52 protein-coding genes and 1 tRNA gene (2 of these 53 cut by a window edge) are annotated in these 55558 nt (G+C 69.0%); 29 read left to right on the plus strand and 24 right to left on the minus strand.

Features of this window, described 5'->3' with window-relative positions; genetic code table 11:
• The 4 genes from Q0C38_RS06315 to Q0C38_RS06330 form a co-directional block, all read left to right on the plus strand.
• Positions 1 to 906, plus strand: partial view of a homoserine dehydrogenase gene (locus Q0C38_RS06315; RefSeq protein ID WP_291296224.1) — the 3' portion only. The gene continues 477 nt to the left of window position 1, outside the view; the window shows 906 of its 1383 coding nt (coding positions 478-1383); its start codon lies beyond the left edge, outside the window; the stop codon is at positions 904 to 906.
• Between the two features lie 102 nt (positions 907 to 1008).
• On the plus strand, positions 1009 to 2301 hold the full coding sequence (locus tag Q0C38_RS06320; protein WP_291296225.1) for a hypothetical protein: 1293 nt from the start codon (positions 1009 to 1011) through the stop codon (positions 2299 to 2301).
• The gene (locus tag Q0C38_RS06325) at positions 2292 to 3014 is read left to right on the plus strand and encodes a glycosyltransferase family 2 protein (protein WP_291296226.1); all 723 of its coding nucleotides are present in this window, start codon (positions 2292 to 2294) and stop codon (positions 3012 to 3014) included. Before Q0C38_RS06320 ends, Q0C38_RS06325 begins: the two co-directional genes overlap by 10 nt.
• Before the next feature lie 67 nt (positions 3015 to 3081).
• Entirely contained in the window at positions 3082 to 3672 is a 591-nt protein-coding gene (locus Q0C38_RS06330) for a rhodanese-like domain-containing protein (RefSeq protein WP_291296227.1), read from the plus strand.
• Between the two features lie 120 nt (positions 3673 to 3792).
• Here Q0C38_RS06330 and Q0C38_RS06335 read toward each other — a convergent pair.
• The 3 genes from Q0C38_RS06335 to Q0C38_RS06345 all read right to left on the minus strand — a co-directional run bounded on the left by Q0C38_RS06335 (position 3793) and on the right by Q0C38_RS06345 (position 6097).
• Positions 3793 to 3882, minus strand: a tRNA-Ser gene (locus Q0C38_RS06335).
• Between the two features lie 59 nt (positions 3883 to 3941).
• A complete protein-coding gene (locus tag Q0C38_RS06340; RefSeq protein WP_291296228.1) occupies positions 3942 to 5135 on the minus strand; it encodes an amidohydrolase family protein in 1194 nt (397 codons plus the stop codon).
• Positions 5132 to 6097, minus strand: a complete 966-nt coding sequence (locus Q0C38_RS06345; protein WP_291296229.1) for a threonine dehydratase — start codon at positions 6095 to 6097, stop codon at positions 5132 to 5134. The genes Q0C38_RS06340 and Q0C38_RS06345 overlap by 4 nt, the downstream gene beginning before the upstream one ends.
• 99 nt (positions 6098 to 6196) lie before the next feature.
• Between Q0C38_RS06345 and Q0C38_RS06350 the strand changes: the two genes are divergently transcribed.
• Positions 6197 to 7234, plus strand: coding sequence for a ring-opening amidohydrolase (locus Q0C38_RS06350; protein WP_291296230.1), 1038 nt, complete (start codon positions 6197 to 6199; stop codon positions 7232 to 7234).
• Between the two features lie 4 nt (positions 7235 to 7238).
• Positions 7239 to 8123 (plus strand): phytanoyl-CoA dioxygenase family protein, encoded by an 885-nt coding sequence (locus tag Q0C38_RS06355; RefSeq protein ID WP_291296231.1) that lies wholly within the window; start codon positions 7239 to 7241, stop codon positions 8121 to 8123.
• 6 nt (positions 8124 to 8129) lie between these two features.
• Here Q0C38_RS06355 and Q0C38_RS06360 read toward each other — a convergent pair whose 3' ends face one another.
• From Q0C38_RS06360 to Q0C38_RS06380, 5 genes are read right to left on the minus strand one after another with little or no spacing between them, the layout of a single operon-like run.
• Positions 8130 to 9635, minus strand: coding sequence for an amidohydrolase family protein (locus Q0C38_RS06360; protein ID WP_291296232.1), 1506 nt, complete (start codon positions 9633 to 9635; stop codon positions 8130 to 8132).
• 15 nt (positions 9636 to 9650) lie between these two features.
• The gene (locus Q0C38_RS06365) at positions 9651 to 10607 is read right to left on the minus strand and encodes a tripartite tricarboxylate transporter substrate binding protein (RefSeq protein ID WP_291296233.1); all 957 of its coding nucleotides are present in this window, start codon (positions 10605 to 10607) and stop codon (positions 9651 to 9653) included.
• 32 nt (positions 10608 to 10639) lie between these two features.
• Positions 10640 to 12124, minus strand: coding sequence for a tripartite tricarboxylate transporter permease (locus Q0C38_RS06370; protein ID WP_291296234.1), 1485 nt, complete (start codon positions 12122 to 12124; stop codon positions 10640 to 10642).
• 22 nt (positions 12125 to 12146) lie between these two features.
• Complete coding sequence (locus tag Q0C38_RS06375; RefSeq protein WP_291296235.1) at positions 12147 to 12620, minus strand: tripartite tricarboxylate transporter TctB family protein; 474 nt, start codon at positions 12618 to 12620, stop codon at positions 12147 to 12149.
• Positions 12621 to 12680: 60 nt separating this feature from the next.
• The gene (locus tag Q0C38_RS06380) at positions 12681 to 14048 is read right to left on the minus strand and encodes a S8 family serine peptidase (protein WP_291296236.1); all 1368 of its coding nucleotides are present in this window, start codon (positions 14046 to 14048) and stop codon (positions 12681 to 12683) included.
• Positions 14049 to 14126: 78 nt separating this feature from the next.
• Between Q0C38_RS06380 and Q0C38_RS06385 the strand changes: the two genes are divergently transcribed.
• Both Q0C38_RS06385 and Q0C38_RS06390 read left to right on the plus strand, forming a co-directional pair.
• The gene (locus tag Q0C38_RS06385) at positions 14127 to 14642 is read left to right on the plus strand and encodes an RNA polymerase sigma factor (RefSeq protein WP_291296237.1); all 516 of its coding nucleotides are present in this window, start codon (positions 14127 to 14129) and stop codon (positions 14640 to 14642) included.
• Positions 14643 to 14657: 15 nt separating this feature from the next.
• Positions 14658 to 15413, plus strand: a complete 756-nt coding sequence (locus Q0C38_RS06390) for a hypothetical protein (protein ID WP_291296238.1) — start codon at positions 14658 to 14660, stop codon at positions 15411 to 15413.
• Between the two features lie 141 nt (positions 15414 to 15554).
• Here Q0C38_RS06390 and Q0C38_RS06395 read toward each other — a convergent pair whose 3' ends face one another.
• The 10 genes from Q0C38_RS06395 to Q0C38_RS06440 form a co-directional block, all read right to left on the minus strand.
• Positions 15555 to 15863, minus strand: a complete 309-nt coding sequence (locus Q0C38_RS06395) for a hypothetical protein (RefSeq protein WP_291296239.1) — start codon at positions 15861 to 15863, stop codon at positions 15555 to 15557.
• Positions 15864 to 15954: 91 nt separating this feature from the next.
• Positions 15955 to 16665 carry a DUF6065 family protein gene (locus Q0C38_RS06400; protein WP_291296240.1) on the minus strand — a complete coding sequence of 237 codons (711 nt, stop codon included), beginning with the start codon at positions 16663 to 16665 and terminating at the stop codon, positions 15955 to 15957.
• 70 nt (positions 16666 to 16735) lie between these two features.
• Positions 16736 to 17770, minus strand: coding sequence for a calcium-binding protein (locus Q0C38_RS06405; RefSeq protein WP_291296241.1), 1035 nt, complete (start codon positions 17768 to 17770; stop codon positions 16736 to 16738).
• A gap of 136 nt (positions 17771 to 17906) precedes the next feature.
• Positions 17907 to 18908 (minus strand): aldo/keto reductase, encoded by a 1002-nt coding sequence (locus tag Q0C38_RS06410; protein WP_366937242.1) that lies wholly within the window; start codon positions 18906 to 18908, stop codon positions 17907 to 17909.
• Positions 18905 to 19600, minus strand: a complete 696-nt coding sequence (locus tag Q0C38_RS06415; protein ID WP_291296242.1) for a substrate-binding domain-containing protein — start codon at positions 19598 to 19600, stop codon at positions 18905 to 18907. Before Q0C38_RS06415 ends, Q0C38_RS06410 begins: the two co-directional genes overlap by 4 nt.
• On the minus strand, positions 19597 to 20871 hold the full coding sequence (locus Q0C38_RS06420) for an LVIVD repeat-containing protein (protein WP_291296243.1): 1275 nt from the start codon (positions 20869 to 20871) through the stop codon (positions 19597 to 19599). Before Q0C38_RS06420 ends, Q0C38_RS06415 begins: the two co-directional genes overlap by 4 nt.
• Entirely contained in the window at positions 20868 to 22397 is a 1530-nt protein-coding gene (locus Q0C38_RS06425) for a tripartite tricarboxylate transporter permease (protein ID WP_291296244.1), read from the minus strand. Before Q0C38_RS06425 ends, Q0C38_RS06420 begins: the two co-directional genes overlap by 4 nt.
• A 26-nt stretch (positions 22398 to 22423) precedes the next feature.
• Positions 22424 to 22924, minus strand: a complete 501-nt coding sequence (locus Q0C38_RS06430) for a hypothetical protein (RefSeq protein ID WP_291296245.1) — start codon at positions 22922 to 22924, stop codon at positions 22424 to 22426.
• 6 nt (positions 22925 to 22930) lie between these two features.
• Complete coding sequence (locus Q0C38_RS06435) at positions 22931 to 23932, minus strand: tripartite tricarboxylate transporter substrate-binding protein (protein WP_291296246.1); 1002 nt, start codon at positions 23930 to 23932, stop codon at positions 22931 to 22933.
• A gap of 53 nt (positions 23933 to 23985) precedes the next feature.
• Entirely contained in the window at positions 23986 to 24957 is a 972-nt protein-coding gene (locus tag Q0C38_RS06440; protein WP_291296247.1) for an alpha/beta hydrolase, read from the minus strand.
• A gap of 247 nt (positions 24958 to 25204) precedes the next feature.
• Here Q0C38_RS06440 and Q0C38_RS06445 point away from each other — a divergent pair, with 247 nt between their 5' ends.
• From Q0C38_RS06445 to gcl, 8 genes are all read left to right on the plus strand, one after another.
• Positions 25205 to 26836 (plus strand): thiamine pyrophosphate-requiring protein, encoded by a 1632-nt coding sequence (locus Q0C38_RS06445; RefSeq protein WP_291296248.1) that lies wholly within the window; start codon positions 25205 to 25207, stop codon positions 26834 to 26836.
• Between the two features lie 42 nt (positions 26837 to 26878).
• Entirely contained in the window at positions 26879 to 27937 is a 1059-nt protein-coding gene (locus tag Q0C38_RS06450) for an ABC transporter ATP-binding protein (RefSeq protein ID WP_291296249.1), read from the plus strand.
• 58 nt (positions 27938 to 27995) lie between these two features.
• A complete protein-coding gene (locus tag Q0C38_RS06455) occupies positions 27996 to 29333 on the plus strand; it encodes an ABC transporter substrate-binding protein (RefSeq protein WP_291296250.1) in 1338 nt (445 codons plus the stop codon).
• Positions 29334 to 29392: 59 nt separating this feature from the next.
• A complete protein-coding gene (locus Q0C38_RS06460) occupies positions 29393 to 30352 on the plus strand; it encodes a carbohydrate ABC transporter permease (RefSeq protein ID WP_291296251.1) in 960 nt (319 codons plus the stop codon).
• Entirely contained in the window at positions 30345 to 31235 is an 891-nt protein-coding gene (locus Q0C38_RS06465) for a carbohydrate ABC transporter permease (RefSeq protein ID WP_291296252.1), read from the plus strand. The genes Q0C38_RS06460 and Q0C38_RS06465 overlap by 8 nt, the downstream gene beginning before the upstream one ends.
• Before the next feature lie 29 nt (positions 31236 to 31264).
• A complete protein-coding gene (locus Q0C38_RS06470; RefSeq protein ID WP_291296253.1) occupies positions 31265 to 32308 on the plus strand; it encodes a C-terminal binding protein in 1044 nt (347 codons plus the stop codon).
• An 88-nt stretch (positions 32309 to 32396) separates the two neighbouring features.
• On the plus strand, positions 32397 to 33215 hold the full coding sequence (locus tag Q0C38_RS06475) for an IclR family transcriptional regulator C-terminal domain-containing protein (protein ID WP_291296254.1): 819 nt from the start codon (positions 32397 to 32399) through the stop codon (positions 33213 to 33215).
• A 145-nt stretch (positions 33216 to 33360) separates the two neighbouring features.
• Positions 33361 to 35178 (plus strand): glyoxylate carboligase, encoded by a 1818-nt coding sequence (gcl, locus tag Q0C38_RS06480; RefSeq protein ID WP_291296255.1) that lies wholly within the window; start codon positions 33361 to 33363, stop codon positions 35176 to 35178.
• Positions 35179 to 35200: 22 nt separating this feature from the next.
• Here gcl and Q0C38_RS06485 read toward each other — a convergent pair whose 3' ends face one another.
• Positions 35201 to 35965 (minus strand): SDR family NAD(P)-dependent oxidoreductase, encoded by a 765-nt coding sequence (locus tag Q0C38_RS06485; protein WP_291296256.1) that lies wholly within the window; start codon positions 35963 to 35965, stop codon positions 35201 to 35203.
• A gap of 200 nt (positions 35966 to 36165) precedes the next feature.
• Here Q0C38_RS06485 and Q0C38_RS06490 point away from each other — a divergent pair, with 200 nt between their 5' ends.
• Genes Q0C38_RS06490 through Q0C38_RS06505 form a run of 4 tightly spaced genes read left to right on the plus strand, consistent with a single transcriptional unit; the run spans position 36166 to position 41319 of the window.
• Positions 36166 to 37365 (plus strand): CaiB/BaiF CoA-transferase family protein, encoded by a 1200-nt coding sequence (locus tag Q0C38_RS06490; RefSeq protein WP_291296257.1) that lies wholly within the window; start codon positions 36166 to 36168, stop codon positions 37363 to 37365.
• Positions 37365 to 38291, plus strand: a complete 927-nt coding sequence (locus tag Q0C38_RS06495) for an alpha/beta fold hydrolase (RefSeq protein WP_291296258.1) — start codon at positions 37365 to 37367, stop codon at positions 38289 to 38291. The genes Q0C38_RS06490 and Q0C38_RS06495 overlap by 1 nt, the downstream gene beginning before the upstream one ends.
• Before the next feature lie 17 nt (positions 38292 to 38308).
• Positions 38309 to 39880, plus strand: coding sequence for an ABC transporter substrate-binding protein (locus Q0C38_RS06500; RefSeq protein WP_291296259.1), 1572 nt, complete (start codon positions 38309 to 38311; stop codon positions 39878 to 39880).
• Positions 39877 to 41319, plus strand: a complete 1443-nt coding sequence (locus Q0C38_RS06505) for an amidase (RefSeq protein WP_291296260.1) — start codon at positions 39877 to 39879, stop codon at positions 41317 to 41319. The genes Q0C38_RS06500 and Q0C38_RS06505 overlap by 4 nt, the downstream gene beginning before the upstream one ends.
• Here Q0C38_RS06505 and Q0C38_RS06510 read toward each other — a convergent pair.
• A complete protein-coding gene (locus Q0C38_RS06510; RefSeq protein ID WP_291296261.1) occupies positions 41309 to 42190 on the minus strand; it encodes a helix-turn-helix transcriptional regulator in 882 nt (293 codons plus the stop codon). The two genes, Q0C38_RS06505 and Q0C38_RS06510, sit on opposite strands and share 11 nt — an antisense overlap.
• A 102-nt stretch (positions 42191 to 42292) precedes the next feature.
• On the opposite strand from Q0C38_RS06510, the gene Q0C38_RS06515 reads away from it, so the two are divergent.
• The 9 genes from Q0C38_RS06515 (at position 42293) to Q0C38_RS06555 (ending at position 51381) form a co-directional block, all read left to right on the plus strand.
• The gene (locus Q0C38_RS06515; RefSeq protein ID WP_291296262.1) at positions 42293 to 42997 is read left to right on the plus strand and encodes an ABC transporter permease; all 705 of its coding nucleotides are present in this window, start codon (positions 42293 to 42295) and stop codon (positions 42995 to 42997) included.
• Positions 42997 to 43719, plus strand: coding sequence for an ATP-binding cassette domain-containing protein (locus Q0C38_RS06520; protein ID WP_291296263.1), 723 nt, complete (start codon positions 42997 to 42999; stop codon positions 43717 to 43719). The genes Q0C38_RS06515 and Q0C38_RS06520 overlap by 1 nt, the downstream gene beginning before the upstream one ends.
• A gap of 35 nt (positions 43720 to 43754) precedes the next feature.
• Complete coding sequence (locus Q0C38_RS06525; RefSeq protein WP_408870012.1) at positions 43755 to 44591, plus strand: substrate-binding domain-containing protein; 837 nt, start codon at positions 43755 to 43757, stop codon at positions 44589 to 44591.
• A gap of 386 nt (positions 44592 to 44977) precedes the next feature.
• Positions 44978 to 45433 (plus strand): iron chelate uptake ABC transporter family permease subunit, encoded by a 456-nt coding sequence (locus Q0C38_RS06530; protein WP_291296264.1) that lies wholly within the window; start codon positions 44978 to 44980, stop codon positions 45431 to 45433.
• Positions 45430 to 45915, plus strand: a complete 486-nt coding sequence (locus Q0C38_RS06535; RefSeq protein ID WP_291296265.1) for an ABC transporter ATP-binding protein — start codon at positions 45430 to 45432, stop codon at positions 45913 to 45915. Before Q0C38_RS06530 ends, Q0C38_RS06535 begins: the two co-directional genes overlap by 4 nt.
• A gap of 192 nt (positions 45916 to 46107) precedes the next feature.
• Entirely contained in the window at positions 46108 to 47064 is a 957-nt protein-coding gene (locus Q0C38_RS06540; RefSeq protein WP_291296266.1) for an extracellular solute-binding protein, read from the plus strand.
• A gap of 35 nt (positions 47065 to 47099) precedes the next feature.
• Positions 47100 to 48116 carry an ABC transporter ATP-binding protein gene (locus tag Q0C38_RS06545; RefSeq protein ID WP_408870014.1) on the plus strand — a complete coding sequence of 339 codons (1017 nt, stop codon included), beginning with the start codon at positions 47100 to 47102 and terminating at the stop codon, positions 48114 to 48116.
• Positions 48113 to 50188 (plus strand): iron ABC transporter permease, encoded by a 2076-nt coding sequence (locus tag Q0C38_RS06550; RefSeq protein ID WP_291296267.1) that lies wholly within the window; start codon positions 48113 to 48115, stop codon positions 50186 to 50188. The genes Q0C38_RS06545 and Q0C38_RS06550 overlap by 4 nt, the downstream gene beginning before the upstream one ends.
• Positions 50185 to 51381: an aminotransferase class III-fold pyridoxal phosphate-dependent enzyme gene (locus Q0C38_RS06555; RefSeq protein WP_291296268.1), complete on the plus strand. Its 1197-nt coding sequence runs from the start codon at positions 50185 to 50187 to the stop codon at positions 51379 to 51381. The genes Q0C38_RS06550 and Q0C38_RS06555 overlap by 4 nt, the downstream gene beginning before the upstream one ends.
• On the opposite strand, the gene Q0C38_RS06560 is transcribed toward Q0C38_RS06555, so the two are convergent.
• The 4 genes in view from Q0C38_RS06560 to Q0C38_RS06575 are tightly spaced (at most 2 nt apart) and all read right to left on the minus strand, a layout consistent with a single transcriptional unit that may run on beyond the window.
• Positions 51378 to 52145 carry an HpcH/HpaI aldolase/citrate lyase family protein gene (locus tag Q0C38_RS06560; protein WP_291296269.1) on the minus strand — a complete coding sequence of 256 codons (768 nt, stop codon included), beginning with the start codon at positions 52143 to 52145 and terminating at the stop codon, positions 51378 to 51380. The genes Q0C38_RS06555 and Q0C38_RS06560 overlap by 4 nt on opposite strands.
• A complete protein-coding gene (locus Q0C38_RS06565) occupies positions 52132 to 54105 on the minus strand; it encodes a dehydrogenase E1 component subunit alpha/beta (protein WP_291296270.1) in 1974 nt (657 codons plus the stop codon). The genes Q0C38_RS06560 and Q0C38_RS06565 overlap by 14 nt, the downstream gene beginning before the upstream one ends.
• Positions 54098 to 54505 (minus strand): RidA family protein, encoded by a 408-nt coding sequence (locus Q0C38_RS06570; protein ID WP_291296271.1) that lies wholly within the window; start codon positions 54503 to 54505, stop codon positions 54098 to 54100. Before Q0C38_RS06570 ends, Q0C38_RS06565 begins: the two co-directional genes overlap by 8 nt.
• 2 nt (positions 54506 to 54507) lie before the next feature.
• Positions 54508 to 55558, minus strand: partial view of a TRAP transporter large permease subunit gene (locus Q0C38_RS06575; RefSeq protein ID WP_291296272.1) — the 3' portion only. The gene runs 263 nt beyond the window's last position; the window shows 1051 of its 1314 coding nt (coding positions 264-1314); the start codon falls outside the window, past its right edge; it ends in the stop codon at positions 54508 to 54510.

Genomic DNA, 55558 nt, shown 5'->3' on the forward strand with positions numbered 1-55558 from the left:
ATCGGCCTCGTCTCCTGGGCGCGCACGCTTGGCCTGCCGATCGTCGCCGCCGGCAAGAGCAGCGAGTATGATTTCGTGTTCGATCCGGCCACCGGCAGGGCGAGCTGGCTCGAGCACAGCGTCGCCGCGCCGGAGATGGCCGGCCTCTGGCACCTGCCGGAGGGCGGCATCCCAGCCTGCCTCGCCGGACGGGCCACGGCGCTCGCCGCCCTACCGCAGCGCACCGTGCCCGATGCGTGCGAGATGGCGCTTGTCGCGAATGCCACCGGGCTGATGCCCGATACTGAAACGTTCCACGCCCCGCTCGCGCGGACGATCGAGCTGCCCGACATCTACGCCACGCGCGCCGCTGGCGGCGTGCTCGGGGCGGAGGGAGCGCTCGACGTGTTCAACTGCCTCCGCCGCCCCGACGAGGCGAGCTTCGCCGGCGGCGTCTTCGTCGTCGTGTCGCTGGCCGACCGCAAGACCGGCGATCTCTTCGCCGGCAAGGGCATCCCGGTCTCGCGCGACCGCTCGCGGGCGCTGATCTACAACCCCTCCCACCTGCTGGGCGTCGAGGCGCCGATCTCGGTGATGGCGGCGGCGAGGCTCGCGCATCCGATGGTCGATGAGCAGTATCATCAGCGCATCGACCTCGTCGCCCGCGCCGAGACGGCCCTTCCCGCTGGCCGCGTGCTGGCGATCGAAGGGACGCGGCATGTCGTGCCGGGGCTTGGCGCCGGGCTGATGCCGGCACGGCCGGTCGGGTCCGGTGCACCCGTTCCCTACTACATGGCCGTCGGCCGGAGGCTTGCCCGCCCGGTTGCCGCTGGTGCGCTGGTTACGTGCGAGGATATCGAGCCGCCAGCCGCGAGCGCGCTCTGGACGCTCAGGCAGGAGGCTGACGCCGCCATTACCGCCCGGTGAGCCCTCGTTAGAGCAGCGACGTGTGCGCGGCGGCTGCGGTGTGGCATGTTCCGCGCCGTGGGCAGCGGTGGATTGCAGGGTTTGCGGACGTGGCCGCCGGGCATGGCACGGCTCAGCGCCGCCGCAGTGCTGGTGCTGACGTGTACCCTCGTGCAGGTGGCACTCGCGCCGCACCTGGCCGATGAGCGCGCCGCAAGGCTCATCCCTGTTCTCGGCTTTGCCGCCCTCGCTGCCCTCGCGGGTGTCGTCTGGCTCGCTTCTGTGCCGCTGCTCGCGGCGGCGCCCTGGGCGGCGCTCGCTGCCTTCGGCCTCGTGCTCCGCCTGCCCTGGGCTGTCGTCCCGCCCGTGCTCGACACCGACCACCTGCGCTACCTGTGGGATGGCGCATTGCTCGCCAATGGCCTCTCACCGTGGGCGGCGCCGCCTTCCGCCGGCATACCGGCGATCCTCGGAGAGGCTGGTGTCGAGGTGGCCGCCCGTCTGCCGTTCAGCGGCCTGCGCAGCATCTATCCGGCCTCGGCCCAGGCGGTCTTCGCGCTCGCGCATCTGATCGCGCCATGGTCGCTCGACGGCCTCAGGCTGGTGATGCTGGTGGCCGAACTCTGCACCGTTGTGGTCGCGCGGGGTCTGCTGCGCCGCAGCGGGCTGCCTGTTGCGCGGTGCTGGGTGCTGTGGTGCTGCCCCCTGGTGCCGGTGATGTTGACCAACGCGGTGCATGTCGAGGCGGTGATGGTGCCGCTGCTGCTCGGTGCCCTCTGGGCCACGCTCGCGGGCAGGGGGGCGGCGGCGGGAGCGCTGCTTGGGCTTGCCGCGGGGGTGAAGGTCTGGCCGCTGCTGCTCGCGCCACTGCTTGGCCGCGCTCTGCCGCGGCAGTGCCTGCCAGCCGCTGCCGTCGCGCTGGCGCTCACCGCTGGCCTCAGCCTCGCGCCTGTCATCGTCACGCTTGGCGGTGGGAATGCCGGGCTCGCCTCCTATGCGACGGGTTGGCTCGTCAACAATGCGCCCTTCGCCTGGGCTGAGGTGCTGCTCGGCACTGTGCTTGCGGCGCCGGGGCAGGTGCTGCGCCCGATGGTCGCACTCGTCGCGGGGCTGGTGGGCATTGGTGTGGCCGTGCCGAGGCCGTCGGGGGGCAAGGCGCTGATCGAGCGTGCGATGTGCGTCGCGGCTGTAACCTTCTACCTCTCTCCAGCGCAATACCCATGGTACGCCATGTGGTTCATGCCCTTCGCCGCGCTTCTCCCCTTCCGACCGCTGCTGATCCCGGCGGCGTCGTTACCGGCGTATTGGCTGTTCTTCCCGCTGCATGCGACCGGAAATGGGGCTTTGTTCAACCATGGTGTCGCGGCGCTGCATGCGCTGCCGGTGGCCGTCGCGCTGCTGCTGCGATGGCGATGACGGAACCACCCTGGGGCCTGCGCGTCGGCCTCGTCATTCCCGCCCGCGACGAGGCCGATGCCTTGCCGCGTGTTCTGCCAGCCCTGCCGCCCTGGCTCGCGCAGGTGATCGTCGTCGACAACGGCAGCCGTGACGGCACGGCCGCGGTTGCCCGCAGCCTCGGCGCCGAGGTCGTCTCCGAGCCGCGGCGCGGCTATGGCAGGGCGTGCCTGGCCGGCATAGCAGCGCTGGCCCCCGGCATCACGACGGTGGTGTTCATGGACGCCGATGCCTCCGACAAACCTGAGGAGATGGCCTTCCTGCTCGCCCCGCTTGCCCGCGGTGACGCGGACCTCGTCATCGGGTCGCGCACGCGCGGTCAATCCGAGCAGGGGGCTCTGACGCCGCAGCAGCGTTTCGGCAATGCGCTGGCCTGCATGCTGATCCGCGCGGTGTGGGGCGTAGGGTTCACCGACCTCGGTCCGTTTCGCGCGATCGACCGTTCCGCCCTGGCGCGACTCTCGATGCAGGACGAGACCTGGGGCTGGACGGTGGAAATGCAGGTGCGCGCCGCGCGACTCGGTCTCGCGGTGGCGGAAATCCCAGTCGGCTACCGGAAGCGGATCGGACAGTCGAAGATCTCAGGTACCGTCAGCGGCAGCGTCAGGGCGGGGGCGAAGATCCTCTACGTCATCGGCCGCGAGGCGATCGGCCGCCGCGTGAAGGCTGCGTAACCTTCTGCCCAGGTCGGCCGAACACCCCCAATAGTGACTACGCAACGCCGTATCGAGAGGCTCAATGATGCCGCCTGCCCCCTCGCGCCGCTTGGCCCTGTTCGGGGCTGGCCTGTTGCTCGCTCCCATCCCTCGCCCTGCCGGCGCCTGGGCGTGGCTGCTCAGCGCACGCCTGCCCGACCCGCGCGACCCTGCCACCACGCTCAACAGCGTTGAGGATGCCGTCTCTCGCCTCGTGCCGGTGCCGGAAATCACCGTACCAGCGCTCGCCGCACGGATGACCTGGGATGGGCCGCGGCCACTCGTGCTGTTCGACGTCAGGACGGCCGAGGAGTTCGCGACCGGCCATCTTCCAGGCGCCATCAGGATCGAGCCCGAATTGTCCTCTGCCGCGTTCGCCGCTGCGCATGGGCAGCGGGTGGCTGGGGCGGACGTGGTGCTCTACTGCGCCGTCGGCTGGCGGTCCGGCGTTCTGATCGATCGCCTGCGTGGGCGGATCGCGTCGCATGCGTCGGCCTCGATGGCTAATCTGCGCGGCGGTGTGTTCCGCTGGCATGCGGAGGGGCTGAAGCTGACTGCTTCCTCCGCCCCGGGCTTTGTTCACCCCTTCGACGAGGCGTGGGGTGTGTTGTTGAATCGGATCGTTCCGCGGGGCTGACGCCGCCTTTGTCGCTCCTGCGGCGGCATGCCTCGTGGGGGAGATTCGGACCCCGATGGCACGCCTGCGCGCCGGTTAACGAGAAAGCCTCGTGGGGTCGAAGCCCACGACCGGAGCCGCTGGCGGAGGGAGTGGGATTCGAACCCACGACACTGTTTCCAGTGTACCCGCTTTCCAGGCGAGCGCCTTAGACCACTCGGCCACCCCTCCGGCGCGGCCGCACATAAGCAACTCCTCCCCGCGCCGGCAACCCCGGGCTGTGCGGACGGCTAAACGCCGCCGACAAGAACGCCATCGCGCGCCACCACGCGGCCGGCAGAGACCACGAGGGCGCGCCGCGGGCGGCCAGCGATGGCCTCCGCCACGGTCTGGGCGGCGACCAGGACAAGATCGGCCCGCGACCCGGCCGTGAGGCCGTGGTCCTCGAACCTACAGCCGCGTGCGCCCTGGCTGGCCACCGCCTCGAGCGCCCAGCCAAGCTCCTCGTCACGGCGCAGATTGCTGCGCAGGCCCACGATCATCGCGCGTTCGAGCATGTCCGGCGTGCCATAGGGGCCCCAGGTGTCGCGGATGCCGTCATTGCCGGCAAACAGCGTCACGCCGGCCGCCCGGCACATCGGCACCGTTGGCACGGGGCGCGAGGGGGCGGCGGTGGTCGCGATGGCCACCTCCCATGCCGCCATTCGGGCCAACAATGCATCGCGGGCCGCAGGCTCGATCATGGCGAGGCAGAAGCCGTGGCTGACCACGACGGTACCCCGCATGCCGAGCGCGGCCGTCCGCTCGAGGATGAGGTCGAGGGAGAAGGCGCCCATCTCGCCAGGCTCGTGGAGATGGATGTCCACCGGCTTGCCATGCTTCTGCGCAAGCCCGAACACGATGTCGAGGTGCCGCACGGGGTCACGGTCGATGCCGCAGGGATCGAGCCCGCCGACCACGTCCGCCCCTGCTGCCATCGCCTGGTCGAGCACCGCGTCGGTGCCGGGGCGGCGGAGGATGCCCGATTGGGGGAAGGCAACCACCTGCATGCGCTGCACCGGCGCCATCGTCGCCTTCGTTGCGAGCAGGCCGTGGAGATGTTTCAGCCCCGCATCGGTATCGACATCGACGAAGCTGCGGATCGCGGTGGTGCCGGCGGCAAGGAAGCGGCGCGCCATGGCGAGCGAGGCAGCGCCCGCGTCATGGTTCGTTGCCGCCCGGACGTGGCGTTCGTTGTCGATCTTGTCGGTCAGCGCGGGGCCGACATCGTTGTGGTACCAGGGCAGGCCCCACATCGTCTTGTCGAGATGCGAATGCCCCTCGACCAGGCCGGGCAGAAGCAGCGCGCCGCCGCCATCCTCCACCGTGCAGCCCTCGGGCGGGGTGATCGCTGGCCCGATCGCGGCGATCAATCCATCGACTGCCAGCACATCGGCCACCACGCCGCCGAGGGGGCGGACGTCGCGCAGAAGGAAGGCACTCATGGGCGTTCTCCGAGAACCCAGCTGCGGAAGAGGGCGAGGTCGATGTTGCCGCCGCAGAGGATGAGGCCGACGCGCGTGCCGGCGATGCGCTTCCGCTCCACCATCGCCGCGGCGAGGGGGGCGGCACCTGCGCCTTCGGCGAGGTTGTGCGTGTCGGTCCAGTACGCGCGGATGGCCTCGGCCACCTGGTCGTCCGTCACCTCGACGATGCGGGCGGCACCGCGGCGGATGATCGCAAGCGCCTCGGCATCGGGCACCCGGGTGGCCATGCCGTCGGCGTTCGTCGTCGCGTGGTTCGTCGTCACGACGTGGCCAGCGGCGAAGGAGAGGGCGTAGGCGTTCGCCCCCGTGCTCTGCACGCCGACCACCTCGGTGGCGAGGCCGAGCGCATCGCGCGCGGCGATCACGCCGCAGATGCCGCTGCCGAGCCCGACGGGAACGTAGACCGTGTCGAGCGGTGGAGCCCCGCGGAAAAGCTCGAGCGCGTAGCTCGCCACGCCGGCCACGAGGTCGGGCGCGAAGGAGGGCGCGAAGACGAGGCCGCGCTCGGCCGCCAGCGATGCGGCGTGTTCGCGCGCGGCATCGAAATCCGCACCGTGCTCGATCAACTCGGCGCCGAAAGCGCGCATCGCGGCATTCTTCTCGGTGCTGTTGCCGCGCGGCACGACGATGGTGACGGCAACGCCATGGCGCCGCCCCGCGTAGGCGAGACTCTGGCCGTGGTTGCCGCGCGTGGCGCTGACGATGCCTGGCACATCAGGCCGTGATGCCTTCAGCCGATCGAGGAATACGAGGCCGCCGCGCACCTTGAAGGCGCCGGTTGGCGTATGGTTCTCGTGCTTGACCCAGGCCTCCGCCCCGAGGCGGGCGGAGAGCAGGGGCCAGGCGTATTGCGGCGTGGGCGGCATGGCGGCGTGCACGATGCGTGCGGCGGCCTCGAGCGCTGGAAGGTCGTGCTGCATGGCAGTGACCCTAGCGCGGGATTGCCGGTGCCGCTAACCTCCCCCAGGGAAGAAAGCACCGGGCACGGCAGTCCTTGGCCTCACGGCTGACAGGAAGCCATGCCCCGCGCCTTCGCCCTTCGCCTCGACATGCCCGATCCTGCTGATGCCGGCGCGCTCGCCGCTGCGCTCAGCACCGGTGTGTTGCGGGCTGACGCCGTGCGCGCGGTGCTGATCAAGACGCCCGGCAATGGGCTGACCAACGATTTCTCGCGTGACCTTGCGGCGCGGTCGGTCGCCGCGGTGCTGCGTGCGCACGGGGCTGTGTTGCCGATGATCCTCCCCTCCGGCGGGGTCGAGGGCATTGCCGTGCCGCACATGCTCCTGCTTGGCCGTGAGGAGGGCGATGTCGCATCGCCGGATCGTCGGTTGGCGCTCGGATTTGCCCGCGGGGAAGCGCTCGCGGGCTCGGCCATCGGCACGGCAGTGATGGCCGAGGCCGTTGCCGCGACGGTCGCAGCGGCGATGCGCGATGCCAGGCTCGCAGGAGGTGACGTTGCCCTCGCCATCGTCAAGGCGCCGCTGCCCACACCGTCGGACTTCGGCGGCGATCATGCGGCGCTGAAGGCGCGTGCGCGCGGTGCGGCGGCGCTCGGCGTCATGGCAGCGCTCGGCGAGCTCGACGCTGCGCGGCTCGCAACCGTCGCGATCTGCAATGACGCGTCGCTGTTCTCCTCGCGTGCCCTGGTCGCTGCCGGAACGGATGTCATGGCACCCGAGGTGCTCGTGCTCGGCATGGGCATGGGCTGGGGTGGCGATCTCGTCGCTGCCTCCGCCGCACTCGATGACATGCTTGATGCGCGGGGGTTCCGCGCCGTGCTTGCCCGTTCCGGCCTCTCGCAGCTGCCGGATGACGGCGCGCGGGTTGCCGCACTTCTCGTCAAGGGCGCGATGCCAGCGCAGCTCCGCGGCACGCGGCCCGCCGCGCATGACGATGACGATATCCACCCCAACCGCCACTGGCGTGCCGCGATGTCGGGCGTCATCGGCGCGCTGACGGGAGACCTCCGCCCCTTCCTTTCGGGGGGCGGCGAACACCAGGGGCCGCCAGGCGGTGTGACCGTGGCGGTGATTGCACGGACAGGACAGGGAGAGTGAGCTGATGGACATCGAAGCAATCAGGGAAACCTTCGACCGTGACGGGTTCGTGACGATCGAGCGGCTGTTCGACGAGGCGGAGGTCGAGGGCCTCCGGGCCAAGACCCGCGCCGTGCTTGGCGATGCGGTGGGCATCCCAGGCGAGACGAAGGTGTTCGACGTGGAGGAAAGCCACACGGCCGCCGATCCGCGCGTGCGGCGGATCAAGAAGCCGCACGAGGTCGATCCGCTCTACTGGCAGGAGGCGTGCAACGCCAAGATCGTGCGGGTCGCCACCGCCCTGCTCGGCCCATCGGTGCGGCTGCACCACAGCAAGATCAACCTGAAATCGGCGAAATACGGCTCGCCGCTCGAATGGCACCAAGACTGGGCGTTCATTCCGCACACGAACATGGATCTCGCGATCTGCTCCGTCATGCTCGACGAGGTGGGCGAGGACAACGGGCCGATGCTGGTGATCCCGGGGACACACAAGGGGCCGCTGATCAGCCACCATGACGGCGGGTGGTTCGTCGGCGCCATCCCGCCGGATACGATCCCGATCGAGAGGGCCGTGAAGCTCATGGGCCCCCCGGGAACCGTGACGTTCCATCACCCGCTGCTGGTCCACGGCTCGGCGCTGAACACGTCGTCGCGCCAGCGCTGGATGCTCTTCTATGAATACACCGCGGCCGATGCGTGGCCGTTGATCTATACGCCCGAGTGGAACGAATACATGGGGCGCCTTGTGTGCGGCGAGCCATCGCCCGCGATCAGGGTCGAGAACGTCGCGGTGACGATGCCGCTGCCGGTGCGCGATGCCGGGTCGATCTACAACAACCAGCGCGCGGCGAAGAAGCGCTTCTTCGCCACGTACGAGGATGCGTCGGGCTCCGCCGCCGGCGGGTGATGGGGCTCAGAACCGCAGGACCGTGTCGTACGTTTCCGCGGCGATCGGGGTGGCGTTGCAACGGGCGATGATCGGGCGGTACGCATCGGTGATGCGCACCGCCTGGCGCTCCGCCTTCTCGATCAGCGGCAGCAGCGCGCGGTGCTCGGCGACGATCTCGGCGACGATCGCCGCCTCGTCGATGCGGGTGAGCTTGCCGCCCCGCATCACCACCTCGCCATCGACCAGCATGAGGTCGAGGCTGGCACCTTCCTCGTTGTAGACGAGCTGCCCCCGCGGCTCGTTCAGCGGCACGAAGGCGATGCTGTCGAGCCGGTAGGCGGCAAGGTCGGCGATCGCGCCGACGCTGATCTGGCCGAGCGCGTCACCGAAGCCGAAGGCGCGCGCACCGCCCACCGTGCCGGCGCGGAACGCCTCGGCAGCACCGATCCAGCGCGTGGGATCATCGCCGCGCAGCTTGTTCACGAGTGCAGCCGCGGCGACCACCTGCAGCATATTGTTGTTCTCGATCGATCCGCAGCCATCCGTGCCGAGCGAGATGTTGATGCCGGCATCGAGCATGCGCCTGATCGGCGCGATGCCCGAGCCGAGCTTGAGGTTCGAGATGGGGTTGTGCTGCACCGTCGCCCCCGAGGCGGCGATCAGCTCGATCTCGCGCGGTGTCAGCCACACGCCGTGGATCAGGCTCGTCATCGGCTTCAGGAAGCCGATCCGCGCGAGATACTCCACCATCGTGGAGCCGTAGAGCGCCTGGCCGGCAACGACCTGCAGGCGTGTTTCCTGCACATGGATGTTGATCGGCAGCGCGTGGCGGTCCGCCAGGTCGCGCAGCGCGCCGAGGAAGCCTTCGGTGCAGCGCTGTGGTGCGGAGGGCGACACGATGTAGCCGACCCGGTTCGCCCGCGGGTGCCGCGCCTTGGCCAGCGTCTCGGCGTAGGCGAGTGATTCCTTCGGATCGGTGCGCGGCAGGGCGTTGAGCTCTGCCAGCAGGGCAGGGGGGAACATCTCCTCGACGAAGGGCATGCCCTGGAAGAACGGCTTGTCGAACAGGTTGATGCCGACGAGAGCACGCAAGCCTGCATCGGTGTAGGCACGGAACGCCGCGTCCACATGCACGGTGTTCAGGCTCGGCGAGATGTTGAGGTCATCGACGAGCGTCGTTGCACCGCCGCGCAGCGCGCCGATCGCGCCGATCAGCGTGCGGAGATAGACCTGCCGCTCGGTGTAGGCGATCGGCTCGAGCGGGCGGACATTGTTCATCCAGAGTTCGAGCGGCAGGTTCTCGTGCCGCCCCTTGAAGAAATGCTCGTGGCTGTGGTGGTGGCCGTTGATCAGCCCAGGCGTGACCAGGCGGTTGCCGCAGTCGAGCACCTCGCCTTCCGGCTCGGCGCTGCCCGCGGGGCGGATCGCTGTGATCCGCCCCTCGCGCACGACGATGTCCACCGTCCCGTTCGACGGCGTGGCGTCCGGTCCCAGAAGGGCAAGCGCGCCGGTGAGCGTGATGGTGGACATCGTTTCGGCCTCGTGTCAGCGGTTGCGCAGGTTTGCGTAGAGCGTGCGGAGTTCGGCCTTCTCCTTCTCGAACGCCTCGGCGAAGGCCTTGTGGTCGAGGAACTGGATGCCGCTGTTGATGCGCCCGATCAAGGTCAGGAAGCCAGGGTCCTGCGCCATCTTCGCGAAACCTTCCGAGAGTTTCTCGATGCGGTCCTGCGGCGTGCCCTTCGGCGCCATGATGCCGAGCCAGAACAGCCATTGCACCGGCTGGCCGGCCTCGGCGCAGGTCGGAACGTTCGGGAAGCGCGCGAGGCGCGCGACATCGGTCACGCAGATCGGCTTCACCTTGCCGGCTTCGATATGCTCGCCCACCACGGCGGGAAGGCCCGCATAGGCCATGGTGTTGCCCCCAAGCAGCGCGTTCATGGCAGGCCCGCCGCCACCGAAATCGACGCCGCGCATGCGAATGTTCGCGCCCGCCTTCAGCATCTCGAACGCGGTGAAGGTGAGGCCGTTGACGTTGTCGGAGGAGTACACGATCCGGTCCGGGTTTGCGCGGGCATGCGCGATCATGCCGGCGAGGTCGGTGAACGGCGCGTTTGCGGCGGCGACGAACACCACTGGCGCGAAGTTGATCCGCGCGACGGGGATGAAATCCTCGGCCTTGAACGGCAGGTTCTCAACCTGCGGCCGAAGCGAGTTGATCGTGGGGTCGCCGAGCAGCAGCGTGTAGCCATCGGCCTGCGCGCGCGCCACCTCGGTCGCACCCACCACGCCGCCGCCGCCGGCGCGCAGGATCGAGATCATCGGCTGGCCGATGAACGGCTCTGCCACGGTGGTGATGATCGCCGCGTGAAGGCTCGTCGCCCCACCTGGCGGATAGGGGGTGACCAGCCGCACGGGCCTGTCGGGGAACGTCGCCTGTGCCAGGGCAGGTCCGGCGAGCAGTGCGGCACCGAGGGCGCCGCAGAGGATGGTCCGCTTCAACATCGTTGGTCTCCCGTTGTGAGTGGAATTCGGCATCACGCGGCGCGTCGCCTGAACGCAGCCCAGGTCATCGCCGCGAGCGCCGCCGCGACGATCGCGACCATCACGCCCGAGACGGGCCGCGTGACGAAGATGGCAAGCCCGTCGGTCGAGAGCAGGAGCGATTGCCTGAGCGCGTTCTCGAGCCCGGGGGCGACGAGCATCGCGATCACCATTGGTGGGATCGGGATGCCAAGCCTGCGCATCACGTAGCCAGCCACGCCGCCCGCGATCGCGATCCAGACGTCGAGCAGCGCGCTGTTCACTGCATAGGCGCCGACGAGCGCGACCGCGACGACCAATGGCGACAGGGCCGAGCGCGGGATGCGCGTGATCAGGCGTGCGATGCGAATCGCACCGAGGCCAAGCGCGAGCAGCATCACGTTCGCAACGATCAGCACGGCGAAGAACCCGTAGACGAGCGCTGCATGCTTCTGGAACAGCAGCGGGCCCGGTGTCAGGCCCTGCGCCATGAAGGCGCCAAGCAGCACGGCCGTGACGGTATCGCCCGGGATGCCGAACACCATCATGGGGATCAGGTCGCCCGGGCAGGCGCCGTTGTTGCCGCTCTCGGCGGCCGCCACGCCTTCGAGGCTGCCGCGCCCATAGAGCTCGGGCTCCTTCGACAAGCGCTTGGCGAGCCCGTAGGACAGCCAGCACGCGATCTCCGCCCCGATGCCTGGCAGCACGCCGACGCCGAAGCCGATCAGCGTCGAGCGCCCGATCGTCGGCGTCACCCGCAGGAACTCGGCGAGCTTTAGCGCTGCCTCGCCAGGGCGGATCGCGTTCACCGCCGCAGGCTCCGGCGGGCGCGCGGCGGCTTCGGTGAACACCTCGGCCAGCGCAAACAATCCGATCAACAGCGGAATGAACGCGATGCCGCCGGAGAGCTCGTAGGAGCCGAAGGTGAAGCGCGTCTGCCCCGACATGGGGTCGAGCCCGATCGAGGCGATGAGGAGGCCGACGCCTGCCGAAAGCGCTGCCTTCGCCGGCGACCGCCCTGCGACCGAACCGATCGTCAGCAGTGCGATCAGGTAGAGCATCACCATCTCTGGCGGGCCGAAGGCGAGCGCCACCGAGGCAAGCCAGGTGGCGAGAAGGATGAGCCCGATCGTCGCCATCAGGTCGGCGGCGACGGAGGCGTAGAGGCTCATCTCGAGCGCGCGCCGCGCCTGGCCGGCGCGGGCCAGCGCGTTGCCGTCGATCGCCGTTGCCGCCGCCGCTGCGGTGCCGGGGGTGGCGATTGTGATGGCGGGGATCGAGCCCGCGTAGATCGCTGCCTTGAACACGGCGAGCAGGAACGGGATGCCCACCTCGGGGCGCATGAAGAAGGTGAAGGGCGAGAGGATCGCCACCGCCATCGTTGCCGTGAGCCCCGGGATCGCGCCGACGACGATGCCGGCGACGAGACCTGCCAGGGCAGCCAGAAGGCTCGCCGGGTTCAGGATCACGCCAAAGCCGATGATCAGGTTCTCGATCATCCCCGACGCCTCGATGGACTGTTCAATGCGGCCACCATGAGGGAAGGGGAAGCGTGGGGTCGGGGAACACGACCCTGAGCGTGCGCGCGAACAGGAGATGCACGGCGGAGAGGCTTACAGCTGTCGTGATGGCGAAGGCCAGCGGCCGCGTCCGCAGCACGACACCGATGCCGAGCATCGCGACGAGCAGCCCGGCATAGATCCCGAGGAACGGCACGGCGGTTCCGCCGGCGATCACCGCAGCCATTGCGGCCCAGGGGCGCGTGGGCATCGCCTCCGCCGCGGGCGGTTCGGCGCGCCTCTGCGCGAGGACGATGCCTGTGGCACCCGCCAGCACGATGATCGCGGCCAGGACGGGGAAGAAGGCCGGTGACCGCATGTCGCCGATCGCGGCGATCGTTGCGCCGGGAACCTGCGCGGGCACGAGCAGCAGGACCGCGGTGCCGAGAGAAGCGCCAGCAACGCCGATCATCGTTTCGCGAACGCGAAGCTCCATGCCACCCCACCCGCATGCGTCACGCGCGGGAGGACAGCAAACGGCGTGCCAGCGTTCCGCTCAGCAGCCCTTGGCAGGCTGCACGAGCCCCCAGCCGAACACGGGGTCACGCCCCGGCGGGCCAAGATCGCGCGCCGCGCCGGCAAGGCGCCTGACCGCCGCCGCCGGGTCGCCATCCTCGGCCTCGCCGAGGAGGAGGGCGGCACTCACGAATGGCGTGGCGAAGGACGTGCCACTGCGCAGTGCTGCGGCACCATTCGCCCCGACAACGGGCAGCCCGACGCCGGGGGCGGCGAACGCGATGTGCCCGCCGCGCACGGCCCGCGTGTAGATCTCCCCCCGCGCATCGACGGCGGTGACCGCGATCGCCCACGGATAGGCAGCCGGATAGGCGACCGGCGCGCGCGGCCCGCCATTGCCGGCCGCGGCGACGAGCAGGATGCCGCGCGCGGCCGCCGCCGCACCGGCATCGTCAAGCACCGCGTTGGCGGGCCCGGCAAGGCTGAGGTTGATCACTGCGACATCACGTGCGGCAAGCAGGTCGATTGCAGCAACCAGGTCGAATGCGTCGGCAGCATCGCCATCGGACCGGAGGTGGAACGGGTCAGCGGCGATGAGCGTCGCCCCTGGCACGAGGCCGCGCGCGACACCCGGCCCCTTGCCGACCAGCAGCGCTGCGACGGCCGTGCCATGCGCGGTCGACGACGCCCGGTAGCCGCGCGAGCGCGTTGTCTCAGCCCGCAGGGCGGCGCCGGCAAGGGCAGGATTGGCCGAGTTGATGCGTGTATCGACGAGGCCGATGCGCAGGCCATCGCCACAGCGGGGTGCCTCTGGCCAGTTCACCTGCGCGAGATGCGTGCAGCCGCTCGCCGCGCACGGCAGCGCGGAGGGGCGGTACAGCGTGTTGGGGGCTATCCGCGCCCCGGGTGCGATCGCGCGCAGTTGTGCCGTGGCGGTGGCCGTGGTCATGCCTGCGGGGCCACGCAGGCGCATGACGCGGCCCCTGACGAGGCCGTTGGCCCGCTCTGCCACGACCGTGAAGCCCTGAACCTCCGCCGCGCGGCGCTGTGCATCCGTCAGCCCTGCGACCACGAGGTCGGCGCTCGCTTGGTTCGAAGGCGCCGGCGTCGGCGGCAAAGGCGGCGGGGGCGGTGCCGGCCGCTGGCCGAAGATGAGCCCGGCGACGCTGCGCAGATCGGCCAGGACATTGCCGCTGCCCGGGTTTGGGCCAAGGTCGATGCCGCCGCGCCCGCCTTCGCCGCCCGAGGAAGAGGCGTTGGGGGAGTTGGAGGAGGACGACGAACTGTCGCTGCTCGGGCTATCGTCGTCATCGGCGCGCGCAGCCGGGCCGCCGAGTGCCACCACGAATGCAATGGCGAGCACGAGCGGTGCCCGGGGTGGCGGGAGTGCTTCGCGCGAACGTTGCATCATGGCAAGGTGGCGACGAACTCCCCACATCGTCAAGGCCGCGCCGCCGCGCGTCGACCCTGTTCTGGAACTGCAATCGTGCCCTCTGCCTTCGCAAATGATCTCGTCGCCCTGCTGCCGCGCCTGCGTCGCTTCGCGCGCGCGCTGACCGGCGCGCAGGACCGTGCCGATGATCTCGTCCAGGCAGCATGCGAGCGTGCGCTGCGCGCCGAGGCACGGTTCGTGCCGGGCTCGCGGCTCGATGCGTGGATGTTCCAGATCATCCGCAATCTCTGGATCGACGGCTTGCGTTCCGGCGCCGCGTCGGGCGGACAGCACCTGTCGCTCGACGCGGCGGAGGACATCCCCCACGGCGATGGCCCGTCGCGCGTCGAGGCATCGTTGCTGCTGCGGCAGGTGCGCGAGTTGATCGCCACGCTGCCGGTCGAGCAGCGCGAGGTCGTCGCGCTTGTCTGCATCGAGGAGATGACGTATCGCGAAGCTGCGGAATATCTCGACGTGCCGATCGGTACTGTGATGAGCAGGCTCGCGCGTGCGCGGCGCAAGATTGCCGATGCGGTGGGCGCAGATGCGGCCCTCCCATTGATGCGATAGGTGCGCGGAGGCGATATGGTCCAGAAAGAACACGCGATCACCGACGAACAGCTGATGGCCTTCGCGGACGGCGCGCTCGATGACGCCGAGGCGGAAGCCGTCGCCGCGGCGATCGCCGGGGATGACGCTCTTGTCGCCCGGCTCGAGGCGCTGGAACGGGGCGGCCGCCTTGCCCGCGACGCCTTCGCCGGCATCGCGGCCGAGCCCGTGCCCGCGCGCCTCGTCGCTGCCGTGATCGCCGCAGACCGGGCGACGATGCCGTCGGTGCGCGCAGCCAACGCGCCGCGGCAGCCTGCCCCCTGGCGCATCGGCGCGGCCATTGCCGCAGGCATCGTGGCCGGTGTCGTGCTTGGCCCGATCCTCGCCGGCATCGCCGAACGCGAACCTGGCCGCGGCGCCTCCCTTGCCGCGCTGCCGCCGCATGTCGAGGCAGCGTTCGGGCAGGAGTTGAGCGGAGAGCGCGTCGCCTCGGGCGAGCAACGCAGCTTCGTTCTGCTTGCCTCGCACCGGCTGCCGGACGGGACGTTCTGCCGCAGCTTCGCGATCGAGGGCGAGGACCGTGGCGCTGGCCTTGCCTGCAAGCGAGGCGGCCGGTGGGAGGTGGATGCCTTCCTCCGCCAGGCCAACGAACAGGTGGGCGGTGCCTCGTTTCGCCCCGCATCGGGCACCGACCCGCTGATCGAGGAGAAGCTGGAACGCGGGCAGGCAGGGGCCCCGCTCAGCGCCGCGGAAGAGGCAGAGGCGCGCGCCCGGGGCTGGCGCAGCCGGTAGGGCCGCGCATTGGGCAGGCCTGGATATTGGGCTGGCTGGCGTACCATGGATCGCCTCCGGTCTGGTCCGGACTTGGATCGGGGGAGGAACGGCCGCGGCCGCTCCTCCCCCTTCGCGTTCTGGCCAGAAAACCTGGAAGCGTCAGCGGCTGCTGTTGCTGCTCGAGTTCGAGGATGAGTTCGACGAGCTGTTGCTCGAGGAGTTCGAGGACGAGTTGCTCGATGAGTTGGACGAGCTGTTGCTCGAGGAGTTGGACGAGCTGTTGCTCGAGGAGTTCGAGGAGCTGTTGCTCGCGAAGCGCAGCGGCGCCGGCGCCTTCGGCTCAGTCTGGACGGTCGGCGTCAATGACCGCTCGGGCATGGTGGGCTTTGCCTCGGTGGCGGAGACCACGGCGAGGGCAGCCCCGGCTGCCGTCAGCGTGAACAGCGGCTTGATCATGTCTTCCTCCATCTCTGTCGTTGCGAAACCGACCTGTCTGGCCGGCATGGGGAAGAACGGGTGCGCCGCCACTGCTATTCCCATCCGGTTGCTCACGCTCCCGTCAGCGCACGCCTCGGGCGACACGTCGGTACCAGCCATCATCTGCAAGGGTGCTGCGCCGGATGCGCTCGCGCGTGACTGCCTCGTCATCCGTCTCTGCCCTGATCTCCGCCGTGATCCCGAGATCGGCGCGCCGGAACGGCACCACCTGCACCAGCGGCGTTCCGCGTGCGATGGTGTAGATCCCGTCGGGCGCTGTCGCGAAGAAGGGGAAATGGACGGGCGAGGCGTAGGTATCGGTGTCGACGACGCCGGCTGCGCAGGTGAACACCGCGTCGGGTCGATTGAGCGGCGGCACGAACAGGCATGACCAGCCCGGCGGCGTGCGGATGGTCCAGTAGTTGTGGAACTTGCAGGGCGGCCGCGGCTCCATCGGATTGCCCGCGACCTGCGGCGGGGAATGGTTGCTCACCATCACGCCGTCGAACTCCCACCCCGTGTTCACCGTGCGCCCGCCATCGGTGATCTCGAGCCTGACGGTCGCGGCGAGCGGCATGATCCAGCCGGCGACCATCGCATCGAGGAACGGCATGCAGCGCTTCACGGTGAGCGCGTTGTTCGTGGCCGTAAGGCGCGGCTTGTCGACCGGCGGCAGCCGGCGGAACCAGTCCGGCAGCGCGGCCTTCGCCGGCACCGGTTCGGCGATCACGCCGTGGTTCTCGGGCGCGCAGGTGAAGCTGATCTTCGGCGCCGGTGCGGAGCGGAAGAACATGGTGGCATCTCCGTGGAGCCAGGATTGAGGTTGGGCGCGGCCCCGTCGACGGTGGCCGCGCCCGGCTTGCTCAGAAGATCTCGAATTCCGAGATCGTCAGGTTCGTCGTGCCGGCGAGCGTAGCGACCGTGATCGCCGCCGCGCCGCCCGCGCCATCGGCGTCCCAGGAGAGCCGCCCGCTGGTGGTGTTGAACAGGAAGGTTCCCTGGCCCGCGACACGGGCCGCGCCGTTCAGCACCAACTGCGCCTCGCCCAGCGAGTTGCCGGCCGAAAGCCCGCCGCCGAACCACTCCGCCTCGACCAGCAGCTTGTCGGTGCCGGTGGTGAAGTCGGTGATGCGGTCGGCGTCGGCCGCGCTGTTCCACAGCAGGAACAGGTCGCTGTCTGCGCCGCCCGTCAGCGTGTCGGCGCCGGCGCCGCCGTTCAGCCTGTCGTTGCCGAACCCGCCGAGCAGCACGTCGATGCCGTCGCCGCCGCGGAGGTCGTCGTCGCCGTTGCCGCCATCGAGCCTGTCGTTGCCGGCATCGCCGAAGATGAGGTCGGAATCGTCCTCGCCGAACAGGCGGTCATCGCCGAAGCCGCCGCCGATGAAATCGTCGCCGGTGCCGGCACGGACGAGGTCGTTGCCGTCGCCGGCGAAGAGACGATCGGCATCCGCACCGCCCAGCAGCGTGTCGTCGCCGAGGCCGCCATACATCTCGTCCTCGCCGTTGCCGCCCTCGAGCCGGTCATTGCCGTTGCCGCCCTCGAGCAGGTCAGCGTCCTCGCCGCCGCGGAGGATATCGTCGCCGAAGCCGCCGAACAGCCAGTCGCTGCCCTGTCCGCCATCGAGCGTGTCGTTGCCGTCGCCGCCGTAGAGGTCGTCGTTGTCCTCGCCGCCGAGCAGCGTGTCGTTGCCGATTCCGCCGTAGAGGATGTCGTTGCCCTTGCCGCCCTCGACACGGTCATCGCCGTCCTCGCCCTCGACGAGGTCGTTGCCATCGCCGCCGAACAGCCGGTCGTTGCCGCCGCCGCCGAAGATCTCGTCATCGCCGTCGAGCCCGTTGATGACATCTGCAAGGTTGGTCCCGAACAGCCTGTCGGGACCGTTTGTCGGACGTGCCATTGGTGTTCTCCCGCCTCAGAGGTGACCGACGCGGCCGCCGGTCGCCGTTCTGGCGAGCAGGGCTGTCGGCAGGGGGGAAAACGTGCGAGCCGCGTTTCTATTCCCGCGATACGGGCAGCAGCGCTGCTGCAACCCGTCAGAGGTAGACGCCCTTCATGTTCGCGGCAGGATAGCGCTCGCCCGACGCCGCGCCGGGCGGCACGGCGGCCGAGATGGCGGCGACCTCGTCCGGCGAGAGGGTGACGGCGAGCGCACCGAGATTCTCGCGCACCCGCTCCATCCGCCGCGTGCCGGGGATCGCGACGACGTCATCGCCCTGTGCCAGCAGCCAGGCGAGAACGAGTTGCGCCGGCGTGGAGCCCTTGGCGGCGGCGAAAGCGGCGACGCGATCCACCAGGGCGAGGTTGCGCGGCAGGTTCTCGGGCAGGAAGCGCGGATGCGCCGCCCGCCTGCCGCCAACGTCATCGGCCGTGCGCACGGCACCCGTGAGCAGCCCGCGGCCGAGCGGGGCATAAGCGACATAGGTGATGCCGAGCGCCCGCGTCACCGCCCGCGTCTCCTCCGCCTCCTTGCGGTAGAGAAGCGAATACTCGGTCTGCACCGCGGCGATCGGGTGTGTCGCATGCGCGCGGCGGATCGTGTCCGGCCTGGCCTCCGAGAGGCCGAGAAACCGGACCTTGCCCTGTGCCACCAGTCGCGCCATCGCACCGACGGTGTCCTCGATCGGCACGGTGGGGTCGACGCGGTGCTGGTAGTAGAGGTCGATCACCTCGACGCCGAGGCGCTTGAGGCTCGCCTCGCACGCGGCCATCACGTGCTCTGGCCTGCCATCGACGCCGTTCCCCCCGCCCTCGCGCCGCACCTGGCCGAACTTGGAGGCGAGCAGCACCTGGTCGCGCCGCCCGGCGAGCGCGCGGCCGAGCAGCGTCTCGTTGTGCCCCCAGCCGTACATGTCGGAGCTGTCGAGATGCGTCACCCCCATCCCGATCGCCTGTTGGACCAGTGCGATCGACGCGTCGTCATCCGCCTCGCCATAGACACCCGAGAGGGACATGCAGCCGAGGCCGATCGCCGAGATCGTTGCCCCGCCGCGGCCAAGCGGGCGTTCCGCCGCGCGCACGGCCGATGCCGTCATCATCGCGTTCCTCCCTCGAAGCCGATCGCGGCGAGCGCCGCGCGCCCCGCGTCACTGGTCAGTGCCCCGATGATGCTGCGGCCTGCCGGCGTATCGGCGCGGCCGGCCGCGACGTAGCGCGTGACGAGGTCGTGCGGCGGCGGCAGCAGCCCGAGCAGCGCCACGCCCGGCCTGCCGACGATCTCGGTCGCCTGGCTCACGGCGATCTCCGCCTCGCCACGCTCGCAGGCATCGACGGCCTCGACGCCGAAGGGGAACAGCAGGCTCTTGCCGCGCACCTCGTCGGCGATGCCGAGGCGTTCGATGACGGCGGCGAAATGCCTGCCGCCCGTGGCCCCGCTTGACGGGTCTGCCCATGCTATGCTGCGCGCGGCCTTCAGCACGGCGAGGAAGCCGGCCTCGGTGTCGATCGGCGGAAAGGCGAGGCCCGCGCGCACCGCGAGCCCGGTGCCGGTGGTGCCGAGCGGCGTGATCGTCGCGGTTGCGACGAGGCCGCGATGGGCCAGCAGCGCCATCGCCTCGGCCGACAGCACGGTGGCATCGAATGCCTCGCCGCCGACGATCCGGTCGCGCAACGCTCCGACCGTGCCGTAGCTCACGGTCGGGTGCGGCGCCGGCCACGCGCCGGGGGAAGCGAGCAGCGCTTCCACGGCGGTCTTCACCGCGCCTGCCGCAAAGAACACCGGAACGCTCATGCGGTGCGCTCGAGGATCTCGAGGCCGCGGTTGCGGTCGATCACGTAGATCAGCCCCTCGCCGTCGAGGTCGACGTCATTGGCCTGCGGGCTCTTCTGTCCGGGCGGGGGGCTTGGCAGCCACCACGCAACCTCCGCCGGCTTCGCGGGGTCGGCGATGTCGATGACGCGCAAGCCCCCGCCGAACCAGGCGGTGTAGAGGCAGCTGTCGCGCATCCGCTCCTGGAACTGGTGCGCGCCGAACCGTTCGCCACTCGTCACGAACGGGCTCGCGCGCTCGGTCAGGTGCCACATCGAGATGGGCGTGATGCGCGCTGGGTCGGTCACGTCGAACAGCCAGATGCCGCCATGCAGCTGACCCGGCGTGTGCTCATGCTCCTCATCCACCGCAGCGGCGATGGCGCGGCCGCCGATCAGCCCTGGGATGCGCATGAAGGTGTGGGTGGGCTCGGGGAAGGGTGGGTGGTAGCGGTACTCGCCGATCGTGCGTGGCCTCGTGATGTCGGAGACGTCGATCGTCCTCACCCCTGCATACCAGACGGCGGCATGCAGGATGTCGCCGTGCCTGAGCGTGTGGTGCAGCCTGTGCTGCTGCCCCGGCCAGGTCGGCGTCTCGCCGCCGGCCACGTGCTGGCCGGGCATCCACCAGCGCGACACCTCGCGCGGCCGGGCAGGGTCGGCCATGTCGTAGATGACGAGGATATTGCCGACGAAACCTTCCATCTCGGTCGAGATGTAGGCGTAGCGGTCATCGAGGTCGAAGCGGTGGACGCCGACGCCGCCGGTCTTCTGGTGCGTGAGCAGGCGCGGGCGCGTGCGGTCGGAGATATCCCATACGCGGAAGCCGCCCTGGTCGTAGGCGGGCGCGCCGAGCGACGCGCGCAGCTTCGGCATCAGCGACGTGGGCACCTTCAGCGCGGCAGCGAGTTCTTCCTCCGTCGCGGCCCGCCCATGCTCGGCGGCGAAGGCGGCCTCGATCTCGGGCAGGCGCCGGGCACGGCGCAGCGCGTGGCGATCGTTCTGCTCGACATTCGTCACCATGATGTCGCCCGCCACGCGCACCTTGTGGGTGTGCGACGCATCCCCCTCGAGCGGGATGGTGGCGAGCACGCGCGGGTTCCGCGGATCGGCGATGTCGATGATCGTCGTTCCGTGCGGCGGCTTCATGTGCCCGATATACGCGTAGCGTCCCTCGACGCGCACCTGGCCGCCGCCGGCGATGTCGAGCCAGGCGATGCGGCGGATGTTGTGGCTGTCGATGGCCTCGCTCATGACGCTCCCTTCTTCGATGTCGCCTCGCGGCGTGCAAGCTGCCTGTCGCGCCAGATCGGCAGGACGACCGAGATCACCAACATGGCCCACAGCACGTTGCCCACGGTGCTCGAGAACAGGATCATCGGATCGCCCTGTCCGATGCGGAGCGAGCGCAGCAGGTAGCGTTCGAACACCGGGCCGAGCAGCACGCCGATCAGGATCGACGTCACGTGGAACTTCGTGCGCGTCGCGATGTAGCCGATGATGCCGAAGACAATCGCGATGCCCATGTCGAATGCATACTCGCGATCGGCAAAGGCACCGACGGTGGTGAGCCCGATGATGATCGGCACCAGGTACTTCGTCGGCACCAGCACCACCTTCGATGCGTAGCGCGCGAGCGGCAGCACGAGCGGGATCATCATGATGTAGGCGACCGTCATCATCACGAACACGCCGTAGGCGACCTGCGGCGTCTCGGTGAACAGGCGTGGCCCGACCACGATGCCCTGGTATTGCAGCACGATCATCATCACCGCGGCCGTCGAACCACCCGGCACGCCGATCGTCATCATCGGCACGAGGGTGCCGGAGGTCACGCCGTTGTTGGCACTCTCGGGCGCGATCACGCCCTGCGGATGACCGGTGCCGTAGAGCTCCGGCGTCTTGGACCAGAGGCGCGACTGCTGGTATGCGACGAAGGCGGCGATGTAGGCGCCGGCACCCGGCAGGATGCCGATGACGAGGCCGATGAAGCCCGTCCAGACGATGTGCCACCAGTTGCGCAGACTCATCCAGAGGCCGTCGATCGTATCGGCCCAGCGCGCACCTTGGGCACCGGCGCGCGCCGCGCCCTCGCCGATGATCGTCTCCTCCTCGACCATGGCCAGCGCCTCGCCGATGGCGAAGAGACCGATCAGCACGGGAACGAGCGGCAGGCCGTCGTACAGCTCGAGGAAACCGAAGGTCGCGCGCGGGGTGGAGTAGACGGCATCGGTGCCGATCGCGCCCAGCATCAGGCCGAAGCACCCGCCGATCAGCCCCTTCAACATGTCGCGCGCGGCGATCACGGCGATCAGCGTCAGCCCGAACAGGATGATCACCACCATCTCGACCGAGCGGAGCTTCAGGCCGAGATCGGCGAGCAGAGGGAGGAAGGCGAGCACGGCGACGGAGGTGATAAGCCCGCCGGCGACGGAGGCGACGAAGGAAAGGACGAGCGCCTGCTGGCCCTGGCCCTTCCGCGTCATCTGGTAGCCGTCGATCGTCGTGGCCGCCGCACCGCCCGAGCCTGGGATGTTGATCAGGATCGCAGGGATGCCGCCCGAGAGATGGTTCGCGCAATAGAGCGACACCATGAAGGCGAGCGCCGCGTCGACCTGCATCGCGAGCGTGACGGGCAGCAGGATGATCAGCGTGTTCTGCGGGCTGAAGCCCGGCAGCACCCCGACGATGAGGCCGAGCAGGATGCCGGGCCAGATGGCCCACCAGAGTTCCCAAGAGCGGACGAACAGCTCGAGGAACAGCGCTGGGTCCCACCCCATCTATCGGGCTACCGCACAACGCAGCGTCATTCGCCGATCCCAAGACCTGTCAGGGAGAACATCAGCGCCTCGAACGGGCCCTGCGGCAGGCGCGTGCCGATGAACACCATCAGCGATGCCCAGGTCAGCAGAGGCAGCGCGAGCGCGACGCCGAGCAGGCTCGGCCAGTGCCGCGCGCCCATCACCCACATCGCCGCGAGCAGCATGAGGGCGAGCGAGATCGAGGTGCCGAGCGTCGGCAGGACGAGGAGGAACGCGACGGTGATGGCCAGCAGCCAGACGCGCCTGCGGTTCGCTTCCGTCCATCCACCGAAGTCAATCGCCAGCGATACTTCGCCGCGCACGACCTGCACCGCCGTGCGCAGCAGCAGCAGCCCGACGAGCAGCACGAGGATGCTGCCGATGACGATGCCGTTCGCCTTGGCTTCCCAGTTCAGCTCCGCCACTGTCCAGAAGAAATAGGCTGTGAAGGCGACCGCAAGCGCGGGAATGATGAGCTCCGTGCCGGCTGCGCGCTTCTCCGCCATCAGGTGCTACCCGCGCCGCGCGGTGAGTTGCTGCGCGTACCGGTTGGCGAGCTCGATCATCGCGAGTGCATACTCGGTGCAGGTAGCGCGATCGCCGTGCCTGAGGCTTTCGATCGGCGCGCCGGTCTTGAGGTAGGCATCGCGGAAGGCCACGTCGGCGTGCGCCTTCACCGACGTTTCCTCGAGCAGCTTGTAGCGATCCGGATAGCGTTCGATCGCGCGCGCGTGGATGGCCCAGGAGCGCGAGGAGGAGAGATCGGGGATGGAGGTGCCGAACACCGCGTTGATCGGCGGTGCGTTCTCGGTCTTGGCGGCGAGGATGTTCTCGCGGTTGAACACGCCGAGCACGCGGAGCCGGTCCTGCTGCGCGACGACGCCCGCGATCGGCAGCACGCCGATATCCGCCTCGCCGCTCATCACCGCGACCAGCGTCGGGCTGCCACCGGCGTAGGGGATGAGGTTGAACCGGCTGCCCGTCGCCTCGCCCAGCGCAAGCACGCCGATGGAGGCGGGGTGGGGGATGCGGCTCGTCGCGGTGTTCAGCGGCCGGCGCTTGGCCTCCGCCACGACGTCCTCGATCCTGCGGAATGGGCTGTCCTTGCGGACGAAGACGCAGCTGTCGTCGACGTCGATGCGGCAGAAATAGACAAGGTCTTCCGGGAACTTGAAGCGCGGCTTCTGCAGCGCATACATGATCATCTCCGGCCCCATGTTGCCGAAGAGGAGGTTGTAGCCGTCCGCCTCACGCCGGCCGGTGTAGAGCTCGTAGCCGACCTGGCCGGAGGCGCCGGGGAAGAACTCGTACTCGAACGGCTTGCCGAGGAACTTCGTCCACGCATCGTCGAAGCTGCGCGCGAGCCTGTCGGCACCGCCGCCCTGGCCGGTCGGGACGACGACGCGGAAGTTCCGGGCGGGAAACGCTGCCTGTGCGTGCGCCGCTGCGGGTGCGACGGCGGCGCCGATCGAGGCGGCGAGAACACCGCGGCGCGAGATGCCCTGTTGCGTCATCGTCACTTTCCTTCCTGTCGTCTCGTCGTGTCGAGCCCTGTCGCGCCGAGGCTTCACTGCCCGCTGGCGCCGCCGGCGGCGGTGTAGACCGGGGCGGGTTGCGCGAAGAAGGCTGCAAGGATGTGCTGCACCAGTCGGTAGTTCTTCTGCTGGAAGCTCGCATGCGCGATGCCCGGCATCACGGCGAACTGCTTGTCGGGGTTGGGCAGGCGGCGGAAGAACGACAGCAGGTCATCCATGCCGGCGATGCCGTCGAACTCGCCGCGCATCAGGAGGGTGGGGCAGGTGATCCTCGCCGGATCGACCACCGGAAGGTTCAGGCACATGTCCACGTAGGTGCCGATCGGTACGCTGTCGTCGAGGGCGAGGATGGCATCGGCGAAGGCGTTCACCACCACGTCGTCCGCCGTGCCGGGATGGTCGCGCGTGAAGATGGAGTGCACGAAGGCGCGATCGATCGGCCGCCGCTTCCCGGCCGCCATGTACTCGGGGAGCTTCCTCTTGCGCTGTTCGAGCGTGGGGCTTCCCTCGCCCGTCCACACGAACGCGTCGAGTGCGAGCCGCGCGACGCGGCCCGGGTTGCGCTCGGCGAAGAGGGCCGCCTTCAGGGCGCCCGAGGAGATGCCGTAGACGAGCAGCGGCGCGGCATTGCGCGTGGCCGCGATGTACTCGGCGGCGACCGCGAGGTCATCAGCCCCGGTGGCGATGTCGCAGATGATGTCGCGGTGCTTCGATGACCGGCCGTAGCCTTCGTTGTCGACGCACCAGCAGTCGTAGCCGGCGCGGGCGAACACATCCATCACCGACACGTCCGGCCGGCCGGGAACCTGGAGGTCGAAGGTCGGCGTCGAGGCCATGGAGGAGCCGTGCACGAAGAGGACCGTGCCGCGCTTGCTACCCGGCCCGCCGGTGAACTTTTCCCAGAGGAAGAGGCGAACGTCGCCCTTGTCCACCCAGTGCGCGACGCCCGTCACTGGAACCGACGATGTAACTGCGCTTCCCGCATGCGGCACGGAGTCGCTCATCATCCCTCCCATTGTTGCGGTGCATCATGTTTCGATGCGCCGGGCATTTGTTAACTGTTGGCAATAGTGGTGGTCAGCGCCGCCGTCCTTGTCAATCCCCGTGGGATCGCGCAGCGCGTTGCCTGGGGGTTGCGGCGGCGGCGTAACGAGGTCTAGCCTTCGTTGCAAGCGCGGACCTGTCGTCGTCTCACCGATGGCGGGGCGGGCACGGCGCTGCGACGCTGCCGGCCGAAAGGGAGGGACGCAGATGAAGCTTGGCGAAGCCATCGCCGAGATCATGCGGCGTGAAGGCATTTCGATCCTCACCGGCTATCCGGTGAACCACCTGATCGAGTACGCCGCTGCGATCGACATCCGCCCCATCATGGTGCGCCAGGAGAGGATCGGCCTGCACATGGCCGATGCGATCTCGCGTGTCACGTCCGGCCGCACGCTTGGCGCGTTCTGCATGCAGCACGGGCCTGGCGCCGAGAACGCCTATGGCGGCATCGCGCAGTGCTACGGCGAGAGCGTGCCCGTGCTCGTGCTGCCGATGGGCTATCCGCGGCGGCTCGCCCACATCGACCCGAACTTCAATTCCTCGGTGCAGATGCGCGGCATCACCAAGTCGGCCGAGCCGATCGTCTCGGCCGCCGATGTCGCCGCGGTGATGCGCCGGGCCTTCTCGCGCCTGCGCAACGGCCGCGGCGGGCCGTGCCTGGTCGAGATCCCCACCGACATGTGGAACGAGGAGCTTCCCGGCGCGCTCGATTACACGCCCGTGGTCGCAACCCGCTACGGCCCCGATCCTGCCGATGTCGATCGCGCGGCAGCGCTTCTCGCAGGCGCGAAGCGGCCAGTGATCTATGCCGGGCAGGGTGTCCACTGGGCACGCGCCTGGCCGCAGCTTCGCGCGCTCGCCGAACTGCTCGCTGCACCCGTGACGACGAGCCTCGGCGGCAAGAGCGCGTTCCCCGAAAACCATCCCCTTGCGCTCGGCTCCGGCGGGCTCGCCGTTCCAGCGCCCGTGCCGCATTTCCTGAAGGCGGCCGACGTGATCCTCGGCATCGGCTGCTCGTTCACCGAGAGCAGCTTCGCGGTGGCGATGCCCAAGGGAAAGCGCATCATCCACGCAACGCTCGACCCCGATCATCTGAACAAGGATGTGCCGATCGAGATCGGCCTGGTCGGCGACGCGGGGCTCACGCTCGACGCGCTGCTCGCCGCTCTGGCCGATCGTGTCCGCGGGCAGCGTGACGCGGCACCCGTGGTGGCGGAGATCGAATCAATCCGCACGCCCTGGCTCGCGCATTGGGCGGAGAAGCGTGACAGCGATGCGAGCCCTCTCTCGCCCTATCGCGTGCTGCGCGACCTCGCCGCGACCGTCGATCCGGCAAACACCATCATCACGCATGATGCCGGCAGCCCGCGTGACCAGCTCTCGCCCTTCTGGGTAGCGACGGAGCCACTTTCCTATCTCGGCTGGGGCAAGACGACGCAGCTTGGCTACGGCCTCGGGCTCGCAATGGGGGCGAAGCTTGCGGAACCGGACAAGCTCTGTATCAACGTGTGGGGCGATGCGGCGATCGGCTTCACCGGCATGGATTTCGAGACGGCGGTGCGCGAGCGCATCCCGATCCTCTCGATCCTGCTGAACAATTTCTCGATGGCGATCGAGCTGAAGGTGATGCCGATCTCGACGGAAAAGTATCGCAGCACCGACATCAGCGGCGACTATGCGGCGATGGCGCGCGCCTTCGGCGGGCACGGCGAGCGTGTCGAGCGCGCGGCCGACATCGTCCCCGCGCTGCAGCGCGGCATCGCCGCGACGCGCGAGGGCAAGCCGGCGCTTGTGGAATTCATCACGGCGAAGGAGACTGCCGTCTCGCGCATCGCCTGAGTTGGAAGCCTTGCGTGCAATAAGACATCCGAGGGAGATGGAATGGCCACCGTCGAGGTCACCGGTGTCACGAAGTTCTTCGGCAGCACGCAGGTGCTGAAGGACGTTTACGTCTCGATTGCCGATGGCGAGTTCGTCGTGCTCGTCGGGCCTTCAGGCTGCGGGAAGTCGACCCTGCTGCGCATGATCGCAGGGCTCGAGAACATCACCGGCGGAACGATCTCGATCGGCGGGCGTGTCGTGAACACCGTGCCGCCCAAGGATCGCGACATCGCGATGGTGTTCCAGAACTATGCGCTCTACCCGCACATGACCGTCTTCGACAACATGGCGTTCTCGCTGAAGCTCGCCAATGCACCGCAGTCGGTGATGGAGGACGAGGTCGGGCGCGCGGCGAAAATCCTCGGCCTCGGCCAATTGCTGCACCGCTATCCGCGCCAGCTTTCCGGCGGCCAGCGCCAGCGCGTGGCGATGGGCCGTGCGATCGTGCGCAACCCCCAGGTGTTCCTGTTTGACGAGCCTCTCTCGAACCTCGACGCCAAGCTGCGCGTGCAGATGCGCGCGGAGATCAAGGAGTTGCACGAGCGGCTGAAGGTCACGACCGTCTACGTCACGCATGACCAGATCGAGGCGATGACGATGGCCGACAAGATCGTGGTGATGAACCACGGTGTGGTCGAGCAGTTCGGCGCACCGCTCGATCTCTACGATCGCCCGAACAATCTGTTCGTTGCCGGGTTCATCGGCAGCCCGGCGATGAACATGCTCGAGGGGCGCATCGAGGACGGCGCGTTCCGCACGCCCGATGGTGCCGCCTGGCCGTTGCCGCCGAACGGCACCGGCGAGCGTCCGGCCGAGGTGATCTATGGCATCCGGCCGGAACATCTCCGCCTCGATCCTGACGGCATCCGCACGACCGTCCAGGTCGTAGAGCCGACGGGATCGGAGACGCAGGTGGTGCTTCGCTGCGGCGAGACCGCGATGCTCGGCGCCTTCCGCGAGCGGGTGAGCGCGCGACACGGCGACGTGCTGCCGGTGATGCCGGACCCGGCACTCGTGCACTTGTTTGATCGGCAGACGGGCCGTCGCATTTCGGCCTGAAGTGGTAGATGGCCTGATACGGAACGCTGACAAAACAACAACACGGAGGGAACTCACCATGGCAAACATCATCACACGTCGTTCCACCCTGATGCTTGGCGCATCGGCTGCGGCGGCAACCGCGCTCGGCGCGAGCCCGGGTGCCGCACAGATTCAGCGCGCTGCCGTTACCCCGCCATCCTGGCCGATCGAGAGTGGTGCCACACTGCGAATGCTGCGCCCTGTGCGCTTCGTGCAGCCCGACGAGGAGGTGTTCCGCGCGAACTGTGCCCGCTTCACCGCACAGACAGGCGTGCAGGTGCGCGTCGACTTCGTCGGCTGGGAGGACATCAGCCAGCAGACGGCGGTGACGGCGAACACCGGTGCCGGCCCGGACGTCATCATCGGCTTCAACGAGAGCCCGCACATCTATGTCGACAAGCTCGTCGACCAGAGCGATGTCGCGGAATATCTCGGCGCACGCTATGGCGGCTGGCTGCCGATGGCGCAGCGCTACGGCAAGCGGCACAACTCGAACACCTGGATCGGCATTCCCTTCGGCGCTTCCGGCGGCCCGCTCGTATGGCGGAAATCGGCGGTCAATGCAGCTGGATTCCAGGCACCGCCCGAGGATCACGCCGGACTCCTCGACCTCTGCAGGAAGCTGAAGGCAGCCAACAAGCCGTCTGGCTTCGCGCTCGGAAACGCGGTGGGCGACGGCAACGGCTTCGCCAACTGGCTCATCTGGTCGTTCAACGGCTTCCTCGTCGATCCGGATGGTCGCGTGGCGATCAACAGCCCGGAGACGATCGCCGCCCTCGAGTATCTGAAGCAGCTCTACGAAACCTTCATTCCGGGCACGGTCGCCTGGGGCGATATCTCCAACAACCGCGCCTATGCGGGGCAGGAGCTGTGGCTCACCTCCAACGGCGTGTCGCTCTACTTCTCGCTCAAGAACGACCCGGCGACGGCCGCGATCGCGGCGGATACCGAGCATACGCTGATGCCGAAGGGCCTTGCATCAGCCTCGCCGATGGCCGGGCTGACGCTGAACGCGATGACCTTCCGCCACAGCAGGTTTCCCAACGCGGCGAAGTCGCTGATCGCCTTCCTGATGGAGGCGGAGCAGTACGATCCCTGGCTGCAGGCCAACCTCGGCTACTGGTCGCAGCCACTCGCGAACTACGGCGCGAGTGCCGTGTGGACCAGCGACCCCAAGGTCTCGGTGTTCCGCGACACGATGAAGTCCGACTACTGGCTCGGCTACAAGGGGCCGATCAGCCAGGCCTCTGCCGCCGCGAACAACGAGTACATCATGGTGCAGATGTGCGCCGCAGTTGCCGCCGGGCAGTCGACGCCGCAGCAGGCCGTCCGCGAAGCCGAGCGCCGCGCCCAGCGTCACTTCCGCGCCCGCTGACCGAGAGGGGGCGGCGCGCCCGGCGATGGGGCGCGCCGCCGCAACCGAGGATCGAAACGATGCAACAGGCGGGTGCCCCGGCGCGCTGGGTCCCAGAGAAGCGCGAGCAGACATGGCTCGCGTGGCTGTTCGACTGGAAGCCCTTCCTGATCGTGATCTGCCTGATGCCGGCAGTTGGATTGCTGCTGGTCTTCCTCACCTACCCGCTCGGGCTCGGCATCTACCTTGCCTTCACGGACGCGACGATCGGGCGCAGCGGCGTTTGGGTCGGGCTCGAGAATTTCATCTGGCTCGCCGGGGATCCGATCTTCTGGGGGGCGGTCTTCTTCTCGGTGTTCTATACCGGGGTCGCAACGGTGCTGAAGTTCGCGCTGGGCCTCTGGCTTGCCCTGCTGCTCAACAACCACATCCCTTTCAAGAGCTTCATCCGCGCCATCATCCTCGTCCCGTGGATCGTGCCAACGGTGCTCTCAGCAATCGCGTTCTGGTGGATCTACGATCCGCAGTTCTCGATCATCTCCTATGTCTTCGTTGATGTGCTGGGGTGGCGTGACACCAACATCGACTTCGTCGCGACCGCCTGGCCGGCGCGATGGTCATTGATCGCGGCGAATGTCTGGCGTGGCATTCCCTTCGTCGCGATCTCGCTCCTCGCGGGGCTTCAGACCATTCCGCCCTCGCTCTACGAGGCGGCAATGCTTGATGGCGCGACGTCGTGGCAGCGGTTCCGCTACATCACCGTGCCGATGATCATGCCGATCCTGGCGATCGTGATGACGTTCTCGATCATCTTCACCTTCACCGATTTCCAGCTCGTCTACGCAATCACGCGCGGCGGGCCGGTGAACTCGACGCACCTTCTCGCCACCCTCGCGTTCCAGCGCGGCATTCCGGCGGGCCAGCTTGGCGAAGGGGCTGCGATCGCGGTGAGCATGATCCCCTTCCTCGTATTCGCGACGCTATTCAGCTACTTCGCTCTTGCGCGGCGGAAGTGGCAGCAGGGAGAGAGCAATGACTGACGCCGCAGCGGCCATTCCGCAGGACAACGCGCCAGAGACGATGGCGTGGGAGAGCAAGCAGCGGCGATTCATCACGATCTACCTGCCGCTCTCCTGCTTCATTCTGATCCTGTTGTTCCCGTTCTACTGGATGACCATCACCGCGTTCAAACCGAACGCCGAGCTGATGGATTTCAAGAACCACAACCCGTTCTGGATCACGTCGCCCACGCTCGACCACATCAACCACCTGCTGTTCAACACGGGCTATCCCTCGTGGTTCCTCACCACGATGGGCGTGGCGATCGGCTCGACCTTCCTCTCGATCTTCGCCTCGACGCTCGCGGCCTATGCGATCCAGCGGCTGCGGTTCAGGGGCAGCCCCTATGTCGGGCTTGCGATCTACCTCGCCTATCTGGTTCCGCCCTCGATTCTCTTCATCCCGCTCGCCACCATGGTGGTGCAGCTCGGCCTGTTCGACAGCCCGCTCGCGCTCATCCTCGTCTATCCCACATTCCTCGTGCCGTTCTGCACCTGGCTGCTGATTGGCTACTTCAAGTCGATCCCCTACGAGCTCGAGGAGTGCGCGCTGATCGACGGGGCGACGCGGCTGCAAATTCTTCGCCGCATCACCCTGCCGCTCGCCGTGCCCGGGCTGATCAGCGCGGGCATCTTCAGCTTCACTCTCTCCTGGAACGAGTTCATCTACGCACTTGCCTTCATCCAGTCCTCGGAGCGCAAGACCGTCCCTGTCGCGATCCTGACCGAGCTCGTGACCGGTGACGTCTACCAGTGGGGTGCCCTGATGGCCGGCTCGCTGCTGGGCTCGCTGCCGGTCGCGATCTTCTACTCGTTCTTCGTTGACTACTATGTTTCCTCCCTCACCGGTGCGGTGAAGGAATAGCGCCCTCCTGAACGACGGAGTTCCACCCCTTGGCCAAGTTCACCATCCTGACACCCGCCGGTGCGTCATTCACCACCGCTGGCGGCGGCTATGACCATGAGCTCGAAGCCCTCGAGGGCATGGACGTCGAGATCCTCGAATGCCCCGCGACCGAGGACGGCTTCATCGCGGCCGCGCCGAAGGCCGATGCGGTCTACGCCAAGGGCATGAAGTTCAACGCTGCGATGATCAACGCGCTGACCAAGTGCAGGCTGATCGCGCTCGGCACCGTCGGCGTCGACTATGTCGATGTCGCCGCCGCTACGGCGAAGGGTATTCCCGTCACCAACTGCCCCGACACCTTCATCGAGGAGGTGGCCGACCATGCGATGATGCTGCTCCTTGCCACCCATCGCCGTGCCATCGAGCAGGACCGCATGGTGCGCGAGGGGCGGTGGACCGAGGGGCGGCCGCAGCTGCTGCAGGTGCCGCGGCTGATGGGCATGACGCTCGGCTTCCTCGCCTTCGGCCGCGTCGCGCGCGCCGTTGCCGTGCGCGCCCGCGCCTTCGGCCTCTCGATGATCGCCTATGACCCGTTCGTGGAGGAGCTCACGCTGTCTGACTACGGCGTGCGGCCAGGCTCGCTCTCCGAGGTGCTGTCGCAGTCCGATTTCGTGTCGATGCACCAGCCGGACACGCCGCTGACGCGCGGCTTCCTGAAGGAGAAGCACTTCCGGCAGATGAAGAAGACCGCGATCTTCATCAACACCGGCCGTGGCCCCACGGTCGACGAGGCGGCACTGATCGCAGCACTCGAGGAGAAATGGATCGCCGGCGCAGGCCTCGACGTGTTCCAGGTCGAGCCGCCGAAGCCCGACAACAAGCTGCTGGCGATGCCGCACGTGATCCTCTCGCCGCACAATGCCTCCGCCTCCGCGCGGTTCGATCCGGCGCGCAAGCGCCGCGTCGGGCAGGAACTGTCGCTCGTCCTCTCCGGCCGCTGGCCGATGAGCTGCGTGAACCCCACCGTTCTGCCGGCCTCCGGCCTCGCGCGCTGGCAGCCCTATGCAATGACGCGCGGCCCGAACTCGTAGCCGACACGCCCATCCCGCGATGCGGGATGGGCTTCCATTCTTGCGTCCGCGTCGCTAGCGTCCCGCCGGTTCGGCGCGGGAGGGTGGCATGGCGGGTGCGGCACGGCAGGCAACGCGGCGCGCGAAGGCGCCGGCGCGTGACCCGAGCCAGGTGCAATCCCTCACCCGTGCGCTCTCGCTCCTGAACGCGCTCGCCGAGAGCAGTGACGGTCTCGCGCTCGCCGACATCGCGCAGGTCGTCGGCCTCGCGCCGTCGACCGCGCACAGGCTGCTCACCACCATGCAGGGCCAGCGCTTCGTCCGCTTCATCGCGGCCGAGGGCGTGTGGCAGGTCGGCGTGCAGGCCTTCATCGTGGGGCAGAGCTTCCGCCGCGCGCGTGACGTGCTGGCCATAGCACGGCCGGCCATGCGGCGGCTGATGGAGGAGAGCGGCGAGACCGTGAATCTCTACATCGAGGAGGGGGGAGAGGCCGTCTGCATGGGCCAGGTTGAGAGCCGTCAGATGATGCGCGCCATCTCGCGGCCCGGCGGCCGGGTGAAGCTGCATTGTTCCGGCGTCGGCAAGGCGATGCTGGCGTGCCTGCCCGATGCCGATGTCACGCGCATCCTCCAGGCGCACGGGCTGCCGCGAATGACGCCGCGCACGCTCGACACGCCGCGGAAGCTCCGCGCCGACCTTGCCGGCATCCGTGAGCGCGGCTTCTCCATCGACGACGAGGAGCATGCGATCGGGCTTCGCTGCGTCGCAGCAGCGATCCGCGACGAGGATGGGCTTCCCCTGGCCGCGATCTCCCTCTCCGGCCCCCTCGCGCGGATCGGCGATGCGGCGCTGATCGCGTCGGGCCGGCTTGTCGCGGCGGCGGCGGATGCCGTGACGGGGCAGCTCGGCGGGCGCTCAACCCGTTGATTCCGGGTGGCGATCGGCGGGCCGTTCCACATCGTGGAATGCCCTCCCGCGTGCCTTGCCCGGGCCCCGCGTGTGCCCTATCTCCCTCACGGCCACGGAACGACCGTTCCGGGGGACCGGTGATGTCGTCCAGGGAGTGCGAACGATGGCGAAGATGCCTGCGATCGAGGCGGCGGTGCGCGTGCTCGAGAAGGAGGGCGTGACGGTCGCCTTCGGCGTGCCCGGGGCCGCCATCAACCCGCTCTACGCCGCGCTGAAGCGCCGCGGCAGCATCCGCCACATCCTCGCCCGCCATGTCGAGGGTGCCTCGCACATGGCCGACGGCTACACCCGCGCGATGCCGGGCAACATCGGCGTCTGCATCGGCACGTCCGGGCCTGCGGGCACCGACATGATCACCGGCCTCTATACCGCGCAGGCCGACAGCATCCCCATCCTCTGCATCACCGGGCAGGCGCCGCGCGCGAAGCTGTACAAGGAGGATTTCCAGGCCGTCGACATCGAGAGCATCGCCAAGCCCGTGACGAAGTGGGCCGTGACGGTGCGCGAGCCCGGCCTCGTGCCGCGGGTGTTCCAGCAGGCCTTCCACGTGATGAAGTCGGGCCGCCCTGGCCCCGTGCTCATCGACCTGCCGGTCGACGTGCAGAACGCCGAGATCGAGTTCGACGAGAGCACCTACGCGCCGCTGCCGGTCTACAAGCCTGCCGCGACGCGGGCGCAGATCGAGCAGGCGATGGCGATGCTCAACGCGTCCGAGCGGCCGCTGATCGTCGCCGGCGGCGGCGTGATCAACGCCGATGCCTCCGACCTGCTCGTGCAGTTCGCCGAGGTGACGGGCATCCCCGTGATCCCGACGCTGATGGGTTGGGGCGCGATCCCCGACGACCATCCGCTGATGGCCGGCATGGTCGGCCTGCAGACGTCGCACCGCTACGGCAACGCGACCTTCATGAAGAGCGACTTCGTGCTCGGCATCGGCAACCGCTGGGCGAACCGGCACACCGGCTCGATCGAGGCCTACACGCAGGGCCGCAAGTTCGTCCATGTCGACATCGAGCCGACGCAGATCGGCCGCGTGTTCAACCCCGATTTCGGCATCGTCTCCGACGCGCACGCCGCGCTGACGACGTTCGTGCAGGTGGCGGAGGAGTGGAAGGCGGCCGGCAAGCTCGCCGACCGGAGCACGTGGGCAGCCGAGTGCCTGCACCGCAAGCGCAACATGCTGCGCAAGACGCATTTCGAGCAGGTGCCGCTGAAGCCGCAGCGCGTCTACCAGGAGATGAACGACGCGTTCCCGAAGGACACCTGCTACGTCTCGACGATTGGGCTTTCGCAGATCGCCGGCGCTCAATTCCTGCACGTGTACAAGCCGCGCAACTGGATCAACTGCGGCCAGGCCGGCCCGCTCGGCTGGACGCTGCCCGCGGCCCTTGGCGTGCGCGCGGCCGACCCCCATCGCGAGATCGTCGCACTCTCGGGCGACTATGACTTCCAGTTCCTGATCGAGGAACTCGCGGTCGGGGCGCAGCACAAGCTGCCCTACCTGCACGTCGTGGTGAACAACTCCTATCTCGGCCTGATCCGCCAGTCGCAGCGTGGCTTCCAGATGGATTTCGAGGTGTCGCTCGCCTTCGAGAACATCAACACGCCGGAGGAGGAGGGGGTCGCAGGCTACGGCGTCGATCACGTTGCGGTCGCCGAGGGCCTAGGCTGCAAGGCGATCCGCGTGAAGAGCCCGAACGAGTTCAAGGAGGCGTTCGAGCGCGCCCGTGCGCTGATGGACGAGCACCAGGTTCCCGTGGTGCTCGAATTCATCCTCGAGCGCGTGACGAACATCTCGATGGGCACCGAGATCCACAACGTGACGGAGTTCGAGGACATCCTCTGCCTCGACCCGTCGCTGTCGATCAACGATGTCTCGGGCAGCGCGCTGAACAACGGCACCGCCCAGCCCGCGCGCTGAACCACGCCAGCGCGGCGCCGCCTCAGGGGAGGTAGGCGCCGCCGCTGATGTGGATCGACTGGCCCGTGATGAACGCGCTCGCCGGCAGGCAGAGATGCACGATCATCGCCGCGACCTGATCCACCGTTCCCTCGCCGCCGCCAAGCGGCTGCGGCGAACCGCCCGGGCGTGACGGCGGCTCGCCCGACGTCGCGCTGCGCTGGCCGCCGATCTTGCCCGGCACCACACAGTTCACCGTGACGTTGTGCTCGGCGAACTCGACCGCCAGCGCCTTCGTCAGCCCGACGATGCCGGCCTTCGCCGTGCTCACATGCGCGCGCTGGTATGCGCCGATATGCGCCGTGACCCCGCCCATGTTCACGATCCTGCCGCCGCCGGCGGCGATCATGTGCGGCAGCGCCGCGCGCGAGCACAGGAACGCGCCGTCGAGGATGATCGACATCACCGACCGCCAGGCGGAGAGCTCCATCTCGAGGAAGGGCGCAATCGCGCGATCGGCGGCGTTGTTCACGAGGATGTCGAGGCGGCCGAAGCGCGAGACGGTCTCCGCCACCATCGCGGCGACCTGAGCCTCGTAAGTCACGTCGGCGAGCAGCGCCATGGCCTTGCCGCCGCGCGCGCGGATCTCCTCGGCAACGCCCTCCGCCTCGCCGATCGAGGCGCGGGTGTTCACGACCACCGCCGCGCCGCGTTCGGCCAGCGCCAGGGCCGTCGCCCGCCCGTTGCGCCGCGCGGCACCCGTGACCAGGGCCACCTTTCCAGCAAGCGGCGCCGTCACTTCGCCCATCGTCTCGCTCCCCCTCGGTGCGCGTCGTCGCGACCGTCGATGCCCCGATAGCACCGGGCGAGCGCGGAGACGAGATGCCGCGATCATCGTTATCCGCGCCGCCGGGCCTTGATCACCCTTCGCGCGGTCCATACGCTGCCCGCACGATACGGCAGCGCAGCACTGCGCCGGCCGGTGCAACTGTCGGCGGAGAGTGCGCAGTGAGTGAAAGGCGTCTGCCCCTGGAGCGGTTCAGGGTGCTCGATCTCACGGCCCACCGCGCAGGGCCGACCTGCGCGCGCCAGCTCGCCGACTGGGGCGCCGACGTGATCAAGATCGAGCCTCCCGCAGCGCTCGATGACGAGGCCGGCGGCGGCGTCATCGGCCGTCGCGGCGGATCCGACTTCCAGAACCTTCACCGCAACAAGCGGGGGTTGACGCTCGACCTCAAGCAGGCGGAGGGGAAGGCGATCTTCTTCAAGCTGGTCGAAACCGCCGATGTGGTGCTCGAGAACTACCGCTCCGACGTGAAGGTGCGGCTCGGCATCGACTATCCGCATGTCAGCGCGGTCAATCCGCGCATCGTATACGGCAGCATCTCGGGCTTCGGGCAGGACGGGCCGTACGCGACCCGGCCTGGCGTCGACCAGATCGCGCAGGGCATGGGCGGGCTGATGTCGATCACCGGCCATCCCGGGCAGGAGCCGACACGCGTCGGCATCCCGATCGCCGACCTCACCTCCGGCCACTTCCTCGCCCAGGGCGTGCTCATCGCGCTGCTCGACCGCGAGGTGACGGGGCAGGGCCAGTGGGTCCACACCTCGCTCCTTGAGGCCCAGATCGCGATGCTCGACTTCCAGGCGGCGCGCTGGCTGATCGACCACGAGGTGCCGAAGCAGGCCGGCAACAACCACCCGACGAGCACGCCGACAGGCGTGTTCCCGACGCGCGACGGCCAGGTGAACATCGCCGCCGCCGGCGACAGGCTCTATCGTCGCCTGTGCGAGGCGATCGGCCGGCCGGAGCTGATCACTCACCCGGACTTCGCCGACACGGGCCTCAGGACGCGCAACCGTGAGGCGCTGAACGCCATCGTCGCCGACCATACGCGCACGCGCACGAGTGCCGAGATCACCGAGCTCCTGACGCGGGCGGGCGTTCCCTGCGGCCCGATCTACCGCATCGACGAGACCTTCGCCGACCCGCAGGTGCAACATCTCGGCATCGCGCGGAAGGTGGAGCACGCGACGCAAGGTACGCTCGGCATGGTCGGGCAGCCGATCAACCTCTCCGCCGCCCCGCAGCCCGAGATGCTCCGTCTGCCGACGCCCGAGCGCGGCGAGCACAGCGATGCGGTGCTCGCCGAGCTCGGCTACGACGCGGCGGCGATCGCGGCGTTTCGTGCCGGGAACATCATCTGATGGCGGCGGCAACCGACGCCGGGCTCGCCCCGGCGCCGATCCCGTCCGATCTCGCCGCGCTCGGTGCCGCGCCCGCCGCCATCATCGCCGCGATCGAAGCGCAGTCCACTCGGATGCTCACGCCCTGCGGCGAGGGTGATCTCGTCTGGCGGGCCTGGGGGGCGGGGCCGCCGCTCGTGCTGTTCCATGGCGGTTACGGGTCATGGACGCATTGGATCCGCACCATCCTGCCGTTTGCCGCGCGCCACCGCGTCATTGCTGTCGACCTGCCGGGGCTTGGCGAATCCGCTCACGCGCCGGAACCGCACACGGCCGAGGGGCTGGCGTCGATCCTTCTCGCCGGCCTCGATCGCATCCTTTTTCCCGGCGAGACGGTCGATCTCGTCGGCTTCTCCTTCGGCGGCGTGCTCGGCGGCCATGTCGCGGCGGGGCTTGGCGACAGGCTCGGGCACTTCGTTGCCGTCGGGGCCGGCGGGCTCGGCCTGCCGCGGGCTGACATGGAACCGCTGCGCTCCTGGCGCGCGGCGGAACCGGGTGAGGCGCGGCTCGCCGTCCACCGCGATAACCTGGCGATCCTGATGTTTGCCGATCCCCGCAGGATCGACCCGCTCGCTCTCTACCTGCAGCAGCGGAATGCCGAGAACGGACGCGTGAAGAGCCCAGTGATCAGCCGCACCGACACGCTGCGCCAGGCGCTGCCGCGCATTCGCGGCAGGCTCTCAGGCATCTGGGGGGGCGAGGACAATGTCGCACGCGGCAACATCGCCGTGCGTGGCGAGGTGCTGCGCGCGGCGCAGGCGGATGCCGCCTTCGCGGTGATCCCCGGCGCCGGCCACTGGGTCGCCTACGAGGCGGCAGAGGAATTCAACGCAACGCTCGCCAGCCTGCTTGATGCTGCCCCGCACGGCGCAGCGCGCCCTTCATGAACGCACGGGAGAACGCCATGAGCTTTCGATGCCGCCTGGCCGGCTGGGTGCTGGCCCTTCTGCTCATCGTCTCACCGGCAATGGCGGCGGAACTCCGCGTCGGCCTTGCCGCCGCGCCCACCTCCCTCGATCCGCATTTCCACAACAACGGCGTGAACAACGCCCAGGCGCGCCACGTGTTCGAATCGCTCACGGCGCAGGATGCGAACCAGCAGCTGAAGCCCGGCTTGGCCGAGTCCTGGCGGCTGGTCGACGACACGACCTGGGAGTTCCAGCTTCGCCGCAACGTCACCTTCCACGATGGCACGCCCTTCACGTCCGATGACGTCGCCTTCTCGCTGTCCCGCGCGCCCAACGTGCCGAACAGCCCCTCGTCGTTCGGCACCTTCACGAAGCAGATCAAGGCGACGACGATCGTCGATCCGCACACGATCCGGCTGCACACCGATGGCCCGGCGCCGCTGCTCGCGATCGACGTGAGCTCTGTCGCCATCGTGTCGCGCAAGCATGGCGAGGGGGCGACGACGTCGGACTACCAGACGGGCCGCGCGATGATCGGCACCGGCCCCTACCGCTTTCTCGAGCATATCCCCAACGACAGGATCGTCTACGCCCGCAACGAGGCCTACTGGGGCGGCGTGGAGCCCTGGCAACGGGTGACTTTTCGCATCATCACCGTCGGGCCGTCGCGCGTCGCCGCCCTGCTCGCCGGCGATGTCGACCTCATCTCCGACGTGCCGACGACCGACATGGCGCGGCTGAAGCAACGGCCGAACGTCCGCCTCTGGTCCGGCGTGTCGAACCGCATGACGTTCCTGTCCGTCGACGTACACAACGTGGTGCCGATCGCGGGCAACATCTCCGACAAGGAGGGCAACCCGCTTCCCACCAACCCGATGCGCGACATCCGCGTGCGCCAAGCGCTCTCGCTCGCGATCGACCGTGACATCATCGTCGACCGCGTCAACGAGGGCGAGGCGATCCGCGCCAACCAGCTCGTGCCCGAGACGTTCTTCGGCTACAACCCGGCGATCAGGCCGGAGACGCCCGATCTCGCCGCCGCGCGCGGGCTGCTTGCCGAGGCGGGCTACCCGAACGGCTTCCGCCTGGTGCTCCATACCTCGAACGACCGCATCATCAACGCCGTGCGCACGGTGCAGGTGATCGCGCAGATGTGGGGGCGCATCGGCATCCAGGTGCAGGTCGATGCGATGCCGCACACGGTCTATAGCGGCCGCACCGCGCGCAACGAGCTCTCCCACATGCTGCACAGCTGGGGGGCGGGAACGGGCGAGGCGCTCGGCACCTTCGTCGGCATCGTGCACACGCGCGGCGGTGCCTTCGGCGGCTCCAACCGCGGCCGCTACTCGAACCCCGAGGTCGATGCCGCGATCAGGCGCGCCCTCGTCACGGTCGACGAGGACAAGCGCCGCGCCATCCTGCAGGACATCATGGCCACGGTGGTGAACGACAAGGCGATCCTGCCGCTGGTGTTCTGGGTCTCGACCTGGGCGACCACGCCGGCTCTCACCTACGTTCCACAGGCGAACCAGGCGACGCTGGCGATGGCCGTGCGGCCGGCACGGTGAGCGCGCTCTGTGATCTGCCGGCCGTCACGCTGCGGCGGCTGATTGGCGCGCGGCGGATCTCGCCGGTCGAGCTGCTGGAGAGCTGCATCGCGCGGATCGAGGCGGTGAACCCTGCCGTCAACGCCATCGTCGCGACCGATTTCGACCGTGGCCGCGCGCTCGCGCGCGGGGCGGAGGCGAAGGTGATGCGGGGCGAGGCGCTCGGGCCCCTGCATGGCCTTCCCGTCGGCATCAAGGACCTGAACGACACCGAGGGGCTTCGCACGACCTACGGCTCGCCGATGTTCGCCGAGCATGTGCCGGCGCGGGACGAGCGCGTGATCGCGGCGCTGAAGCAGGCGGGAGCGATCGTCGTCGCCAAGACGAACACGCCCGAGTTCGGCACCGGCGGCAACACGATCAACGACGTCTATGGCGCGACGGGGAACGCGTTCGACCCCGCCCTCTCCTGTGCCGGCTCGAGCGGCGGTTCGGGCGTGGCGCTGGCTGCCTCGATGCTGCCGCTCTGCACCGGCTCCGACACCGGCGGGTCACTGCGGAAGCCCGCCGCATGGTCGGGCGTCGTCGGCTTCCGGCCCACGCCCGGGCTCGTGCCGTCGGAGAAGCGGCGGCAGGGTTTGTCGGTTCTCTCCGTGCAGGGGCCGATGGGGCGCGACGTGGCGGACACGGCGCTGCTGCTCGGCGCGATGGCCGGCACCGACAGTCGCGACCCGATGGCCAACCCGCTGCTCTCGCCCGAGGCATTGACGCTGCGTCGGCCGGTGGATCTCTCGTCGCTCCGCGTTGCCTTCTCGGTCGATCTCGGCTTCGCGCCGATCGCGCCCAGCATCCGCCGCGTGTTCGAGGGCCGGATGGCGGCGATCGCGGGAAGCGTCGCGCGCTGCGAGGCGGAGAACCCCGACATGGCTGGGATCGAGCGTGCCTACCGCGTGATCCGCTGCACCAACTTCCTTGCATCGTTCCGCCAGTATTACGAGCGCGATCCGGCCCTGCTCGGCCGCAATACGCGCAGCAACTATGAGGAGGGGCTGCGCTACACGCTCGCCGACCTCGCCGCCGCCAACGCCGAGCAGACGCGCGTCTACCGTGCCTTCCAGGGCTTCTTCGAGCGGCATGACCTGTTGCTGCTGCCGTGCCAGGCGCTGACGCCCTTTCCGAAGGAGCTGCCATTCCCGACGGAGATGGAGGGCATTCCGCTCACAGGCTATTTCGACACCTCGGGCATCACTTACGGCATCTCGATGACGGGGCACCCGGCCATCTGCATCCCCTGCGGGCGTGACGAGGCCGGCATGCCGTTCGGGCTGCAGATCGTCGGCCCACGCGGGCGCGATGGGTTCACGCTAGATGCCGCCCTCGCGCTCGAGCAGCTCTTCGCCGACACGCCAGCGCTCGCGCGCCCGCTGCCCGACATCGCCGCGCTCTCGATCAGAGGTTGAACGCGACAGTGCCTACAGCGGAGACGTCGTAGCCGCCGAGGCGGGCTGCCCGGGCCTTGTGCTGCGCGCCCTGCACGAAGCGCAGCAGCGCCTGCAGCGGCGGCTCGAAATAGTGCCGCCGTTCCATGACAAGATCGAACCGTTCACGGATCAATGGCACGAAGCCCAGGCCCCGCTGGTCCGCCTCCGCGCGGATGCCGAACCCGGCATCCGCCCGGCCATCTACCACGGCGGCGGCCACCTCGTCCTCCGCCAGGGCGGGCTCGGGCAGGAGCCGCACCTGTTCGAGCCTGATGCCGGCTTCCGCCAGCAGGTGAACGAGCAGCAGGTGGCTGCCCGCGCGATTCTGTCGGCCGATGACGTGGAGCTTCGGGCTCGCCAGGTCCGCCACGCCGGTAAGCCCGAGCGGATTGCCTTGGGGAACGATCAGTCCCTGGTCCCGCCAGGCCCAGACGATGCCGACGATCGCGCGGCCTGGCAGCATCTCGCGCGCTGCCTGCTCGTTGAAGGTTGCGGTATCGGCGTCGAGCAGATGCACGGCGGCAGCCACCGCGCCGCTGTCTGCCAGCACCGATAGCCCTTCGAGGCTGCCACCGGCGCGCAGCGCGAGGCCGCAGCCTGATTGCCGAACCGCCCAGTCGAGCAACGGGTCGTGGCTGCCGGCGATGATGGGCGGGGCGGCGCCGCCGCTGCCGGTCGCGGCAGTGTCGGCCTGCCCGGCAAGCCAACGTTCGAGCCGCGCGCGTGGGAATATCCATTTGCCGCCGATCTGTGCTGCTGGCACGCGCCGCTCACGCGCGAAGGCGTAGAGCGAGCGCTCCGACAGGCGGAGGAAGGCGGCGGCCTCCTTCAGGGTCAAGACATCCGGCATAGACTGGCAAAATCCGGCAAATGATGTCGTGCCGTCAAGCCCAGCGCTGCTTGACGGCATATCTCTCCATCATCAGCTTTCAAGCATCCCCCGGGAGGATACGTGCAGGATCTTGCTTCTGCCTTTGCGACCGCGCTTGCCCTGATCGCTGCCGGCGACAGGTCGGTCGCGCAGATCGTGCTGTTGTCGCTTCGCGTCAGCCTGACGGCGCTCATGGTTGCTGCACTTGTCGGCTTGCCGCTCGGTGCGCTGCTTGCCGTCACGCGGTTTCCTGGGCGGCGGGTGATTGTCGTCGTGCTGAACGCGCTCATGGGCCTGCCGCCGGTGGTCGCCGGGCTGCTGATCTACCTGCTGCTCTCGCGCTCCGGCCCACTCGGGCCGCTCGGCCTGCTGTTCACACCGACGGCAATGGTGATTGCGCAAGCCGTGCTGATCACCCCGATCCTCGCCGCCCTCACGCGTCAGGTGCTCGAGGGCCTGTGGGACGAGTACGCCGAGCAACTCCGCTCCTTCGGCGCGAGTGCTGCGCGTGCGGTGCCGACGCTGCTGTGGGACGGGCGCTTCGCCCTGCTCACCGTGCTGCTCGCCGGCTTCGGCCGCGCGAGTGCAGAAGTGGGGGCCGTGATGATCGTCGGCGGCAACATCGAGGGCTTCACCCGCGTGATGACGACCGCGATCGCGCTCGAGACGAGCAAGGGCGACCTGCCGCTCGCGCTCGCGCTCGGCATGATCCTGATGCTGATCGTTGTCGCGGTGAACGTGCTGGCGCAGGGGCTTCGCGACGCCGCCGGGCGCTGGACGGGCTGATGCGCGCGCCCGACACCATCCTGCCGCTGCGCACCGATGGCCTCGGCTTCACCGCTGGCGGCGTGCCGATCCTCGCGGATGTCGATCTCACGATCGAAGCAGGCGCGCCCACGCTCGTGATCGGCCCAAATGGTGCGGGCAAGAGCGTGCTGCTGCGCCTGCTGCACGGGCTTCTCGCGCCGAGCGCTGGCTGCGTGGCGTGGGATGGTCCGGCGCCCAACCCGGAACGGCGCCAGGCAATGGTGTTCCAGCGCCCCGTGCTGCTTCGCCGCAGTGTGCTCGCCAACACGCTCTACCCGCTCAGGCTCGCCCGAATTGCTGGGGACGAAAGCGAGATGCGTGCGCGCGCGGCGCTGTCCCTCGTCGGCCTCGCCGCGCTCGCCGATCGCCCCGCGCGGCGGCTGTCGGGCGGTGAGCAGCAGCGGCTCGCGCTCGCCCGCGCAGCCGCCCTCGGCCCCGAGATCCTGTTCCTCGACGAGCCCTGCGCAAGCCTCGACCCGGCTGCGACGCGGGCGGTCGAGGAGATCGTCGCCACCCTCGCCGGCCGCGGCACGAAGATCGTGATGACGACGCACGACCTCGGCCAGGTGCGCCGGCTGGCCGGCGATGTCGTCTTCCTCCACCGCGGCCGGGTGCGCGAGCACACGCCTGCCGCCCAGTTCTTCGCAGCACCAGCAAGCGCGGAAGCCACGTCATTCCTGCGTGGCGAGCTGCTGTGGTGACGCAACTGCACACACACCACGAACGAGCTGTTCCGATGATCACGATCATGCGCCGAACGGCACTTGGAGCAGCTTTTGCCCTGCTTGCATTGCCGACGCTCGCGCAGGAACGCTCCATCACCGTGGCGAGTACGACGAGCACCGAGCAGTCGGGCTTGTTCGGCCACATCCTGCCGATCTTCACGCGCGAGACGGGCATCACGGTGCGCGTTGTCGCACTCGGCACCGGCCAGGCACTCGATGTCGGCCGCCGTGGCGATGCCGATGTGGTGTTCGTGCATGACCGCGCGGCGGAGCAGCGCTTCGTCTCGGAAGGCTTCGGGCGCGAGCGGCGGCACGTGATGTACAACGACTTCGTTGTTGTGGGCCCCGCCGCCGATCCTGCGCGCGTCAGTGGCGGGCGTGACACGCTCGCGGCCCTGCGGGGCATCGCCGCCGCGAAGGCGCCGTTCGTTAGCCGTGGCGACCGCTCGGGCACGCATGCGGCGGAGCTTCGGCTTTGGCAGGCAGCGGGCGTCGACCCGCTGGCAGGGCGCGGGCAGTGGTATCGCGAAGTCGGGCAGGGCATGGGGCCTGCGCTGAACACGGCGGCTGCGCAGAACGCCTACATCCTGACCGATCGCGGCACCTGGCTCTCGTTCCGCAACCGCCAGGACCTGCGCATCGCCGTCGAGGGTGATGCACGGCTGTTCAACCAATACGGCTTGATGCTGGTGAACCCCGAGAAGCACCCGCACGTGAAGGCGGCCGATGGCCAGCGCTTCATCGATTGGCTGCTCTCTACCCCGGGGCAGCAGGCGATTGCCGGGTTCAAGATCGGCGGCGAGCAGTTGTTCTTCCCCAACGCCGCCGACGCCGAGCCGGTGTCGTGAGGCGGCGGGCGTTCGTGACGGCCGCGGCCGGCGCGGCCGCAGTGCCCGCGGTGCTCGGCCAGGCGATGGCCCAGCCGGCCGGGGGCGCACCGCAGTCCACGTCCGCCTGGAGCAGCGGCAGCTAGCGCTTCTCCCTGGCTCTCCTGGCGAGCTCGGCCTCCTCCAGGCGCTCGCCGAGCGGTTCACCGCGGCGAATGACGCGCAGATGGCGTGGTTCTTCGCCGGCTCCGGCGCGGCGATGGAGCATCCGCGTGCGCGGCGCGTCGACATCATCCTCGCCCACGCCCCGCAAGCCGAGCGCCGCGCTGTCGCCGATGGATGGGCCACAGGCCGCGCGCTGTTCGGATCGAACGAGTTCTGGGTCCTCGGCCCCGGAGGATCCAGCCGTGATCAGCCTGCTGCAGATCCTCGCCGATCCGTACAACCAGCTGCCCGCCATCACCTTCCGGCTGCTGGGTGCGCTGTCGGGTACCACGCGGGGTCACCTGCTGGTCGCGGCGCTGCCGGCGCTGGCAGCGCTCGCGCTGCTGTTCCTTGTGCGCTGGCGGCTGGACCTGCTGACGCTCGGCGAGGATGAGGCGCGCGCGCTTGGCGTGAACACGACGCTGCTGCGCGCGGCAGCGATCATCGGCGCGACGCTGGCCACCGCCTCCGTCACCGCGATCGCCGGTGCTGAGGGGCCGCTCTCGATGCTGCTCGGGGCCGCGTTCCTGCTCGCGGTCGATACGGTCGCGCGAACGGCGGCGCGGGTGGAGATCCCGCTCGGCATCCTCACCACCGCGCTCGGCACGCCGCTGTTCCTGTGGCTGCTCGCGCGTGCACGCCGGGGGACGGCGGCATGAGTACGCTGATCGAGGCGCGCGGCCTCGGCGTTGGTCATGGGCGGCGCATCGTTGCTGAGGGGATCGGTTTCAGCGTTGCCGCGGGCAGCGTGCTCTGCCTGCTGGGCGGGGAGCGGCAGCTGGTGCTGATCGCCCGCGCGCTGGCGCAGCAGACCGTCGCGCTGGTCATGGACCAGCCGACGACGCGCCTCGATCTCGGCAACCAGACGCTGGTGCTGCGCCAAGTACGCCTGCTCGCCGAGCGTGACGGGCTTGGCGTGCTGATGACGACGCATCACCCCGACCATGCGTTCCTTGTCGGCGATGCAGCGGCGATGCTGCATCGCGGCCGCCTGACGGGCCCCGATCGGCCGGAGCGTCTGATCACCGCGTCGTTGTTGGGCGAGGCCTATGGGGTCGAGACCGTGATCGGCGCCGTGCCGACGCCTGACAGAGACCGTCGCGTCTCCGCACCAATCAACGGACGCAGCGTCGCGCGCTGATCGTCCCGACATGTCGGTCGCGTCATCGGGATTTGGCGACGGGTCATGCAGTGGCTGTGAGGCGCATCATCGCGCAGAGGCGTTCTGTCACGCGACTGACACTGAACCGCCATCGCAACGCAAGATGCACCTGCTAGCGTTGATCACCGGCAAAAGGGCATCAGCCCGGCCATGACCGAGGGAGAGTTTCGCATGCGGACGTTGCGCGTTCTGTCGCTGTGCCTTGCCGCTGCCGCGACACTTGCCCTGGCACAGCCGGCCACCGCACGTGAGCTCGTCATCTACAATGCGTCCGACAGCGTGAACACACCACTCGTTGCTGCCTTCCGCGAGCGCCATCCCGACATCAACGTCCGTTTCGTCTCGGGCTCGACTGGCCCGATCGCGGAACGTGCGATTGCCGAGCGGGCACGGCCGCAGGCGGACGTGATCTACCTCGTGAACAACGTGGCCCTCGAGCAGCTGAAGACCGCAGGCGTGTTCGAGCCCTATCGCCCGCGTGGCGCCGAGCTTCCCGAGCAGTTCCGCGACGCCGACGATTTCTTCGTGCTGCACTTCGCGACGACGATGTGCATGGTGGTGAACACCGAGCGTCTTGCCGCGCGCAAGCTGCCCATGCCTGTCGCGTGGGAGGACCTGATCCGCCCTGTCTACAAGGGCGAGATCTCGCTGCCCTCGCCGCTGCGCTCCGGCACGGGGGTGGGCATCCTCACAACCTTCGTCGATGCGTTCGGCTGGAATTTCGTCGAGAACCTGCACCAGAACGTGCGGCAGTATTCCGACGGCGGCTCGGGTGGTGCGCAGATGGCGGCGGCCGGCGAGGTTGCGATCGGCCTCACCTTCGACACCACCTGCCACAGCCTGAAATCAGCTGGGCGACCTGTCGAGATCGTCTATGGCCGCATCACGCCCAACGTGATGGAAGGCGGCGGGCTCGTGGCCGGGGCGCGCAACCCCGCCGAGGCGAAGCTGTTCCTGGATTTCATGGCGAGCGTGGATGCGGCCCGCGTGCTTGGCCGGCTGGTCGGGGCAACCGCGCATGCGGGGCATGGCCTGGTTGACCTCAACAGCGTCTCGCTCTGGACGATGCGCCGCCCGGTCGATGCAGCGGCCTTCCGCCGCACCTTCGCCGAACGGTTCCAGCGCTGAGCACGCGCGGGATCACTGCTTCACGATCGGATCGGCTGCGGTTCGAGGTCGTCACCAAGGCGTTCGGGCCGGCACGCGCAGTCGACGGCATCTCGCTCTCGATCGCGCCAGGCGAGTTTGTCACGCTTCTTGGCGCGTCGGGCTGCGGCAAGACGACGCTGCTGCGGATCGCTGCCGGCTTCGTCGCGCCCGATGGCGGCCGCGTGCTGATCGACGGCGTCGACGCGACCGATGCGCCGCCGGGCAAGCGCGGCATGGGCTTCGTGTTCCAGTCCTACGCGCTGTTTCCGACAAAGACGGTGGCCGAGAATATCGGCTTCGCGCTCGCCATCACCGGCGAACGCAGGGCGGCGATCGCCGATCGTGTGCGCGAGGTCGCGGCGATGGTCTCGCTCGAGGCGCTGCTTGCGCGCTATCCGCACGAGCTTTCCGGTGGCCAGCAGCAGCGCGTCGCACTTGCGCGGGCGATTGCCGCGCGGCCGCGCGTGCTGCTGCTCGATGAACCGCTCGCCGCCCTCGATGCGGCCATCAGGCTTCGCCTGCGCGATGAGATCCGCGCATTGACCGATCGCCTCGGCATCACCGCGCTCTACGTCACGCATGACCAGGAGGAGGCGCTCGCGATCTCCGACCGTGTCGTGGTGATGCGCGAGGGAAGGATCGAGCAGGAGGGGCCGCCATCCTCGATCTATCTGCGGCCAGCGAGCCGTTTCGTCGCGGGCTTCGTCGGCACCGGAACACTGATCGACGGAACCATCTCCGGCGGCGTGCCGGAGGCCGAAGGCATCGCGTGGCCAGCGGAACGCGGGCTCGCGGATGGCGCCTGCACGCTTGTCGTGAGGCCGGAGGAGCTCGCCCTGGCGAATGGTGGCGCCTCGCTCCGTGGCGTCGTCGAGCAGTCGCGATTTCTAGGCGCGGCACTGCGCGTCTCGGTCAGGCTCGCATCGGGTGTCGTCGTCGTCGCTGATCTTCCCTCCCGCCTTGCCTCGGTACGGGTCGGCGATGCGCTTGCCCTCTCGCCCGCCGCAGCGCCGGCCATCCTGCGCGGATGAGCCTGCGGCGCCGCCTGCCAGGCATCGCGCTTGCCCTCGGCGTTACGCTGCCGCTCGTGCTGTTCATCGCCTGGCCGATCGCCACCGTTCTCGTGCGCGGCTTCGTGATCGACGGCGCGATGCCGCAGTGGCGGCTGCGCGCGCTCACCGAACAGGCGCTCGCCGTGCTGCCGGAGGAGCGGCGGGCTGAGAACATGGCGCGATGGTCGGTGCTGCGTGGGGATCGGGAGCGGGCGGAGGCGATCGCTGCCGCCTTCCGGCTCGCCGGCCTTGCCCCGCCCTGGGACGTGACGGCAGCGTTCGACGCGCAGCTTGCGGCAGCCGATGCTGCGCTTGCCTCGCTCGCTGCGGAGTCGCGGGAGGCCGTCGAGGCGGTGCGCCCGATCGCCGCGGTGATGCTGCACCGGCGAGTCGCCCTCGCCTTCCAGGTGCGTGACCTGGTGCCGCCCGAGATGTTCGACGCGCTGCGGACAGGCACCGAAACGCGCATCGGCCTTGACCACTACCGCGCCCCGCTCGACGACCCCTATCTCAGGCGGGCGGCACTCAACAGCCTCTCCTTCGCGCTCTTCGCCTGCGTGGCAACGACGCTGCTTGCATTCGCGCTTGCCTTCGCCGTCAACCGAGGCGGCGTGTCCAGCCCCGGCATCGTGCGCGCCATCACGCTGACGCCGCTCGTCGCGCCCCCTGTGCTGGTCGCGACCGCCGTAGTGATGCTGTTCGGGAGGCGCGGGCTCGTGACTGACGCGCTGCTCGAACGACAGCTCGGCCTGATCGATGCCGACGTGACGAACATCTATGGCTTCGCCGGCATCCTGCTCGCCCAGGTTCTCTCCTTCGTGCCTGCAGCGTTCATCGTTCTCGACAACACGCTGCGGCGCCAGGACGGGCGCCTGGACGAAGCCGCGGCGATCCTCGGCGCGTCGCGGCTTCGCGCGTTCCGCGAGGTGACGCTGCCGCTCGCTTGGCCAGGCCTCAAGCGCGCGCTCGTGCTCGTGTTCATCCTAAGCCTGACGGATTTCGGCAACCCGCTGCTGCTCGCGGGCCGTGACGTGCCGGTGATTGCGGCCGTGATCTACGACGAGATGACGGCATTCCGTAACACGGGGCTTGCCGCAGCGCTCGCCGTCTGGCTGCTCGCACCTGGTCTTCTGCTCCACCTTGCGCTCGAGCGTCTTGGGCGAGGGCGGCGCTTCGACACTGTCCCCGGTGCGGCATCGGAAGCAGCACTGCCACGCAGCTGGCGCGTCGCGCTCTCGGCCGTCGCTGCCGGCGTCTGCGTGACGATCCTGCTCGTCTACGCAACGATCGCGCTTGGCGCCGTCACTCGGATCTGGGGTGTCGACTGGAACTTCACGCTCGGCCACTTCACGACGGAGGGCGTCGCTGTCGGCCATGGCGGCACGGGCTATGGCAGCAGCGATCGCGGCGTCGGACTGGTGTGGCAGAGCCTGGCCGTCGCGCTCATCGCCGCACCGCTGGGCGGGCTCGCTGGCGTGCTGCTTGCCTTTGTGCTCGAACGCGTCCGCCCGCCCGGTGGCGAGGCGCTGGCGTTCACAGCACTTCTGCCTGCCGTGCTGCCCGGCCTGATCTTCGGCATCGGCTACATCCTCGCCTTCAACCTTCCTTTCGGCATCGAGGCACTGTCGCTCACCGGCACGTCGTCGATCCTCGTGCTCAACATCCTGTTCGGGAACATGTTCGTCGGCGTGCTGGCGGGGCGCGCGGCGCTCCAGCGCGCAGACCCGGCGATCGAGGAAGCGGCGGAAGGGCTTGGCGCCGGCATCGTTCGCCGCTTCCTGAGCGTGACGCTGCCGTTGCTTCGGCCCGCGCTGCTGCTCGGCATGCTCTACGTGTTCGTCGATGGGATGACCACGCTCTCCTCCGTCATCTTCCTCGTCAGCGGCACACACAAGCTCGCCTCCGTCGCCATCTTCAACCACGCCACCGGCAGCGATTTCGGTGGTGCTGCAGCCAAGAGCGTGGTGATCCTGGCACTTGCCGGCATCGCGATGACGGGCATCTGGTGGCTCGACCGGCGCGACCGCATCCGGCTTGGAGGAATCCGATGAGCGATGCGGCAGCCCTGGTCGCGCGCGATGCCGCGACGTTCTTCCGCCAGCGCGGCTCGACGCCGTGCCTCTCCGCGCTGCGGCATGTCGGGGGAACCTGGATTGAGGATGCCGATGGCCGCCGCATGCTCGATTTCCACGGCAACACCGTTCACCATATCGGCCACGCCCATCCGCGGCTGATCGCTGCGCTGAAGGAGCAGCTCGAGACCCTGCCCTTCTGCCCGCGTCGCTACACGAACGAGCAGGCCGTGCTGTTGGCCGAGGCGCTGCTGTCGCACTGGCCGGGCCCGCCCGCGCGCGTGCTGTTCGCGACAGGCGGATCGGACGCGATCGAGATCGCGCTCAAGCTCGCGCGGGTCGCAACGGGGCGGTTCGAGACGGTCTCGATCGAGGGCAGCTATCATGGCGATGGATTCGCTGCCCTCGGCCTCGCTGCCTCTGCGCATGATGCGCGGCTCGGCCCCTTGCTGCCGGGTCGTCGCCACGTCACCCCCTACTGGGTCGACGCTGACCGCATGATCGCCGAGACCCGCGCGCACCTTGCCGGCGGTGGCATCGCTGCCGTGGTGGCGGAGCCGATGCGCTCATCCTGCCACGTCCCGCCCGATGGCCTTTGGCCCGAGATCCGTCGGCTATGCACCGAGGCCGGAACGAAGCTGATCTTCGACGAGATCCCGAGCGGACTTGGCAAGACCGGCCGCTTCTTCGCCTTCGAACATTTCGGTGCCGTTCCTGACGCCGTGGTGCTCGGCAAGGCACTTGGCGGCGGCGTGGTGCCGATCGCTGCGGTGATCGCCGATGCAGAGATGGACATCGCCCCCGAACTTGCACTCGGCCACTACACGCACGAGAAGAACCCGCTCACCTGCCGCGCGGCACTCGAGACGCTGCGCATCATTGCCGATGAGGGCCTCGTGTCGCGGGCCGCGGTGATGGGTGACCGCCTGGCTGTACGAGTCGAGGCCGCCACTGGGCTGCGGCCGCGCGGCCTCGGGCTTCTCCGCGTGCTGCCCCTTCCTGCGCCGTGGCAAGGCGCGGCTGACGCCTTCGCCGAGGCTGCGTGGGAGGAGGGGATCTCCGCCACGGCGAAGGGTTCCTCCGGCTTCGGCCTGTCGCCACCGCTGACGGTGTGTGAGGCGGAAATCGACCTCGCCGCAGCGGCGCTCGCCCGCGCCATCGCCCGGCGCTAGCGCGCGAGGCCGGCCCAGCGTGAGGCGGCATCGGCCAGCAGGATCTTGTCGGTGCCGATGGTGAAGACGCGGATGCCGCGTGCACGCCACGCCGCGATCTGCGCCGCACCGGCGACGGGGTCCGGGTCGAACACGGGCAGGATGACCGGCAGTGAAACGGCCTCCGCCGCCGCGATCAGACGGTCAAGGCCGCGCTGCACCGCCGGGTGGCGCCAGTCACCGCGATGGCCGAGCGAGACGGCAAGGTCGAACGGACCGGCCATCACGGCCGTGAGGCCCGGAACGGCGACGATCTCCTCGATTGCCGCGATGCCATCGCCACTCTCGACGAGGGCGATGCAGCCGGCTTCCGTCGCGGTCTCGAACCGTTTCCAGTCACGGATGAAGTGATCGCCCGCGCGGACGCAAGGGCAGGCACCGCGCGTGCCCGCCGGCGCATAGCGCGTTGCGGCGACAGCATCGCGTGCCATCGCGGCACTCGCCACGCCCGGCACGACGACCGCGACGGCCCCGGCATCGAGTACCGGCGCGATGGCGTCAATGCTGCGCACGCGGGCGAGCGGCGCCAACCCAGCCGCATCGCAGCCACGCAGGAGATCGACCGCGCGTTCGAGCCCGAAATGACCATGCTCGAGGTCGACGATGGCATAGTCGAAGCCGCCGGCCGCGATGATCTCGGCAGTTTCCGGGTGCGGGATCTGCAGCCAGGTGCCGAGAACTGGGCCCTTTCCGGCGAGAAGGGCTGCGAAGCTACGCCGGCGCATGGCGTCCGGCGAGCGTTCGTACCGCGGCCACGATGCGCGCAGCGTCGGGGATCACGGCGCGCTCCAGCGTGTCGTTGTAGGGGATCGGCAGGTCGGGGTTGCCGAGCCGGGTGACGGGCGCATCGAGCCAGTCGAAGCACTCCTCCTGCACGCGGGCGGAAATCTCGGCCCCGATGCCGCCCGTGATGCAGGCCTCGTGGACGATGAGGCAGCGACTGGTCCGCCGCACGGAAGCGGCGATCGTTTCGATATCCAGCGGCCGGATCGTGCGCGGGTCGATCACCTCGGCCTCAATGCCCTCGCGCGCAAGCGTGCGGGCGGCCGCGAGCGCGCGCGGCACCATCGCCTGGATGGCGACGATGGTGATGTCTCGCCCGGGCCGCTTGATGTCGGCGCGGCCGAGCGGCAGCGCGTAGGCGCCCTCGGGCACGGGACCGCGCCCCTCGACATAGAGCAGCTTGTGCTCGCAGAACACGACCGGCCCGTCATGGCGGATCGCGCTCATCAGCAGGCCCTTCGCGTCATACGGCGTGGCGGGGGCAACGACGACGAGGCCGGGCACATGCGCGAACCAGGCCTCCAGGCACTGACTGTGCTGCGCCGCGAGCCGGATGCCGCCGCCCTGCGGCCCGCGGATCACGATCGGCACCGTCGGTGCCCCGCCGAGCATGAACCGCGCCTTGGCCGCCTGGTTGACGATCATGTCCATCATCAGCGTCACGAAGTCGAAGATCTGCACCTCCGCCACGGGGCGGTAGCCGCGCAGCGCAGCACCGACGGCCAGCCCGCCGATCGCCTGTTCGCTGATCGGCGTATCGCGCACCCGCGCCGGGCCGAAACGATCACGCAGCCCGCGCGAGCAGCCGAAGATCCCACCGATGCGGCCGACATCCTCGCCGATCAGCAGCACGCGCTCATTCTCCGTCATCGCCTCGTGCAAGGCCTCGTTGATCGCCTCGACATAGGAGATCTCGCGTTCTCCAGGCGGCGGCGGGTTGGGCGAAGCCGGCAGGGGCGGCGCGACGGCTGGCGCCATCGTTTCCCATTCAGGCTCTGGCGCCGCGCGGGCGGCAGTGACGGCCTGTTCGATCTCGGCGTCCACCGCTGCACGGAGTGTCGCGAGCGAGGCAGCATCGGCGAGGCCGGCGGCAAGGATCGTGGCCTCGAGCCGGGCGATCGGGTCGCGCGCGCGGCCCTCGCGTTCCTCCTCCTCCGCCCGGTAGGCGGGAAGGTTGGCACGCATCGAATGGTCACCCCATCGCCAGGTGCGCGCCTCGATGAAGCTTGGCCCATCGCCGCCGCGTGCGCGTGCTGCGGCCTTGCCAACGGTAGCATGGAGCGCGACGGCGTCGTTGCCATCGACCGTGACGCCGTGCATGCCGTACACGCCCGCGCGGGCGGCAAGGCCCGGGCCAGCGGTGCTCTCGGCCTGCGATGTCGAGAGGCCGTAGAGATTGTTCTCGCAGAGGAAGATCAGCGGCAGGCGCCACAGCGCGGCGACATTCATCGCCTCGTGCACCACGCCCTCGTTCGCCGCCCCATCGCCGAAGAAGACGATGCCGATGCTGCCGCCAGCGAGCAGCGAGGCGAGGGCGGCACCGCAGGCAAGCCCAGGCCCGGCACCGACCACGCCGTTCGCGCCGAGGATGCCGAGGGAGAGATCGGCGATGTGCATCGAGCCACCGAGACCGCCGCAATAGCCCGTGGCGCGGCCCATCAGCTCTGCCATCATCCGCTCCATCGACGCGCCCTTGGCGATGGTGTGGCCGTGGCCGCGGTGATGCGTGAGGATCCAGTCCTCGTCGGTCAGGTGCGCGCAGGAGGCAGCGGCGATCGCCTCCTGGCCCACGCAGGAATGCGCCGTTCCCTTCACGATGCCGTCGCGGAACAACGCGATCACGCGCTCGTCGAAGCGGCGGACGCGCAGCATCATGCGGAGGAGGGCGAGGTGGTCAGCCATCGGTGAGGTTCAGCACGGCAGTGCACTTGATCTCGCAGACGATGCCGGGCGTTGAGAAGGCAGCGACGCCGAAGCCCGTCCATGTCGGGTAGGGCGGGGCCTTGAAGTACTCGTCCTTCACCTCGCGGAACACGGCCAGCGCGCCGGGGAAGTCGAGGAACCAGGTCTCCATCTCGACGATGTCGGTGAAGCCCGCACCTGCCGCGGCGAGCACCAGCCCGACATTCTCGAGCGCCTGGACGTATTGCGCGCGTGGCTCCTCCACGACACTCATGTTGGCGCGGCGCCCCACCATGCCGGCGATGTAAAGCGTGTCATCCACCAGCACGCCTGGCGCGTAGCGATGCAGCTTCCACAGCGCCTCCATCCCGGGCGGAATGATGATCCTGCGTTTCGGCATGCTCAGAGCCCCTTCGGAAGCCAGAGTGCGAGTTGGGGGAAGGCAATGACCAGCGCGAGGCCGACCACCTGGAGGCCGACGAAGGGCCACATCGCGCCGAAGATCTCCTCGAGCGACATGTCGGGCGGTGCGACTCCCTTGAGATAAAACGCAGCCGGCGCGAAGGGTGGCGTCAGGTACGCGATCTGCATCGCGATGTTGAACAGGATGCCGAACCACAGCGGATCGAACCCGAGCGCGGTGATCGTCGGCACGAAGATCGGCATGGTGAGCAGCATGATGCCGATCCAGTCGAGGAACATGCCGAGCAGGATCCAGACGCCGACCATCACGAGAACGATGCCGAGCGGCGGCAACGGGATCGACCGGAACAGCGCCGTGGCGTAGGCGATGCCGCCGACGAGGTTGTAGACGCCGATCAGCGCATTCGTGCCGAGCACGAGCCAGAGCACGACGCCGCAGGTCGACATCGTCTGCAGCACCGCCTCGCGCAGCAGCGACAGGCGAAGCTCCCCACGGATCAGGCAGGCGATCAGCGTTCCGGCAACGCCCATCCCGGCACTCTCCGTGACTGACGCGATGCCAAGATAGATCGACCCGAGCACCGTGAAGGCAACGAACAGCGGAAGGGCGACGCCCCTGAGCAGGGCGATCTTCTCCCGCATCGGCATGTCGAGGATCTCGGGCGGCGGCAGCGGGCCGAGTGTGGGGTCGAGGGCGCAGCGCGTGAGGATGTAGCCGATGTAGAGCGAGGCGAGCAGGAGCCCGGGCACCAGCGTCGCGAGGAAGAGGTCGCCGATCGGAACGTTGGCCGTGAGACCGTAGAACACGAGGATGATCGAGGGCGGGATCATCGTACCGAGCGACCCGGCCGAGCAGACGGTGCCGATGGCGAGCCGCCGCTGGTAGCCGAGGCGGAGGAGCTGTGGGAGGGCGACGAGACCGAGCACGACGATCTCGCCGCCGATCACGCCGACCGTGGCGGCGAGCACCACGCCCACCATCGTCGTCATCGCAGCGATCCCGCCGCGCAGCCGGCCTGCCCAGACGGAG

It is taken from the genome of Elioraea sp., from assembly GCF_022842375.1.
Lineage (GTDB): Bacteria > Pseudomonadota > Alphaproteobacteria > Acetobacterales > Acetobacteraceae > Elioraea_A.

What these genes read in the sequence shown, in the direction of transcription:
- Q0C38_RS06405 (WP_291296241.1), bottom strand. Translation starts at nt 17,770, where the DNA reads ATGGCACGTCCGACAAACGGTCCCGACAGGCTGTTCGGGACCAACCTT.
- Q0C38_RS06325 (WP_291296226.1), top strand. Translation starts at nt 2,292, where the DNA reads ATGGCGATGACGGAACCACCCTGGGGCCTGCGCGTCGGCCTCGTCATT.
- Q0C38_RS06450 (WP_291296249.1), top strand. Translation starts at nt 26,879, where the DNA reads ATGGCCACCGTCGAGGTCACCGGTGTCACGAAGTTCTTCGGCAGCACG.
- Q0C38_RS06525 (WP_408870012.1), top strand. Translation starts at nt 43,755, where the DNA reads ATGATCACGATCATGCGCCGAACGGCACTTGGAGCAGCTTTTGCCCTG.
- Q0C38_RS06440 (WP_291296247.1), bottom strand. Translation starts at nt 24,957, where the DNA reads ATGAGCGACTCCGTGCCGCATGCGGGAAGCGCAGTTACATCGTCGGTT.
- Q0C38_RS06390 (WP_291296238.1), top strand. Translation starts at nt 14,658, where the DNA reads ATGGTCCAGAAAGAACACGCGATCACCGACGAACAGCTGATGGCCTTC.
- gcl (WP_291296255.1), top strand. Translation starts at nt 33,361, where the DNA reads ATGGCGAAGATGCCTGCGATCGAGGCGGCGGTGCGCGTGCTCGAGAAG.
- Q0C38_RS06425 (WP_291296244.1), bottom strand. Translation starts at nt 22,397, where the DNA reads ATGGGGTGGGACCCAGCGCTGTTCCTCGAGCTGTTCGTCCGCTCTTGG.
- Q0C38_RS06340 (WP_291296228.1), bottom strand. Translation starts at nt 5,135, where the DNA reads ATGAGTGCCTTCCTTCTGCGCGACGTCCGCCCCCTCGGCGGCGTGGTG.
- Q0C38_RS06380 (WP_291296236.1), bottom strand. Translation starts at nt 14,048, where the DNA reads ATGCAACGTTCGCGCGAAGCACTCCCGCCACCCCGGGCACCGCTCGTG.
- Q0C38_RS06550 (WP_291296267.1), top strand. Translation starts at nt 48,113, where the DNA reads ATGAGCCTGCGGCGCCGCCTGCCAGGCATCGCGCTTGCCCTCGGCGTT.
- Q0C38_RS06485 (WP_291296256.1), bottom strand. Translation starts at nt 35,965, where the DNA reads ATGGGCGAAGTGACGGCGCCGCTTGCTGGAAAGGTGGCCCTGGTCACG.
- Q0C38_RS06465 (WP_291296252.1), top strand. Translation starts at nt 30,345, where the DNA reads ATGACTGACGCCGCAGCGGCCATTCCGCAGGACAACGCGCCAGAGACG.
- Q0C38_RS06420 (WP_291296243.1), bottom strand. Translation starts at nt 20,871, where the DNA reads ATGAGCGAGGCCATCGACAGCCACAACATCCGCCGCATCGCCTGGCTC.
- Q0C38_RS06345 (WP_291296229.1), bottom strand. Translation starts at nt 6,097, where the DNA reads ATGCAGCACGACCTTCCAGCGCTCGAGGCCGCCGCACGCATCGTGCAC.
- Q0C38_RS06370 (WP_291296234.1), bottom strand. Translation starts at nt 12,124, where the DNA reads ATGATCGAGAACCTGATCATCGGCTTTGGCGTGATCCTGAACCCGGCG.
- Q0C38_RS06350 (WP_291296230.1), top strand. Translation starts at nt 6,197, where the DNA reads ATGCCCCGCGCCTTCGCCCTTCGCCTCGACATGCCCGATCCTGCTGAT.
- Q0C38_RS06510 (WP_291296261.1), bottom strand. Translation starts at nt 42,190, where the DNA reads ATGCCGGATGTCTTGACCCTGAAGGAGGCCGCCGCCTTCCTCCGCCTG.
- Q0C38_RS06360 (WP_291296232.1), bottom strand. Translation starts at nt 9,635, where the DNA reads ATGTCCACCATCACGCTCACCGGCGCGCTTGCCCTTCTGGGACCGGAC.
- Q0C38_RS06475 (WP_291296254.1), top strand. Translation starts at nt 32,397, where the DNA reads ATGGCGGGTGCGGCACGGCAGGCAACGCGGCGCGCGAAGGCGCCGGCG.
- Q0C38_RS06375 (WP_291296235.1), bottom strand. Translation starts at nt 12,620, where the DNA reads ATGGAGCTTCGCGTTCGCGAAACGATGATCGGCGTTGCTGGCGCTTCT.
- Q0C38_RS06560 (WP_291296269.1), bottom strand. Translation starts at nt 52,145, where the DNA reads ATGCGCCGGCGTAGCTTCGCAGCCCTTCTCGCCGGAAAGGGCCCAGTT.
- Q0C38_RS06565 (WP_291296270.1), bottom strand. Translation starts at nt 54,105, where the DNA reads ATGGCTGACCACCTCGCCCTCCTCCGCATGATGCTGCGCGTCCGCCGC.
- Q0C38_RS06460 (WP_291296251.1), top strand. Translation starts at nt 29,393, where the DNA reads ATGCAACAGGCGGGTGCCCCGGCGCGCTGGGTCCCAGAGAAGCGCGAG.
- Q0C38_RS06435 (WP_291296246.1), bottom strand. Translation starts at nt 23,932, where the DNA reads ATGACGCAACAGGGCATCTCGCGCCGCGGTGTTCTCGCCGCCTCGATC.
- Q0C38_RS06365 (WP_291296233.1), bottom strand. Translation starts at nt 10,607, where the DNA reads ATGTTGAAGCGGACCATCCTCTGCGGCGCCCTCGGTGCCGCACTGCTC.
- Q0C38_RS06445 (WP_291296248.1), top strand. Translation starts at nt 25,205, where the DNA reads ATGAAGCTTGGCGAAGCCATCGCCGAGATCATGCGGCGTGAAGGCATT.
- Q0C38_RS06355 (WP_291296231.1), top strand. Translation starts at nt 7,239, where the DNA reads ATGGACATCGAAGCAATCAGGGAAACCTTCGACCGTGACGGGTTCGTG.
- Q0C38_RS06535 (WP_291296265.1), top strand. Translation starts at nt 45,430, where the DNA reads ATGAGTACGCTGATCGAGGCGCGCGGCCTCGGCGTTGGTCATGGGCGG.
- Q0C38_RS06520 (WP_291296263.1), top strand. Translation starts at nt 42,997, where the DNA reads ATGCGCGCGCCCGACACCATCCTGCCGCTGCGCACCGATGGCCTCGGC.
- Q0C38_RS06330 (WP_291296227.1), top strand. Translation starts at nt 3,082, where the DNA reads ATGCCGCCTGCCCCCTCGCGCCGCTTGGCCCTGTTCGGGGCTGGCCTG.
- Q0C38_RS06540 (WP_291296266.1), top strand. Translation starts at nt 46,108, where the DNA reads ATGCGGACGTTGCGCGTTCTGTCGCTGTGCCTTGCCGCTGCCGCGACA.
- Q0C38_RS06455 (WP_291296250.1), top strand. Translation starts at nt 27,996, where the DNA reads ATGGCAAACATCATCACACGTCGTTCCACCCTGATGCTTGGCGCATCG.
- Q0C38_RS06555 (WP_291296268.1), top strand. Translation starts at nt 50,185, where the DNA reads ATGAGCGATGCGGCAGCCCTGGTCGCGCGCGATGCCGCGACGTTCTTC.
- Q0C38_RS06570 (WP_291296271.1), bottom strand. Translation starts at nt 54,505, where the DNA reads ATGCCGAAACGCAGGATCATCATTCCGCCCGGGATGGAGGCGCTGTGG.
- Q0C38_RS06495 (WP_291296258.1), top strand. Translation starts at nt 37,365, where the DNA reads ATGGCGGCGGCAACCGACGCCGGGCTCGCCCCGGCGCCGATCCCGTCC.
- Q0C38_RS06415 (WP_291296242.1), bottom strand. Translation starts at nt 19,600, where the DNA reads ATGAGCGTTCCGGTGTTCTTTGCGGCAGGCGCGGTGAAGACCGCCGTG.
- Q0C38_RS06320 (WP_291296225.1), top strand. Translation starts at nt 1,009, where the DNA reads ATGGCACGGCTCAGCGCCGCCGCAGTGCTGGTGCTGACGTGTACCCTC.
- Q0C38_RS06500 (WP_291296259.1), top strand. Translation starts at nt 38,309, where the DNA reads ATGAGCTTTCGATGCCGCCTGGCCGGCTGGGTGCTGGCCCTTCTGCTC.
- Q0C38_RS06410 (WP_366937242.1), bottom strand. Translation starts at nt 18,908, where the DNA reads ATGATGACGGCATCGGCCGTGCGCGCGGCGGAACGCCCGCTTGGCCGC.
- Q0C38_RS06430 (WP_291296245.1), bottom strand. Translation starts at nt 22,924, where the DNA reads ATGGCGGAGAAGCGCGCAGCCGGCACGGAGCTCATCATTCCCGCGCTT.
- Q0C38_RS06395 (WP_291296239.1), bottom strand. Translation starts at nt 15,863, where the DNA reads ATGGAGGAAGACATGATCAAGCCGCTGTTCACGCTGACGGCAGCCGGG.
- Q0C38_RS06400 (WP_291296240.1), bottom strand. Translation starts at nt 16,665, where the DNA reads ATGTTCTTCCGCTCCGCACCGGCGCCGAAGATCAGCTTCACCTGCGCG.